This is a genomic window from Oceanobacillus sp. CFH 90083, from assembly GCF_009389585.1.
In the GTDB taxonomy this organism is placed as follows: Bacteria; Bacillota; Bacilli; order Bacillales; family Amphibacillaceae; genus Oceanobacillus.
Genome location: NZ_VIYG01000001.1, coordinates 57,672 through 115,342, shown reverse-complemented (window position 1 = coordinate 115,342; position 57,671 = coordinate 57,672). Strand labels below are relative to the sequence as shown.

The window sequence follows — 57,671 nt, the reverse complement described above, 5'->3', positions numbered from 1 at the left end:
CAGCAGGAAAAACAATTATGACGACAGAGCCAAAGTTTGTTCCGAATCAAGCTGTTCAAGTAAATGTAGAAGATGGTTTAGATGTGAATGTCCGCCTTGTTGATTGTGTTGGATATGCTGTGGAAGGTGCAAAAGGGTTTGAGGATGAAAATGGCCCGCGTATGATTCATACGCCATGGTATGAGGATCCTATCCCATTTCATGATGCAGCAGAAATTGGAACCCGTAAAGTGATTCAGGAGCATTCCACAATTGGTGTTGTGGTGACAACAGACGGCACCATTGGAGAAATAGACAGAGAAGACTACATTGAAGCAGAAACTAGAGTTATTGAAGAATTAAAAGAGGTTGGCAAACCATTTATTATGGTGATCAACTCAACAGAACCACACAGCCAGAAGACTTCTCTGCTTCGTGAAGAGCTGATGGAGGAGCATGATATTCCAGTGCTGGCAATGAGCGTGGAAACTATGACAGAACATGATGTGTATAGTGTATTACGGGAAGCCTTGTTTGAATTTCCGGTGCTTGAAGTAAATGTGAATCTGCCTAGCTGGGTCATGGTTTTAAAAGAAAATCACTGGCTTCGTCAAAATTATCAGGAAGCTATTCAAGATACGGTCAAGGATATCAAACGCTTGCGTGATGTCGATCATATCGTTGGTTATTTCAAGGATTATGACTATATTGAGAGAGCTAATCTGGCCGGTATGGAAATGGGGGAAGGGATCGCTGAAATTGATTTACATGCCCCGGATCAATTATATGACCATGTTTTAAAGGAAATCGTTGGAGAAGAAATTCGCGGCAAAGATCATCTATTAGAACTGATGCAAGACTTTGCTTATGCAAAACGGGAATACGATCAAGTAGCAGGAGCATTGCAAATGGTAAAACAAACCGGTTATGGCATTGCTGCACCTACTCTGGAAGACATGCAGCTGGATGAGCCGGAAATCATTCGTCAGGGTTCCAGGTTCGGCGTCCGGTTAAAAGCAGTCGCACCATCTATTCATATGATTCGGGTTGAGGTAGAATCTGAATTCTCTCCAATTATTGGAACAGAGAAGCAAAGTGAAGAACTGGTCCGCTATCTCATGCAGGACTTTGAAGAAGATCCATTATCTATTTGGGAATCTGATATTTTTGGCAGGTCGCTCAGTTCTATCGTCAGAGAAGGCATACAGGCTAAAATCTCTTTGATGCCGGAAAATGCAAGATATAAATTGAAAGATACACTGGAAAGAATTATTAACGAAGGTTCCGGCGGCTTAATTGCTATTATTTTATAAAAGAGGATGCTCAAAAAGAAAATACCCTAGATAAGCAGCTAAATTTATAGCTGTTTATTTTTTGTCTATATAAAAAACCATAAAGAATCTAAGGAAAAAAGTATAAGTGCAACGTTTTTGATAGGATGAGTAATCGCAATCCCAACTAAGTCTGTCACCTAAAAGCTTGGTGACAACCAAGTTTTCTTTAAAGAATAAGAAAGTATATGAAAAATGCTGAGGATAGCCGCTCCAGAAATACACTAGAATCAGCTTCTTTTCTTTGAAAGAAAGCAAATGAAACATATTTCTTCAAAGATGGGAGCGGAGGGAAGTCGACTCCTGCGGGAAAAGCAACAGGTGAAGACCCCGCAGAAAGCGGTCTTCTTTCGAGGAGGCTGAGCGTTGCCCGCGGAAAGCGACTTCCCGTAGCGGACATCTCCTCGGCAAGAACATCAGTATTTTAAAGACCAAGTGATTTTCTTGGTTTTTCTAAAAAATTTTTTCCAAGAACGGCAAAAAAATCTTATAAATACCGTATAGATTTATGGAAAGGTGACAATGCTTGTTGCATAAGAGTTTAGCCTGTTTCTCTTAAGAAAAAGGAAAATTTATGTAAAATCTCAATAAATTCTAGAAAAATCGATGGTTTTTGTTGAATTTTATTTAAAACTCGTTTATTATAAGCCTTGTCATCACATATTTAGGGTGACTATAATGAAACAGACCATGGGATAGGCAATTAACTAGCCTATTTGTCTAATGAACATCCTGGGAGGAGGTGAATGTCATGAATAAAACAGATTTAGTAAATGCTGTGGCTGAAAAAAGTGAACTTTCTAAAAAGGACGCAACAAAAGCTGTGGATGCAGTATTTGATGCAGTCATGGATTCACTGAAAAATGGTGAAAAAGTACAACTAATCGGTTTTGGTAACTTTGAAGTTCGTGAGCGTTCTGCACGTAAAGGACGTAATCCACAAACAGGAGAAGAAATCGAGATTCCTGCAAGCAAAGTTCCTGCTTTCAAACCAGGTAAAGCTCTTAAGGATAGTGTAAAATAATATTTTACATATCCAGAGAGTGCACAAAAGGGAGGGGCACGTTTATGAACGTGTCCCTTTCCTTTTTTTCATATGAATAATCCGTGTGATTCTTTACGGAAAATATGTTATGTAAAATAGACTCATATCAAAAGGAAATTTACATACGAGGAGGGGCAAAGTATGGATGATCAAAATACAAAAGCAGATTATTTCGTTATTAAAGCTCTCGAAGACGGTGTGCATGTTATTGGTTTGACTCGTGGAAGCAATACGAAGTTCCACCATTCTGAAAAGCTGGATCAAGGCGAAATTATGATTGCTCAATTCACAGAGCATACCTCTGCTATTAAGATACGAGGTAAAGCACTTATTCAAACAAGTCATGGTGAAATAGAAAATGGAGCATCAGAAGCGTAGGGAGCTCCTGTCAGCTCCTTATTTAGTGTTTGGAACTGCTGTGGTTATTTTTTCTGAATAAGAAAAATTTATACGAATACTGTATACTTTCTTTATCCCCCAAAAACAGGCTCCGCCCTTAGAGGTGTAGGTTAAAACAATCAAAAAGTCAGCCGTTATTTCCTTGTCCCGCCACGTCATTTTTGTTTGGCTTTTTGAACAACCTCTCCAGACGTATTTTATCACAGTACAGCTGGTTGGGGTCAGGGCAGCTCTTTTCGATAGTACTGCGTCTGCTCGCCTCAATAAAAACCTTTGTGCTTCGGTCCCAGCTGTATTGAAGTTTCACTTTATTCCTTAGGCACAAAAATTCTTGAAATAACCGCACTTATAAAGCATACTATTCTTGAGTTCTGATGATATTGCCCCCTCTGAAGATAGGGACGTTTTAATTTTTTCGAACAAACCTGTACTAGAATGAGTTCTTTCGTTTTTATAACGTTTAAAATGTGCTATAATATCTAGAGCAATGGAAAGGCTGAAAGGATTCAGGTGATAGTGTTGACTACATTTATGACAACAGATAAAGGTTATAGAAAAATACTGGAAAATAAATTGCATGATTCATACATTCATAAGCATTTATCTTATCCAGTTATCGATGAAGAAAAGTGGAATTTATTACTCTTTCTCGTTGAACAACATAAATCATTAAGTCCTTTGCAGCGTGAAAAGTATATTATTTCAACAATGCTTGTTCAAATTGCCTTGGATACACATGATTTTGTCCCCATTAAACAAAATGCTGATACAGAAAGTGAAATGATTGAAAAACAGCTTCAGGTTCTTTCGGGAGACTATTACAGCGGATTGTATTATTTATTGCTTGCAGAAGCAGGTGAAATCCAGTTTATTCAGATACTTGCCAATGCCATTCGTGAAATAAATGAATTAAAAGTGACTTTATACTATGAAGATCAATTACCACTGGAAACATGGCTAAATCTAAAAATGAAATTGAATGCATCCTTATTGGTACATGTTGCAAAATATTTACATGAACCAAATCTAGAGCCCATCATCCAAAATTGGCTGATGTATCGGCGTTTAGATACAGAAGAAGCAATTTATGGCTATTCTTTGCTGCGTACAGAATGGGAAGCACGTAATAATAAAGCAGCTTCTATACCGCTAATTGATGAGAAATTAATCAGGGATTATGAAAAAGCAGTATACCGTGCTATTTCCCAGCTGCCCGCTTCAAGTATGTTTATAGAGCAATTTATCTATTCTCAGGAAACAAATGAACGGAGAACATCAAGACTTTAAAAGGAAGTGTAATGTATTATGAGTTTTTCATCAAAAGAAGAACGTGTCCATCATGTATTTGAAAAAATATATGAAAACTACGACTCGATGAATTCTGTAATTTCGTTTAAACAGCATACATTATGGCGTAAAGATGTCATGAAACGAATGCATGTATCACCCGGTGACAGCGCATTGGACGTATGCTGCGGTACTGGAGATTGGTCCATTTCCTTAGCGAAGGCAGTCGGTTCTGACGGGAAGGTAGTTGGGCTGGATTTCAGTGAAAATATGCTGTCTATCGCTCAGGAAAAAGGAAAACAGGAGCAGCTGGATAGCATCGAATGGATACATGGCAATGCGATGGAACTTCCTTTTGATGATAATCAATTTGATTACGTAACCATTGGATTTGGCTTACGGAATGTCCCTGATTATATGACCGTTTTAAGAGAAATGTACCGTGTTGTCAAACCGGGTGGTATGGTTGTTTGTCTGGAAACTTCGCAGCCTACATTGATCGGCTGGAGGCAACTATATTATTTCTATTTCAGATTCATCATGCCATTATTTGGAAAAGTGTTCGCAAAGAGCTATCAGGAATATTCCTGGCTGCAGGAATCTGCGAAAGACTTTCCAGGCAAAGACCAATTAAAGCAAATGTTCTTTGATGCAGGCTTTAAGCATGTCGATGTCAAAATGTATGCCGGCGGTGGTGCTGCGATGCATATGGGGCATAAATCTTAAATAAAGAATGAATTTACTAGTAAAATAAGGTGACGTACATGAGACTACCAAAGATTTATGGGTTTTTAACGAAAGATATGGACACTATTGAAAAAACATTACAAAAGAGTATTCAAGCTGAACATCCCGTACTTCGAGACGCTTCTACAGCATTATTGAAAGCAGGAGGGAAACGTATTCGTCCTGTTTTTGTTTTGCTTTCATGCCAATTAGGAAATTATGATTTTGAGAAGATACAAAAAGTTGCTGTGACGTTAGAACTCATTCACATGGCAACCCTTGTTCATGATGATGTCATTGATGAAGCAGAGCTCCGCCGCGGCAAGCCGACGACTGCTTCTCAATATGGAAATCGAATTGCGATGTATACAGGAGACTTCATTCTTGCAAGAGCTTTGGAAGAAATAACGAAAATAGCTGATCCAAGAATACATACATTATTATCGAAAACACTTGTTGAAGTATCCATTGGGGAAATTGAGCAAATCCAGTTTAAATATCAATGGGATCAAAATTTGCGTGACTACCTTCGCCGGATAAAGCGGAAAACAGCATTATTGATTGCATGCAGCTGTAAATTAGGTGCGCTTGTCGGCGGGTTAAGTGATCAAGATGCTAATAAACTCTATCGCTACGGTTACAATGTTGGCATGTCTTATCAAATTATTGATGATATTCTCGATTTTACTTCCACAGCAAAAGAACTGGGTAAGCCGGCAGGAAATGATTTATTACAAGGCAATATTACACTACCTGTCCTTTATGCGATGGAGGATAAAGAATTAAGAAATCAACTCACAACATTAATTAACAGCAATCAGGATATTGATGAAAAATCCATGCAGAAGCTAATTGCCTGCCTGAAAAATACAGATTCCATCCAAAGAAGCTACGCAGTCAGTAATCTTTATTTACAAAAAGCATTGAAATCTTTAGATGGGCTGGAAGCATCGCGAGCGAAGAAAAGCCTGCAGGATATTGCCGCATTTATAGGGAAAAGGCGTTCCTGAGCAAATAAAATATTGTTATTTGACTGATAATTTGTTACTATTTTAGAGGTTACAATTTTCAAGGATGCTCAAAATGTCCAATAAAAATGACGCTGCGAATTTCGTTGTTAGCTTGCTTTTGCGGTACTCACGTATTTAAAAGCATACGTTCCGTTACTCAAAACTGCGCTACCTAGAACTTCTTGGTCCTTTTTATCGAACTTTTGAACTCTTATTTTATTATAACTACATATGGATAGGGTGATTGAAATGGAAAGAACTTTTTTAATGATTAAACCAGATGGTGTACAGCGTAATTTAATTGGAGATATTGTTGCGCGCTTTGAACAAAAAGGATTTAAATTAGTCGGCGCTAAACTAATGACCGTATCCGCTGATTTGGCTGAGCAGCATTACGCAGAACATAAGGAGCGCCCGTTCTTCGGTGAACTGGTAGATTTTATTACTTCCAGTCCTGTATTTGCGATGGTATGGGAAGGTGAAAATGTTGTTGCTTCCGCCCGCACAATGATGGGAAAAACCAATCCATCTGAAGCGCTTCCAGGCACAATCCGCGGAGATTATGGTATTAATGTTGGAAAGAATATCATACACGGCTCAGATTCTCTGGAAAGCGCTTCAAGAGAAATCAGTCTGTTTTTTGATGAAAATGAATTTAATTCTTACAATAAACAGAATGAAGCTTGGGTTTATTAAAGTAAAAGCGTTGTAAAAACCTCCGTTAAACATGCGGAGGTTTTTACGTACTACACTATAGAAAAATAAAGGGAAACTTCGTACAGTTTTTTTGATGCGCTGTTCTTGACGATGAGGGAAGTAACCATGTTGATACAGCTGTTGCATCACGATATGGCGTTTTTACCCGTAAGGTACATTATTGAGGGAGGATAACCAATGAGAGATGATTATGATTTAATGAAACAAAAGGTGCATCAATCACTTAAATTAAATTTGGACTTATATAAAGAGGCACAGATGAAACGCCGGATCACCACATTAAGAGATAAGCATGGTTTTAAAAGCTACATAGATTATTTTGCGGCTTGTCAAAAAGACGCTGGGCTGCTGGAGGAATTTACAGAAAAATTAACCATTAATGTTTCTGAGTTTTATCGGAATCCAAATCGCTGGGATGTTCTGCAAAAGAAAATAATTCCAGAATTAACAAAAACGAAAAGGAAGATAACGATTTGGAGCGCTGCCTGTTCTACAGGTGAGGAGCCTTATAGTCTTGCTATGATGCTGGAAGAATATTTTCCAGGGTTAAATTACCAGATTCGGGCAACCGACTTTGATCAGGCCGTTTTAAATGCAGCAAAGCAAGGAAATTATCAGGAGCGTTCTTTAAAAGATTTGCCGGCTGCTTTAAAGAAAAAATATTTCACATCGAATGGTACCATATTTCAAGCCGACCCTTCCTTAAGAAAGCATATCCGTTTTGAGCGGCATAACCTGTTAGAAGACCCTTATCCCAGAGATATTGATTTAATCGTTTGCCGAAACGTGTTAATTTATTTTACGGACGAAGCAAAAAATAATATCTTTCACCATTTTAACAAAGCGTTGACAAAAGGCGGCTGTTTGTTTGTCGGCAGTACCGAACAAATATTTAATGCCGAACAATATGGCTTTTATTTAGAAGATAGCTTTTTTTATCGAAAACAATAAATTTACACTACCCGAAATGCAGTGTAATATGATATAGTAGTTAGAAAACTTTCAACTATTTAAATGGGTAAAGTATATTCACTATTGTCAAAAAAATATGACATGTTTCTGGTAATAGTAATTAAGATTCTTGCTCATTTTTAATAGCTTCATAAAGTAAAGGAGAATGTATAGTGCGTTACTTAACAGCTGGAGAATCACATGGAAAACAATTAACGACAATTATCGAAGGGCTGCCTTCACAAATGGAATTAAAAGCAGAAGACATTAATGAGAGCCTGCGCAGAAGACAAGGCGGTCATGGCAGAGGAAAGAGAATGCAAATTGAAAAGGATACGGTTGATATTACAAGCGGTGTACGCCATGGATACACGCTGGGATCTCCCGTTTCACTCGTCATACATAATGATGATTTTAAGCATTGGACAGATATTATGGGTGCAGATCCTTTGGAAGAAGGAGCTAAGCTGCGCAGAGTCGTAACAAAACCGCGTCCGGGTCATGCAGATTTGAATGGCGGTCTGAAATACGGACACCGTGATATGCGGAATGTATTAGAGCGTTCCTCCGCAAGAGAAACTGGTGCACGAGTTGCAGCAGGTGCAGTAGCAAAATCACTTTTGGAGCAATTAGGTATCTATGTTACCGGATATGTGAAAGAAATCGCAGGTATTCGCGCAGAAGAAAAAAATGATTTAACAGCAAAAGAACGTGCTGAAATTTCCGGCAATTCTCCGGTGATGGTATTAGATCCAAATGTCGAACAGCCGATGATAGAAGCGATTGATGAAGCCAAAAGCATCGGTGATTCTATCGGCGGTGTCTGTGAGGTGTATGTAGAAGGCTTACCAGCCGGGATTGGTTCCTATGTGCATTATGACAGAAAGCTGGATAGTAAAATTGCGGCAAGTGTGATTAGCATCAATGCTTTTAAAGGGGTGGAATTCGGGATTGGATTTGAAGCAGCACGCTTAAATGGCAGTGAAGTGCATGATGAAATTGCCTGGAATGAAGAGGATGGATATTACCGTACAACCAATCGTCTCGGCGGTTTGGAAGGCGGAATGTCAACAGGGATGCCAATCGTTGTACGGGGTGTTATGAAGCCTATTCCAACGCTGATGAAGCGTCCATTGCAAAGCGTAGATATTGAAACGAAAGAGCCTTTTAAAGCGACGGTAGAAAGATCTGATGCTTGTGCAGTTCCCGCTGCTTCTGTTGTGATGGAGCATGTTGTCGCTTTCGAAATAGCAAAAGCTGTTACAGAACAATTTTCAAGTGACCGCTTTCCGCAGTTAAAGCAGGCAATTGACGATTACAGAGAAGAAATCAGGTGCTTCTAAATGAAACAGCTGACTATCCAGTCCAGCCAGCGCAGCTACCCAATTGTGATGGAAGCTGGATTAAGGTTCGACTTAAAAAAATGGTTAAAAAGTGATTACAGCTCTATTTTAATTATAACGGACGAGAAGATAGCTGATAAATACTTGCAGGATGTTACAGAGAGCTTGGGAGATACAGATATCTATACTTATATCGCTCCATCGGGAGAAGCCTCTAAAAGCATCGAGCAGTACTATAAATTACAGACAAAGGCAATTGAAAGTGGTTTGGACCGCAAATCCCTCATCATTGCTTTAGGCGGCGGGGTTATCGGTGATTTGGGAGGATTTGTTGCAGCAACTTTTATGCGCGGTATCGATTATGTACAAATGCCGACGACGATCTTAGCGCATGACAGCAGTGTCGGCGGAAAAGTAGCGATTAACCATGAAGCCGGGAAAAATTTAATTGGCTGCTTTTATCCTCCGGCAGCTGTTTTATATGACACAGAAACCCTGGCATCTTTACCTTACCGCGAAATCCGGAGCGGCTATGCGGAAATTTTAAAAGAAGGATTTATTTCAGATATCCATCTGACGGAAGAATTATTGGCACTTTCTTTAGAGCAAGTTTCCTCTGCACAGCTGGAGAATCATTTGGAGGCCGGTATCAAAGTCAAAGCAAATATTGTTGAAGAAGATGAAAAAGAATCTGGTGTCCGTAAATATTTAAACCTTGGCCATACTCTGGGTCATGCATTCGAAGCCACTCTGGGATATGGGAAGGTAACGCATGGAGAAGCGGTTGCAAACGGGATGTTATTTGCACTTCATGTCAGTGAGGATGTGGCAGGGAAAAAGCTCCCTTTTAATGAGTTGTACAATTGGATGAAAAGAAATGCATATCCTATTATTGACATAGAAGAAGAGAGCATCCCCAAGCTCATTAAAAGTATGAAATCAGATAAAAAGTCAGTTTCCGGCCACATTCAAATGGTATTACTCAATAAAGTTGGTGAGCCGACTGTCAAAAACTTAGATGATTCCTCTGTGGAGGCTTATATCAAAACATATATAGAGAGGATGAACAAGCGGTGACAAGAGGCGTACGAGGTGCTACCACCGTAGAAAATAATAAAGCAAGTGAAATCATTGAACATACAAGAGCATTAGTTCTGGAGATGGCAGAAACAAATAATATTCAGCCGGAAGACGTTTCTCATGCGTTTATTTCAGTAACGAAAGATGTGGACGCAGCATTTCCTGCCAAAGCTTTACGTGAAATTGACGGGTGGAAATATGTCCCTGTCATGTGTATGCAGGAAATAGATGTTCCCGGCAGCCTGCCAAAATGCATCCGGATTATGATGGTTGTGAATACCGATGCAGAACAAAAAGAAGTCAAGCACACATTCCAGAGAGAGGCCGTAAAACTCCGTCCGGATCTTGCAGAAAGAAAGGGTCGTTAAGCAATGAGAAGTAAAGAGGTTTTAAAGCAGCTCAGTCCATATAAACAAGGGAAGCAGACAAAGGATATTCAAAAAGAATTCGGACTTGATTATATTGTTAAATTGGCTTCCAATGAGAACCCTTATGGTTTTTCAGACAAAGTGAAGGAATTATTCCGGGCAAGTGAGCCCGTTTTTAATATTTACCCGGATGGCTATACATCGGAGCTCCGCTATCTGATTAGCGAAAAGTTAAATGTGAATCCGGAATCGCTAATTTTCGGAAGCGGTTCGGAAGAAATCATCCAGATGCTTTGCCGTTCTTATCTTACTATTGGGGATCAGGTTATTATGGCAACACCTACATTCCCGCAATATAAACACTATGCTCTGATTGAAGGGGCGGAGATTGCAGAACACCCGGTAAATGAAGATGGCAGTCATCCCCTTGATAAAATGCTTGAAGCTGTGCAGGATAATACAAAAATTATCTGGATCTGTACACCGAATAATCCAACAGGAATCGCTATTTCCAAAGAGGAACTAGAAAACTTTTTAAACAGATGCCCTTCGGATGTCTTAGTTGTTTTAGATGAGGCATATGTTGAATTTTTACAACCTGAAAAGGATTTAAATGCTGTAGGGCTGTTGGATAAGCACCCCAACCTGATTGTTTTACGGACATTTTCAAAGGCTTACGGCCTGGCGGGTCTCAGAATTGGCTATGGCATAGCAGACCCTTTGATTGTGGAAACCTTAGATAAGGTCCGTGGTCCGTTTAACACAACGTCCGCTGCACAGCAGGCAGCTGTTATTGCCTTTTCAGACCAGGATTTTATTCAGCATACGTATCGGGAAAACAAAAAGGGATTAAAGCAGTTTCAAGCTTTCTTAACTTCTATTGGCTGGGATTATTATGAATCAGAAGCTAATTTCCTGCTTGTGAAAACTCCTAAAAGCGGAATGGATGCTTTTGATTACTTAATTAAGCATGGTTTTATTGTCCGTCCTGGAGAGCTGCTGGGGATTCCCAATACCATCCGTGTCACGATCGGGAAAGAAGAAGATATGAAGATCATGGAGAACATCTTAAAAGATTATCAAGAACAATTAAATTAGGTAAGGTGAACGTATGGATAAGCAACAGATATTAATAGCTGGACTCGGCCTTATTGGCGGGTCCATTGCTAAAGCAATAAAAAAAGAGTCCGAACATTACATAATCGGTTTTGATGTAAACGAAGATGCAATGCATTTTGCTTTGCATCACGGTGTCATTGATGAAGCTGCTACAAACTTTGATGAGGCTGCATTAAAGGCGGACATTATTATTATCTCCGCACCAATTTCAGAAACTATTCAGCTTATTGCCAGACTGGATGATATTCCTTTTACCAAAGACGTCATTGTCTCTGATACGGCATCTGTAAAAGGCTCCGTCCTCATGGCAGCAAATAGCTTGACCAATAAAGCCATCCGTTTCATTGGCGGACATCCGATGGCCGGCTCCCATAAGAAAGGGATTGAGGCAGCCAAAGAACATTTATTTGAAAATGCCATTTATGTTTTATCTCCGCTCGATAGTGCAACAGTGGAAAATGTAGATACGCTAAGAAATGTTTTATCAGCAACGAAAAGTAATTTTGTCGTCTTGCAATCAGATGAACATGACGAGATGACAGGAGTTATTTCCCATTTCCCGCATCTGATTGCATCATCACTTGTGCATCAGGCAAAGAAATGGGAGAAGAAACACGCTTTCCTGCCAAAGCTGGCAGCTGGCGGGTTTCGTGATATTACACGTATTGCTTCCAGTAATCCTGTCATGTGGCAAGATATTTTTTATCATAATCAGTCCAAAATGTCCACGATGCTTGAAGATTGGATCATTGAAATGGAGCAGCTGAAAAAACTGATTGAAGATAATGAAAAAGAAGAAGTCATTACGTATTTGAATAGCGCCAAAAATTATCGCGATGGATTAAATGAAGGAGACCGGGGTGCCATCCCTGCATTTTATGATCTTTATGTAGATATCGCTGATCAGCCGGGAGCTATTGCTGAGGTGGCGCTTATTTTAGCAAATGCGTCATTGAGTATTAAAAACATCGAGATTCTTGAGGTGCGGGAGGGTATCACAGGCGCTCTGCGCTTAAGCTTCTATACAAAAGATGCGCAAGCTGCAGGGCAGAAGGTATTAAAGCAACGCGGATTCGAAACAATGATTCAAGCTTAATGACAAGGAGGAGAACATTGTGTCGCATGTTCAATTTGAATATACTTCACCTAAATTAGAAGGAGATGTTATTGTTCCTGGAGATAAGTCGATATCACATCGCTCTATTATTTTTGGGAGTATTTCACATGGAATTACTAAGATAACCAACTTCCTTGACGGGGAGGATTGTCTCAGAACCATTCATGCTTTCCGTGCAATGGGTGTCCAGATTGAAAAAGATGGAAATACCGTGCTGGTCCATGGTAATGGATTGGAAGGACTGAAAAAGCCAACGAAAGCATTAGATTTTGGTAACTCAGGTACAACAACAAGATTAATGCTGGGTCTTCTATCGGGTCTGCCATTTGAAACGAGTATTTATGGAGATGCATCGCTGACCAAGCGGCCAATGGATCGTGTTGTCACCCCTTTAAGAAAAATGGGGGCAGTGATTGATGGAGATGCGGATGGAAAATTCCTTCCAATCACTGTTCAAGGCGGCACACTGGATGGGATTACCTACCGTCTTCCGGTTAAAAGTGCGCAAGTAAAATCAGCTCTTTTATTAGCAGGTTTACTTGCAGAGGGAGAAACAGTTGTACAGGAAGAGACAGAAACGAGAAATCACACAGAAGTCATGCTTCAGGCTTTTGGGGCGGATTTAAAACAGAATAAAGAAGGAATTGTTGTGACAAACAAAGGGAATTTAACAGCATGTGACGTGGAAGTTCCCGGCGATATTTCTTCTGCTGCCTTCTTCTTAGCTGCTGGAGCCATTGTCCCTGGAAGTGCGATAACTTTAAAAAATGTCGGTTTAAACGAATCCCGTACTGGTATTTTAGACGTTTTGAAGGAAATGGGGGCAGCCATAACAGTTTCTAATGAACGTACCACCGGCGGCGAAAAAATTGGTGATTTAACTATAAAATACACTGCTTTAAAAGGGACAATGATAGAAGGAGATGTTATCCCGCGTCTGATTGATGAAATCCCTATCTTAGCTTTGCTGGCAACACAGGCAGACGGTAAAACCATAATTAAGGATGCAGAAGAGCTGAGAGTAAAAGAAACAGACCGGATTGAAGCTGTTTGTCAAAATCTGCAAGTACTTGGAGCAAATATTACAGCTACTGAGGACGGAATGATTATCGAAGGTCCAACAAAACTAACAGGAGGTAAGATCTCCTCCTATATGGATCATCGAATTGCCATGATGGGTGTCATCGCAGCACTTATATCGGAAGAACCAATTGAAATGGACGAAAAAGACAGCATTAATATATCCTATCCAACATTTTTTGATGATCTGGAAGCAATATTACAGTAAACCCTTTTTTCACTTTATTTTTGTTGGACTTTTGAGTATCCTCTTGTATAAAATTCTAGCTACAGTTCTAGTTATTTGAACTGTAGCTAGCTTTTTTGTATGATAAATTGGAAGTGAAAGAAACACAAAAGAGAGGGGTTCTTTTAAATGAACACCATTCAACAAGCAATAGACTTGGCAGAAAGAAATGAAACAGAAAAAGCATTAGCATTATTAAGCGACTATCAGAAAAACGCTGATGACGATTCCTTGTTTCAAATAGCTGAACTTTACCTGCAGTGGGGATTTCTGATCGAGTCAAGAATAATACTCGAACAATTAATTGAAAAATATCCTGAAGAAACGTCGTTAAAGCTCACCCTATCTGATATTTTTATTGAATCAGAGGAAGATGAATTAGCGATTACGATATTAAATGAAATTCCGGAAGAGGATGAAGGCTATGTGCAGGCGTTAATCCAGCTTGCCGATTTATATCAGGCGCAAGGACTATTTGAAGTTTCCGAGCAAAAACTGCTGGAAGCAAAGCATCTCGCTCCACAAGAGAGCGTTATCGACTTTGCGCTTGGAGAGTTATTCTTTTCTATCGGTGAATATTTAAAGGCTATCACTTATTATGAGCGTGTCATTGCCAAAACCAAAGAGGTCGGGAATGTTTCTATCGAAGACCGGCTCGGTGAAGCACTTGCCGCTGCCGGCGAATATGAGAAAGCACTCCAATTTTACAAAGACGAGGAGGAGCCAGATCCTGAAAAATTATTCAGGCACGGGATGACGGCACATCAAGCCGACCGGGATGACATCGCTATAAATGCCTGGGAGCATGTCCTGGAAATTGATCAGGATTATTATGCTGCCTATACCCAGCTCGCAGGTGTATATAAAGCGCAAGGGATGCTGGAGGAAGCATACAAGACTGTGCAACAAGGCTTAGAAAGAGATTCCTACCAGAAAGAACTCTATTTTCTTGCTGGAGATATTGCGCATCAATTAGGAAGAGACGCGGAAAGTGAAGAGCATGTCAGACAAGCTATTGCTTTGGAACCAGATTATAAAGAAGCTGTCTTATTTTTAATTGGTTTGCTTCAAGCGAAAGAAGCGTTTGATGAAATTGTGGAGCTGATACAAAGCATTCAAAATACCGGTGCAGAGGATGCACTCTATGATTGGGAGCTGGCAAAAGCTAATGTTGAAATAGAATCGTTTGATGATGCATTAAATAGCTACCGGAAAGCATATACTAGTTTACAACATGACAGTGACTTTTTAAAAGAGTATGGCTACTTCCTGACAGAGGAAGGAAGAGTGCAAGAAGCCATTCCGGTCCTGAAAGCATATCTTGACCAGCAGCCTATTGATGAGGATGTGCGTGAGCATGTAGAACGCTTAGAACAGGATTTTGATGTAACGGAATAACCTGCTTCAGAGAGGGGAGAGTGGAGTGCTATCATCTGTAACTGCAAAAGATAAGAAAAAATTCATCCAATGGTTTTTAAATCATTATCGTTTGAAAAAAAGAGAAAGTGTATGGATACTTAATTATTTAGTGAACCATATGGATATTTTAGAACACGTGCATTTTGTTAGAGATGTAAAGTATTGTCCTAGGGGAGTAATGATTTCAAGTCGCTGCTCGGAAAAAATACCGTTTCGATTTTACAAAAATCATTTGGTAACCACAGATGCAGAGAAAACCTTTCATGATATTCGGTTAAACAAACAAGAAGCGTTATTTATCCAATTGAATTTTCATCAGGCGAACCAAAGCTCGTATTATGCTGCTGTATTAGAAGAAAATCCCTTCTTGCCGGATGATTATTATGTAACCAAAGATGATAAGCAGACAACAGCCGAGTTATTGGATCAGCTCTTAATCAATCAAAAACAGGAACAGCTGCGTGAAGAGATTGACGAGGCTCTGGATGCAGGAAATCAAACGAAATTTTTGGAGTTAACGAAGGAATTAGAAAAACTGCTGAATCAATCGTAATGTTGTCAGTTAACCTATTTTTAAAGCAACCTATATTTTTATGGGTTGTTTTTTCATATTATGAAGCATAAATAAAAGCTTTGATTCCGTTTATTTACTTTTTTCTTTCCTATACGTGCAAAAAATTGTTACAATGAAGGCAGGATTTTGAAGGGAGGATTGTTTATGAAATGGACAAATGTTGATTTGCAAAAATATGATCAGGCGAAGGAGTATATTGATACTGTGATTGTGCCGCTGGCTCCTTTTCAAATCGGCGCTCTAGAAGCTTCTGCAAAAAATGCAGACCAGTACGATGTTTTAACGCTTTTTGCAAGAGAGTTGGAAAAAGAATTAATGGGGAGGGTCATGCTTACGCCAATTTATACATACATAACCACTGCAGACAAGGCAGAGGAGGCAGCCAGAATTAATAAATGGACAAGTCATTTTAAAGAACAGCCTTTTAAGCAAGTGCTCTATATCAGTTTTGATCCAACCTGGAGAAAAATGGCCAATGATTTAGAAGGAGAATTTATTTGGCTCCCATCTATCTCTTTAAAAGACGCAGATCCAGCTGCGGTAAAAGGTATGATAAGAGATCAAACCATGCAAACAGCAGAGTTAGTGAAGTCCTTTTGGTAAATCTATGCCGAAATGTTCAAAACATTTACAGTTAACCTAGGATATATATTGACCGAACTAGTAGTTTACGCTATCATTATTAGTGTCCTAGTAATCTGATTTAATCTTAATAATGTCCGTGACTATCTGAACACAGAGGGGGGAAAAAAATGAGTGATGAAAAGCGCGATATATCCCGCAGACAATTTTTAAATTATACGCTTACAGGCGTAGGTGGTTTTATGGCTGCCGGTATGTTAATTTCACCTGTACGGATGGCAATCGATCCTGTATTGAAATCCAATGAAGGCGGGGATTTTGCAAATGTCGGCCTGGAAGTTTCTGAAATTACTTCTGAACCGCAACGTGTCGATTGGAGTATCGACCAGGTAGACGGCTGGTATGAGTCAGAAGTAAATCGCTCAGCCTGGGTATATCGAAATGAAAATGATGAAATTGTAGCCTTTTCCCCGGTTTGTAAACATTTAGGTTGTGTAGTTTCCTGGGAAGGGAACGACGACTATCCAGAGGAATATTTCTGTCCTTGTCATGACGGTCGTTATTACAAGAATGGTGTGAATGTTCCTGGAACACCACCGTTGCAACCGCTTGATGTTTATGAACAGGAAGAAAGAGATGGCATGCTATTCCTGGGTAACATTAAACCACATGAGGAGGCGTAATGAACAATGTTACAAAAGATTTATGATTGGATCGATGATCGCATTGATATTACGCCAATTTGGCGGGATATTGCCGATCATGAGGTTCCGGAGCACGTTAATCCAGCGCATCATTTTTCCGCATTCGTATATTGCTTTGGCGGATTGACATTCTTTGTTGTCGTAATTCAAATTCTGTCTGGTATGTTTTTGACCATGTACTATGTACCGGATATTGAAAATGCCTGGCAGTCTGTATACTACTTACAGACAGAGGTAGCACATGCGCAAATAGTACGTGGTATGCATCACTGGGGTGCAAGTGTTATTATCGTAATGCTATTATTACATACTTTACGGGTGTTTTTCCAAGGGGCATACAAGAAACCGCGTGAGCTTAACTGGATGGTAGGAGTTCTTATCTTCTTTGTTATGCTGGGTCTTGGCTTTACAGGGTACTTACTTCCTTGGGATAACAAAGCATATTTTGCAACTCAGGTTGGATTAGAAATTGCTGAACAGGTACCATTTATCGGCGAAGCATTAAAAACGCTTCTTGCAGGGGATGCTACAATTGTAGGAGCTCAAACCCTGACACGATTCTTTGCAATCCATGTCTTCTTCTTACCAGGAGCGTTGTTTGCATTATTGGCAATTCACTTTATCTTAATCCGTAGACAAGGTATTTCCGGACCACTATAAAAAGGAGGGCAACCAATGCATAAGGGTAAAGGTATGAAATTCGTTGGCGATTCTCGGATCACAGCGGAAAGAACATCAAAAATACCAAAAGATTATTCCGAGTATCCTGGTAGAACAGAAGCGTTTTGGCCCAACTTTTTATTAAAAGAATGGTTGGCTGGGGCAGTTTTCCTTGTAGGGTTTTTATGCTTAGTACTGGCGCATCCGTCTCCGCTTGAAGGAATGGCTGATCCGACAGATGCAGCATATATCCCTTTACCAGACTGGTATTTCTTATTCTTATATGAGTTATTGAAATATCAATTTGCTAGTGGTGATTGGACAGTTTTAGGTATTATTGTTATTCCTGGAATTGCGTTTGGAGCACTATTAATCGCTCCATTTTTGGACAATGGTCCTGGCCGTCGTCCGCGTCAACGTCCAATTGCCGTCGGTATGATGCTTTTAGGTTTGGCATCAACTATTTGGCTGACATACACTTCCGCAGCACATGTTGACTGGGAAGAGCGTTCTGAACAAAATAGACCAATTCCGCCGGGTGAATCCGTTGTTGACCAGGATCATCCTGGATTCGCAGCCTATGAAACGAGCTGCCTAAGCTGTCACGGCGGGGAATTAGAAGGTGGAGCAGGTCCGGCATTAGTCGGAGGAAATGAGCACACCAAAGAAGAATTAATGGACATTGCTGTGAATGGTATCGGCGCAATGCCTTCTGATATCTTCCAGGGATCAGATGAAGAACTGGAGCAATTGGCAGATTTTATCATTGAAACCAACGAAGCAGCAGCAGAATAAAGAATAGGCAGAAGCACCTTTGACCACAATAAGGCAAAGGTGCTTTCTCTATTCATCAACTTGGCAGAAAGGAGCAGATAAAAAGAAAATGCTATCCTACATATTATTAGATAAAAAATTTCTGATCCTGCTTTTCATCATTAATTTCCTGGGTACGATCTATGGATATTATTGGTATGGATCGCAGCTGGCAAGCACTCCGGCAATATTTATTCCCTTTGTTCCGGACAGCCCAACAGCCAGTTTATTCTTTACCATTTTTTTGCTATTTTTCATTTTTGGTAAAAATATTCCCTACATCGAGGCTTTAGCTATTGTTTCTTTGTTCAAATATGGTATGTGGGCCGTCGTTATGAATTTATTAACAATGGCTGTAACCGGAAGCTTAAACGCGGCAGGTTATATGCTAATCGCATCGCATTTAGGAATGGCCATACAAGGTTTACTCTATGCACCGTTTTATAAAATAAAATTACGTCATTTAACGGTTGCAGGAATAGTTGTATTACACAATGAAATTATTGATTATGTTTTTGGGCAAATGCCTATTTATTCTACATTAACAACATATATGAATGAAATTGGCTATTTTACGTTTTGGTTAAGTGTCCTGTCTATTCTGCTTGCTTATTACTTAACGATTTACAGGAAAGAACGAAAGGCGTAAAAGGGGCATGCCAGTCAGGACGCAAAGCTGAATATGATTATTTACAAATGTATTCATGTCAACATTTCATCTATTCTTACTTTTCAGGAGCAGCTGATCGTCATACCAGCTCACTTATTATCATAAACATAGAGTATATATTAAAAGATCAGAGGTGATCTCTATGGGTGAGAAGCTGCTTCGTGTGATGACAATCGGAATCATAGGGATGTTTTGCCATGTGAAAGCTGTTCATGCTGCCTCTATTCCTTCTTCAGACATTTACTACAATAGTTTGGCACCGTCTCCATTTATTGTAGGCGTAATTATTGTGGGCGGTTGCATTATTGCTACATTATCTTATGTAAGCTGGAAAAAATACAAAGGGGAACAAGCAGGTAATAAGTCCCTTCGGAAAAACGACAAATCAGTTGACTAAAATGAAGATACTGACTAAAATTGACCTTAAGATACAGTAATGGAGGTATTTAAAATGGGTGGTTTAGGTGCTTATTTGATTTATTTTGCTATATTAATGATTGTACCATTAATTGCACAGGGAAAAGTAAAAAGCACATATGCGAAGTACTCTAAAAAAGCTACATCTTCCGGTATGACCGGAGCTGATGTCGCACGAAAGATTCTGGACGATAATGGCTTGCACGATGTACAGATTGGAATGGTAAAAGGTACATTAACAGACCATTATGATCCCCGTAAAAAACAAGTGAACCTTTCTGAGGGTAATTACCATGGAAGATCCATGGCTTCTTCTGCCGTAGCGGCACATGAAGTTGGTCATGCGATTCAAGATCAGGAAGATTATGCCTTTTTACGCTTTAGAAGTGCTTTAGTTCCAGTAGCAAACTTTGGCTCTAATATTTCTATGTTCCTTATTATTGCGGGTATGATTATGCAGGCAACAAATATGCTGCTTCTAGGAATTGTATTCTTTGCTGCTGCAGTGCTTTTCCAGGTAGTAACATTGCCGGTGGAGTTTGATGCTTCGAATCGGGCGATGACGCAGTTGATTTCAAGCGGAATTATCCGCAATGATGAAGAACGGGAGACCAAAAAAGTTCTGAATGCCGCCGCAATGACATATGTTGCTGCTGCACTAGTAGCTGTTGCTGAGCTTATCCGCTTCATTCTTATCTATGCGGCAAGCAGAGATTAAGCTGCAAAAAAGATGATCCATTTTTTGGATCATCTTTTTTTATGCCTGAAGTTTTCTTTATATGGCAAAAATCAATCACTTATTGGCTTCTTATTTTCATCCAATGTAAATCCTTCTCCCATCACTTCGTGAACAGTCGTCAAGGACACAAAAGCAGAAGGGTCTGTCTGGTTAATAATACTTTTCATTCGCGGTACTTCATTTCGGGCCACTACACAGTAGAGCACATTTCTCTTCTCCTTAGAAAAGCTCCCCTGACCATTTAAAATAGTCACCCCCCGTTCCATTTTCTCCATAATCTGATTGGCAATTTCTTCATTATGATTGGAGATGATAAAAGCTCCCTTTGCAGCGTATGCGCCTTCCTGGATAAAGTCAATCACCCTTGCACCAATAAATACAGCCAGCAGCGTGTACATCCCCTCTGACAGCTCAAGGAATGTAAGAATAGAAGTTATAATAACAAGAAAATCAAATACGAACATTGCTTTTCCAATACTCCAAGAACTGTATTTGTTAATAATACGGGCAATAATATCCACGCCGCCGGTTGTCCCGCCAAAACGGAAAATGATCCCTAATCCTACACCAATAAATACACCGGCAAATAAAGCAACCAGTGTCATATCATTTTCTAGTCCAATCGGAATTTGGTATATTTGAAATATCCACAGAAAAAGGGAAACAGATAATGTTCCAATTAAGGTATAGACAAACGCATTCCGCCCCAGTATTTTCCACCCAATGAAAAACACAGGAATATTAAGGACAATATTTGTGATTGCCGGATCCATATCCCATAAGAAGAAAAGTAACAGCGTAATCCCTGTAAAACCGCCTTCTCCAAGGTTATGCTGCATATTAAAATGGACAAGACCAAAAGAAAATACGGCTGCCCCTAATAAGATAAATAAGCTATTTTTCACTCGAATCTTCAATTTGCTATTCCTCCTTCGATACAGACCTCACTATCATCTGAAAATAAGCATCAGACGTCTATGTAGTTCCAATTATTTACAATCTGATTTCAGCCAATATCTATTATAGACAATTTAAAATCAAGTAACAATCCGCAAACTGTACCAATTAGTTGTCAAAATCCTTGCTTTTAGCTAACATTAGAGAAGAGAAAAAGTTAAAGAGGTGTCAGCAATGAAGAATACCGACCATACATTAAAAGATGTCCAAAAACGTGTTGATCAATACATATCTCAATTCAAAGAGGGGTACTTTTCGCCGCTTGCTTTAATGGCAAGATTATCTGAGGAAACCGGAGAATTAGCCAGAGAAATTAATCATTATCATGGCGAAAAACCAAAGAAAGCTACTGAAAAAGAAAATACGGTGGAAGAAGAGGTCGGCGATATGATTTTTGTATTGGCCTGTTTAGCCAATTCACTGGACTTTGATTTATCAAATTCCTTTGAGAAATCAATGCAAAAATTTGAGACAAGAGACAAAAATCGCTGGACAAGAAAAGAGGAGGAAGGAAACCATGGCAATTAAAATTATTGTAGCAGGCCCAAGAGGAAGAATGGGAAAAGAAGCGGTTCATATGATTCAAGGAGTAGAGGATTTTGAATTAATTGCTTGTTTAGACCATAAAAATGAAGGGAAGAAATTAAGCGATTTAGAAGGGTTCCCAGCTGATTTTCATGCACCAGTATACACCGACATCGAAAAATGCTTCTCTAAGCAGCAGGCAGACGTATTTGTTGATTTGACGGTGCCTGAAGTTGGCTATAAGCATACCAAAGCAGCCTTAAATCATGGAATTCGTCCGGTAGTAGGTACAACCGGATATACCAATGAACAATTAGAGGAATTAAAACAATTGGCAAGAGAAAAAAAGACTGGCTGTATTATTGCGCCAAACTTTGCCATCGGTGCCGTGTTAATGATGAAATTTGCAAAAATGGCAGCTGCCTACTTCCCGGATGTAGAAATTATCGAGAAGCATCATGATCAAAAACTGGACGCGCCGTCTGGTACTGCTAAGAAAACTGCCGAGCTTATTCAAGAAGCCAGAAAATCTAAAAAACAGGGGCATCCAGATGAGGAAGAAACAATCCAGGGTGTACGCGGCGGGGATTTTGACGGCATGCATATTCACAGTATGCGTCTTCCCGGTTTAGTAGCTCATCAGGAGGTTGTTTTTGGCGGTGCTGGGCAAACATTAACCATTCAGCATGATTCGATGAACAGAGCATCCTTTATGGACGGGGTAAAGGAATGTGTTTACCAGGTGATGGATCTGGATGAGCTTATTTATGGTCTGGAGAACATCTTATAGAGATTGAATTACTCATATACAAGGGGGAGACATCATGAATATCGCATTAATTGCACATGATAAGAAAAAAGAAGATATGGTCAGGTTCACAACAGCTTACACACATATACTGGAGAAACATCAGTTGTATGCTACTGGAACAACGGGAGGCCGCATCATGGAAGCAACCGGACTTTCTGTTCATCGTTTCCGGTCAGGTCCGCTGGGCGGGGATCAGCAAATTGGCAGCATGATTGCTGAGAATAAAATGGATATGGTCATTTTCTTCCGTGACCCGTTAACTGCACAGCCGCATGAACCGGATATCAGTGCGCTAATGCGGTTATGTGATGTCTATCAGATTCCTTTAGCAACAAATATTGCCGGAGGGGAAATCTTTATGCACGGTCTACATCGGGGCGATTTTCAGTGGAGAGAAATTGTAAAGCAAAACGGATGATTCGTATTCCCGTATCAGCTCCTATTCTTCACCAGGAGCTGAATATTGTTGTCAGGAAAGAAGGGGAATTGTGAAAAAAATAGGAATTACATGCTATCCGACGATTGGCGGTTCGGGGGTAATCGCTACAGAATTAGGGAAAAAATTAGCGGAAAAAGGGCATGAAATACACTTTATCACCTCCAGCATGCCCTTTCGCTTAGAAAAGGTATTTGTGAATGTATATTATCATCAAGTGGAGATGAGTCATTATCCAGTGTTTCAATATCCGCCCTATGATTTAGCTTTAGCAGCAAAAATGGCAGAGGTTATTGACCGCGAAAAACTGGATATTCTTCATGTTCACTATGCGATGCCGCATGCTATTTGCGGGATCTTAGCGAGAGATATGGCGAAGCACCCGGTAAAAATTGTCACAACCCTGCATGGTACAGATATTACGATACTAGGTATTGATAACACACTAAAGCCGGTTATCCGTCATGGTATTGAGCGATCTGATGCTGTAACTGCCGTTTCGGAAAGCTTACGCAGGCAGACAGTGGAAATGGTCGATATAAAGAAGGAAATAGACGTTATTTATAACTTTATTAACGAAAAGGAATACTACCCGCAAAAAGGAATAGAGCTGCGTCATCAATTTCGTATTAATCCTGCTGATAAAATCATGATTCATGTATCTAACTTCCGAAAAGTAAAACGGGTTCAAGATATCATAGATACATTTAAAATAGTGAATGAACAGCTCCCTTCTAAATTATTATTAATTGGGGATGGTCCGGAGTATTCCAATATGGTACAGCATGTAAATGAACTGGGGCTAAAAGCAGAAGTACGCTTTCTAGGTAAGCAGAATAATGTCAGTGATATACTGGCAATGGCAGATTTAATGCTGCTGTTGTCTGAAAAAGAAAGCTTTGGGTTAGTATTATTAGAAGCAATGGCTTGCGGTGTACCGGGGATTGGCACAAATGTCGGCGGTATTCCGGAAGTAGTAACGCATCAGAAAACAGGGTTCATTGTCGAGCTTGGAGACGTAAAGCAGGCGGCAGCATATGCAATAGAGCTGCTATCTGATTCTGACAAGCAACAGCAGTTTTCTGAAGCGGTCACGGAGCATGTGCGTACTTATTTCGCATCAGAAAAAATTGTCAATCAATATGAAGCATTATATGACCGCGTTCTTAAAGAAGGGAAGAGGGGTTAGAGGCATGTTACCGTCTGTTTTTCAAAAGGCAGCAAATGTTATATCGATTATAGAAGACTATTCATACGAGGCATACTTCGTTGGCGGCTGTGTACGCGATTATATTATCGGTCGCCCGATCCATGATATAGATATTGCAACCTCTGCTGTCCCTTCCGAAATTCAAAGGATTTTTCCAAAAGTCATTCCCGTCGGACTGGAGCACGGAACAGTCATTGTCCGTTATCAACAGGAATCTTTTGAGGTGACTACTTACCGGACAGAAGGAGTATATACCGATCATCGCCGGCCGGATGAAGTTCATTTTGTCCGCCACATCAAAGAAGATCTCGGACGCAGAGATTTTACCATGAATGCCATAGCGATGAATGCCAAAGGAGAAATCCTTGATCCTTTCGACGGAAGAAAGGATATCGTCAGGGGCCAGATTCAAACGGTCGGAAATGCCAAAGACCGGTTTAATGAGGATGCATTGCGTATTATTCGTGCACTGCGCTTTTCCAGCCAATTAGGCTTTGCCATTGAAGAACAGACGAAAGCAGCGATGAAAAGCTGTAAAGCCCTTATTGATAAACTGGCAGCGGAACGTTTAACTGTTGAATTAGAAAAACTGTGCGCAGGCAATTATTTCGCACAGGCAGTGGATTATATATTTGAATTAGAGCTTGATCATCATTTGCCTATTTTCAAAGAGGAAGCCTGGCAGTTAAAGGAGCTTGCACCTGTTTCATCACTTGCACCTGTTTTTGCCTTTATCGAACTGAACAGTTCTTCCATTACTGTGACAGACTGTATCAAGGCATATAAATGTTCCAACCACTTAAAACAGCAGGCTAATTGTCTGGTAAATGCCTATGATAGCTATAAAAAAAATGGACTGGATGCATGGTTTGTCTATCAGCTGCCAAAAGAGCAATGGGATTTTTTTGTATACTTAGTAAAACAGAAGGATAAGGAAAGCATCGATATAGAAACGATTCGTTCTATAGCAGAGAAACTCCCTATTCTATCTAAAAAAGACCTCTGTGTGAATGGGTACGATTTAATAAATTGGTTTCCCGGACGCCCAAAAGGTAAATGGATAAAGGAGCTCTTAACTGAAATAGAATATCAAATTGTCATGTCTAAACTGGCGAATGAAAAATCGAGAATAAAGGATTGGATACAATGGAATCTACCCGCTCAAAATTAATAAAGCTTTTATCCGAAAAAAAGGATAGCTATATCTCAGGTCAAGCTCTTTCCGAAGCATTAGGCATTTCAAGGAATGCTATCTGGAAGCATATGAAAGATTTAGAGAGAGACGGCTATGTGATTGATGCGAAAAGAAGCCAGGGCTACCGAATTGTTTCATTTCCTGATAAGGTCAGCAGTAATACGATCCGTTGGGGACTGGAAACGAAATGGTTAGGACACCATATTATTCACAGGGAGCGTACATCGTCCACACAATTAATTGGACATAAAGCAGCCCGCGAAAATGCTCCTGATGGTACAATTATTATTGCGGAGGAGCAGACAGCAGGCAGGGGAAGAATGAAAAAGAACTGGTTTTCAGATAAAGAAGGGCTATGGACGACACTTCTTCTCAGACCGCCAATCCCTCCAAATAAAGCTTCCGAGCTGACATTATTGACTGCAGTTGCTTTAAGAGATGCATTGCACCAGCTGACCAGTATTCCAATTGGAATCAAATGGCCCAATGATTTAATAATCGGAGATAAAAAGCTTTGCGGTATTTTAACAGAGATGCAGGGAGAGCAGGATCGGATTGACTATGTTTTAATTGGGATCGGCTTAAACGTGAATCAGGATGAAACAAGTTGGGATGCATCTATTCGAGATATTGCCACCTCATTGACCATAGAGTCAGGAAAAAAGTGGGATAAAAAAGAAGTCGTTCAAACGATGTTAAAGCATTTTGAAAATACGTATGAGCTATATTTAAAGAATGGATTTAAATCTATTAAGTCTCAATGGGAAGAAAATGCCTTTAAAATCGGTGAAAACATTCAAATTAAGACATTTCATGATGCGTGGACAGGACGTTTTCTTGGTATCTCCGATGAAGGGGCTTTAATCGCGGAATCACCAGAAGGCAGTCCGGTAACACTTTACTCTGCGGAAATTACATGGTTTGACCGATAGAGAAGCAAAATAATTAGAAAAATTGGCATTCACCTTGTCTGCCAAAAGAATGGAGGTGGTCTTCTGAGATATGTTGTCATTGATTTAGAAACAACCGGAAACTCCCCGGCAAAATCAGGAAAAATTATTGAAATTGGTATGGTTATCATTGAAAATGAGAAGATAAAGGAAACAAAAACGACTTTATTCAATCCGAACCAGTCCATACCGCCATTTATCTCCAACCTGACAGGTATTGATAATGAAGAAGTAAAGGACGCTCCATTGTTTATGGATAAAGCAGAGAAAATCAGCCAGATTTTGCAGGACAGCTATATTATTGCCCATAATGCAAAATTTGATGTCGGGTTTCTCAACATGGAGTTAACATCCAATGGTTATCCCGAATTAAAAAATCCGGTTCTGGATACGGTGGAACTGTCCAGAATATTATTCCCAAGTATATCAAGCTATAAGTTAAGTCATTTAGCCGAGCACTTTAAGCTGCATCATGATGATCCGCATCGCGCTTTATCTGATGCCTATGTAACAGCAAAGCTGTTTTTTAAGTTAAAAGAGAAATTAGACCATCTCCCGTATGAAACTTTATACAAGCTAAAAAATCTGGAAGACAAATTACAATCAGATTTAGCGGCTATACTTGATAACCGCTTAGAAGAATTAGCGTTTCGGGAGCATCCGGATAAGCAAATAAAACATTATCAGGGACTTGCATTCCGTATATCTGAAAAAGAGACGCAAACACAGGCGCAGATTGATCGTTCGTTTGGAGCATACTTAGATGATATTTACCAGGAACAGGGTGCGCTCTCCAAAGCTTTTTCTTCGTATGAGCCGAGAGAAGGGCAGCGGCACATGTCTGAAATTATATATGATGCCTTCTCTGCTAAAAAACATGCCTTTATTGAAGCGGGTACGGGAACAGGTAAATCATTGGCTTATCTATTGCCCGCTGTTTATCAGGCTATAAACCATCAAGAACGCATAATTATTAGCACGTATACAACACAATTGCAAAGCCAGCTGCTGGAAGAGGAGATTCCTTTATTAAAAAGGGTGATTGACATTCCAGTTCAAGTAGCATTAATGAAGGGGAAAAATCATTATTTAAATCTGGAAAAGTTTCTTTATGAGCTTGATTATGGATCAAAGGATAACTATGATTTTGTTTTAACAAAAGCGATCTTGCTGGTATGGATTACGGAAACAGAGACTGGGGATATTGATGAAATTCAGCTCCCGGCAGGAGGGTATATTTTCTTTCAGAAGGTTTCCGCTGATGTGGAAAAGACAATTGATCCCAAATCACCCTGGTTCCATCACTCCTATTACCAATTAGCCCGACGCCGGGCTCAAAAAGCAGATATTGTTATCACCAACCATGCCTTACTTTGTACAGATATGTTTAATGACTATGCTTTCCTACCAAGTTATCAAAAGGTTCTTATTGATGAAGCGCATCATTTTGAGGAAACAGCTTCACACCATTACGGATTAAAGCTTGATTATATACAGATGCAATTTACATGTAATTATTTAGGAACAGCAGATGAGGAGAAGCAATTTAACACTGTTTTAAAAGCTTCTGACAGAAGACACAGACAGAAGCTGGCAGACAGATGGAATGCAGCTATCAAGGAAGCAAAATACGATATTGATGAACTGTTTCATCATATTGAACGCTTTGTCAGGGCTCAGCAGAAGAATGATAAAGCCACAAGTGATTTAGGCAGAGTGCAATATCGGATCAAACCGCAAACTTATCAGCAGGATGCCTGGCAGCTTGCTCAGGATATGGCTGCACGTTTACGGATGCATTTTCAAAAGCTTTTAGATGTTTTATTTCAATTAATAGACGATGATTCCTTGGATAACGGCGATGAGAAACAATTTCTTGAAAACATCGGTCAAATGCAGGGTATTCTAGAAAAATATATTGAAGATTTAAAAGTGATGTTTCAGGAACAAAATGAAGTAGCATTAATCAAATGGGTAGAGGTTGATTTAAAAGGAAAGCATCATAGTGTGTTTCTCTACAGTGAACCATCTAATATTGCGCCGATATTGGCGAATGAATTTTTCTCTAAAAAGGAAAGTGTTATTTTCACAAGCGCCACGCTAACCATGGGAAGCTCCTTTCAATTCATTAAAGAAAGACTGGGCGTAACAGAACAAGATTTGTTGACAGAGCAAATTGCATCACCATTCCAATATGATAAACAAGTCCAGCTGCTGATACCGACAGATTTTCCGGATATTAGATACGGAAACATCGACGATTTTGTCTATGCTGTTTGTGAAGCGATATTATCCTTAGCGGAGGTGACTTCAGGTAGAATGCTTGTCCTGTTTACTTCCTACGATATGCTGAGAAAAGCAAATGATTTATTAAAGGAAATGATGACAGAGCAGCAATATGTCATTATTGCCCAGGGTGTGACAAGCGGCAGCCGCAGCAGATTAAAGAAAAACTTTCAATCCTATGATCAGGCAATCCTCCTTGGGACAAGTTCTTTCTGGGAGGGTGTAGACATACCTGGAGAAGATTTATCAGCACTTGTGATGGCAAGGCTGCCGTTTCAGCCGCCAAATCATCCTGTTTTTGAAGCAAAATCCCACCAGCTAAAAGAAGAAGGAAAAAATCCGTTTATGGATTTATCCTTGCCGCAAGCAGTTATTAAATTTAAACAAGGATTTGGACGGTTAATCCGTTCCTCCAATGATAGAGGAATTGTATTTATTTGCGATGGCCGAATCAAAACAGCAAAATATGGAAAATACTTTCTGGAGTCTATCCCGGAAGTACCTGTTCACTATGAATCAACCCGTTATTTAATGAGCCACGCAGAAAACTGGTTTCATCAATAAATACATCAAACAGGACCAATTCATATAGAACCAAGACTAAAAAATATTTTTTTGGATTTATCAACAAAACTTGATTGGCCATAAAGTGATTTTTTTACGGTATTTGTTTACAGAAACCTTACATCTAGGTATAGTAAATGATGAAAGAAAGATAATCTGATAAGAAACGGATGGAATCAAATGAGGGAATCAAATAATAGGTGGGTACTATGGACGCTTGTTGTCATTACAATCCTCTTACTTGCAGGGCTGGGTTACAGTATTTATTTGTATCAGGTAATCAATGACAGTCGTACAGCTGGATTTGAAACCACAAAAAATCAAATAGAATCGCAAACCTCTTATCATAATGTCCATTCTATACAGGGCTACTATGGGGAAAATAGCTATCATGTATTCTATGCGAGCAATCAGGACGATGAGGAGCGGCTTATTTTCCTGCCATTAGAAGGAGAAGAACGCGAATTAATTGTGATTGATACAGAAAAAATGATGCGGGAGGAAGCTATCTTAGATGCTTGGTCATCCAGCTGTGATACATGTCGTTTTGCCGATATCCGCCCGGCATATGAAGATGGTCAGGCCTTATGGGAAATTACGTACCATGATAAAGATAACCGTTTTGTCATGGATTACTATTCAATTGACGGTGAGAGCCTGGAAGAAAGATACACGTACAATAAAATGTTTCCATAGGATGAGTGGATTATACGAAAAACGCGTGTCCAGGCAATTTAAACATTTTCTAAAAAATATTAATAGTAGAGGATATTTAGCAAGTATTAATAGGACACATCATAATAAGTGGAGGATTTTAAGATGAAGATAACAATTCAAGATGCACCAAAACATGTAAATGAGGAGGTAACTATTGGCGGCTGGTTAGCTAATAAACGTTCAAGCGGTAAAATTGCCTTTTTACAGCTGCGTGACGGTACAGGCTTTATGCAGGGCGTTGTCGTAAAAAGTGAAGTTCCTGAAGATGTATTCGCAGGAGCAAAGAACCTGACACAGGAAACTTCTTTATATGTTACTGGGAAAATTGTCGAGGATACACGCTCTGATTTCGGTTATGAAATGCAGATTAGTCACCTGGAGGTCATTCATGAAGCCACAGATTACCCGATTACACCTAAAAATCATGGTACAGAATTTTTAATGGATCACCGGCACCTGTGGCTTCGTTCTAAAAAACAGCATGCTGTTATGAAAATTCGTAACGAAATCATCCGTGCTACGTATGAATTCTTTAACACCAACGGCTTTGTAAAGGTAGATCCGCCGATTTTAACCGGATCATCTGCAGAAGGAACAACCGAGCTTTTCCATACAAAATATTTTGATGAAGAAGCATACTTATCACAAAGCGGGCAGCTTTATATGGAAGCAGCAGCCATGGCATTGGGAAAAGTATTTTCTTTCGGTCCTACCTTCCGTGCTGAAAAATCAAAAACGAGAAGACATCTTATTGAATTTTGGATGATTGAGCCGGAAATGGCATTTATGGACCACGAGGACAGCCTGCAGGTACAGGAAAACTATGTCAGCTTTATTGTGCAATCTGTTTTAGAGAATTGTTCTTTAGAGCTTAAAACATTGGAAAGAGATACATCTAAACTCGAAAAAATAAAGGCTCCATTCCCGCGTATCAGCTATGATGAAGCTGTGGAATTTTTAAAAGAAAAAGGCTTCGATGATATTGAATGGGGAGAGGACTTTGGTGCTCCGCATGAAACGGCCATTGCAGAAAGCTATGATAAGCCTGTTTTCATTACAAACTATCCAAAGGATATCAAAGCGTTCTATATGAAGCCGCATCCAGAGCGTTCCGATGTTGTTCTTTGCGCTGATTTAATTGCTCCGGAAGGCTACGGAGAGATTATTGGCGGATCTCAGCGGATTGATGATCTAGCGTTAATGGAAGAGCGCTACAAAGAGCATGGACTTACAGGACCTGCTTATGCATGGTATTTAGAACTGCGTAAATACGGCAGTGTTCCGCACAGTGGATTTGGATTAGGCCTGGAAAGAACGGTAGCCTGGTTATCCGGGGTAGAGCATGTCCGTGAAACAATTCCTTTCCCAAGGCTGTTAAATCGTTTATATCCATAAAGGATGTGTGCCATACGAAACTAAAATACAAAATCTAATTTCATGCGCTTGGAAGCTCCTTATATAGTTATTTTCTTATCCATACGCAAAAGATTACATGATATAAATCCCTTGCTCTTAAGCGAGGGGTTTTTCCTTTCTTCGTAAAGAAAAAATGCTATACTATTATCTGAGGTGCTAGAAATGAATAAAAAAATAAATTTTCAAGATATTATCCGAGATCAAATGCCAGTTTCTAAGAAGCTGCTGTCGACCTATTACAAATTAGGACTTCATGAAACAGAACTTATTTTAATTTTACAGCTTTCCCGTTTTGCGGAGGAAAGGAATTATTTCCCGACACCTTTTGAGCTGGCGCAGTCAGGGAGCTTTTCTGAAGAACAGGCAGCCAACATGCTTCGGAAATTAGTACAGAAAGGGTTTCTGTCGATCGAAAAAAATAACGATGACCTGACTCCAATCAGTGAGTCCTACTCTTTAGAGCCCTTACTGGAAAAATTATATGATGAAGAAGTTACTATGGCTAACAAAGAAGAAGAAAACATAGGAAATATCTTTATTTTATTTGAACAAGAATTCGGCAGACCTTTATCACCATTTGAAATAGAAACCATTAACAGCTGGTTGGATGAAGATGATGTGAAACCATCATTGATTAAAGCAGGGCTGCGCGAATCTGTACTTATGGGCAAATTAAACTTTAAGTATATTGATCGTATTTTAAGAGAGTGGAAGAAAAAGGGGATTCATACGGTACAGGATGCCAGAAAAGCAAGCCAGAAATTTCATCAGGGCAAGACAGAGAATAATACAAATACGCGTCCAAAAAGAGATACGTCCTTTTATTATAATTGGCTGGAAGGAGATTGAGACGATGCTGAATAATACACAAATCAGACAATGTTTAGATGCCATGGCAGAAATGTTTCCAGATGCAGAAGGGGAGCTGGTCCATTCCAACCCTTTTGAATTGGTAATTGCTGTCTTACTTTCTGCACAGTGTACAGACAAATTGGTTAATAAGGTAACAGCAGATTTATTTCAAAAATATAAAACACCAGAGGATTATCTGGCTGTTCCTTTAGAAGAAGTGGAAAATGATATTCGTTCGATCGGCTTATACCGGTCAAAAGCAAAAAATATTCAAAAGCTGTGCCGTACTTTACTTGATGACTATAATGGAGAAGTACCGCAAACGAAAGAAGAGTTAGTTAAACTGGCTGGCGTTGGCAGAAAAACAGCCAATGTTGTGGCTTCCATTGCTTTTAATGAGCCGGCAATTGCTGTTGATACGCATGTTGAACGTGTATCGAAACGGTTAGGGATATGCAGATGGAAAGACAGTGTTATCGAAGTAGAGAATACACTGATGCGTAAAGTTCCGAGGGATGAATGGAGTGTCACACACCATCGAATGATTTTCTTTGGACGTTATCATTGTAAAGCAAGAAATCCCAATTGTCCGGAATGCCCACTATTGGAGCTATGCCGGGAGGGGAAAAAGCGGATGAAGAAAACAGGGTAATGTTTCTTTATCAAAAGTAATTATTTAATAAAAAACAATCCCGACCCAATTTTATGGGGTCGGGATTGTTTTTTATTCCTCTGAGTTATTATTTTCATTGTTGCCATTGTCGGAATTATTCTGAGGTGAAACATCTTCTGAACCTTCATCATCTGGTTCCGAATCAGATTCATTTTCTTGTTGTTGTTCTTCCGAGTTATTATCAGACTGATCCTCTGGTTGCTCACCACTATTATCATCAGAGGAGTCACCGTTATTACCGTTATTACCGTTATTACCATTATTGTCTTCATTTTCATCCGATTCCTCAGGTGTTTCCGAGTCCGAATCAGATTCGTTTTCTTCTTCAGGAGGCTCTTCTTCCTCAGCTTCCTCTTCCTCCTCATCCTCTTCTTCAGGGACCGTCACACTGGTAGATGCAGAAGGACCTTGAACATTGCTGTCTTCTTCACTTATTGGAGTAACAGTAATATTGTATTCGCCTGGAGTAACTCCGCTTATGCTGATACTTTCGGAACCTACTGTATCCGTTTCTCCATTTACACTTACTTCAAAGCTGGCAGATGGTCCATCGTAGCTCCATGAAACATTAATGGCTTCATTCCCATCATATTCAGCCGAAAGGCCAGTTACGCCTGGTATTTCTTCTTCCTCTTCTTCTTCACCGCCAGGTACTTGAACGGTTGTCGTAGCAGGATCACTGGTTAATGAGCCTCTTTCAGCAACAACCTGTATCGTATATTCCGCACCTTCCTCTACACCTGAAATTTCCATAGATGTGTCGCTTGTAGAAGAGAGGGACTGCATACTGCCGCCATCGATACTTGCACTTATATTAAAATTAACATCCTCTTCCGCATCCGTATCATAATTCCAGGATACTTCAATGGAATTATTATCTTCATTATAGCTTGCAGACAGCCCTGTTACAGCATCTAATTCTTCATAGCGCTCAGAAACCTGCGTCGGTTCTGTACCTCTGACAAATAGCTCTGTCACTCTGTTTTCACTCGGTGTACTATCACTTGCCAAGGCAGCCGGGTTTGTTCCTCTTTCCACCGTAACATCTACAACAGAATCAGGACGGGTAAAATCAGCCGTTTCAATTCCTTCAGATAAATGACTCATTGTCTGTCTGAACATTTGCTGGGATAAAGTTGTATCCTGCAATGGAACACGTCTTGTTTTTCTTTCTCCTTCTTCATCTTCATAAACTTCGTAACCGCCCGTCCAGGCTGCAATCGTGTAATTGGTCGTATAGCCGACAAACCAGGCATCCCGGCTTCCTTCCTGACCATCCATCGTCGTTGTTCCGGTTTTTCCGGCAACTTCCAGCCCGGGAATAGCTGCATTGGTACCTGTGCCGGAGCTGACAACTGATTTAAGCATATCTGTTACCATATAAGCTGTGTAATCTTCCATAACCTGTTCTGAATCAGGCGTTAAATCCACTTCACGGCCATCAGAAAATTCTACTCTTGTGACAGCATAAGGCTCTGTATAATTCCCCTCATTACCAAATGCGCTATAAGCTCCCGCCATTTGCAGCGGTGTAACTTCTGTACGTGTTCCGCCAATTGCTTCACGGAGGTCAAGGTAATCTGATTCAAATTCAATACCCAGATTTTCAGCAAATTCTTTGGCATTTTCACGACCGACCTCATCCATTAATTTTACTGCCGGAACGTTTAAAGATTGCTGTAAGGCATATCTCGCAGTGACCCAGCCATTGTAGCTTCTGCTGGCATTTCTTATCGGATTCGAGCCTTCAATTTCATAAGGGCCATCATCATCTAATTGATGGTACGTTGAGATTTGATTATACTCAATTGCCGGTCCATAAGATAAAATTGGTTTTGCTGTTGATCCGGCCTGTGTTATACCTCTTGTGGCGTAATTAAAGCCCGAACCTTCATTATTAAGACTTCCGCCAATTGCTTGAATAGCGCCAGATTGCGTATCTAAAACAACCATCGCCGCCTGCGTATTCTCTGGATAATTAATCGGGTTGGAATCCCCTTCTTCCAGAACGCCTTCTACGTATGGCTGCGCATCTGGGTCAAGGGTTGTATATACTTTTAATCCATCGGAATCAAGGTCAACGTCATCCAATTTTTCGTTAATCTCCGCACGAACCTGTTCAATAAAGGCATCATAAGGTGTTGGATCAGGACGGCTTTCCACTAATAGAGAAGTAACGTCAACATTTCTTGCTTCATCTGCTTCCGCCTGTGTAATTTTGCCGTGACGTACCATTAAATTTAATACCGTATTCATCCGTTCCTGTGTTAACTCCGGATTTTCAAATGGATTATAAGCTGTCGGGCGCTGCGGCAATCCAGCTAAAATGGCAGCTTCCGGCAAGGTAAGGTCATTTAGATCATCTTTGCCAAAATACGTTTCCGCAGCTTGAGCAACGCCATAAGAATGTGCACCATAGAAAATACTGTTTAAATACATTTCCATAATCTCTTCTTTGCTGTATTGCCTTTCCAGCTTCATCGCCATCCACATTTCCTGGACTTTAATACTTATTTTCTTCTCATTACTTAAAAATGCACGCTCTACCACCTGCTGTGTAATGGTACTTGCACCTTCCGACCCGAATCCACTTGTAATATTGGCGCGGACTGCTCCACCGATACGCCTGATATCGATACCGTTGTGGTCAAAAAAGCGGATATCCTCTGTAGCTGTCACAGCATCAATAAGTAAATCCGGCAATTCCTCAAATTTTACTTCTTTTCTTTTTTCATCTGAACTTAAATCAGCAAATTGTTCTCCGTTTTTATCATAAAGTGTGGAAGCAAAAGGGATATTTAATTTTTCTTCATCAATATCTGGTGCTGTTGCAATCCAATAAGCACCAACTGCAACTCCACTTAAAAATAAAATGAAGAATAACAAAAAGATAGATAAAATAATTTTCTTCCAAATAGGTTTTTTCTTTTTCTTCTTTATTTTCTTTCCTTGCTGCTGTCTTCTAGCAGTTCTTGTTTGGCTCGTTTGATCTGCCATTCTCTATACCTCCATATCTATAAATAGAGCTTATCAACAACAGATAAAAAATCAACTTTTTTCTGATATTGAAAGGGAATAAGATAGCCCAATTGTTTAACTTGCTCATAAGAAATTGATTTCCTACCACCATTAAATTGCTCCTGCCAGCAAACAAATAAATCTTTTGCATCGAATAGATAAGTTTCTTCATAAGGCCTAAACCGTAAAATAATAAAGCTGATTCCTCCGTGGTTTATTACTTGCTGCATATGATGCACTTGATGCTCATGAATATTTGCAAGGGGAAAGGATGTTTTATTTTTCGTTTCCTTTGCCTCGAAATCAATGTATTTTCCTTTATAAACGCCGTTATAATCCGTGGTTGATGCTTGCTTAAAGTATGCTTCTGTGATTACTGCAGCACTGCGCTTTGGATAATGGACATTTACAATCTGCACGGGTGTCGGTTTTTTATGAATAACTGCTTGCCCTTGTATTCGATAAAAATCTGTCGTTTCATTTATTTCTTCTTCCAGTGTCATTCCTCTCCTGCTAAAACTTGTTTGCTTTGGTTTTATGGTTAGTGGTTTCCGCTGACCATTCGGGTAATTCATGTTTTCTTGCCTCCTAACACGATATCCTAAATGAAAAACAGCAATATTGATACATTACTGTTTTGGACAGGATAAATATAAAACCAGTACATCATATATTATAATATAAATTCAAGAAGGAAACGAATTATAGCGTACAAAATCTTAAAATATGGACAAAATATGGAGAAATTTAATAAGCTACGTTCATTTGCAGCCTTACATAGTTTACGCATATCCACATCTATTCATAAGGGTTAAAAGTGAAAAAAGAACCTAATTGTATTCCACGGGTAATATAGACTCGCAAAATATAATTAGGTTATCTGTTGAACCTCCATTAAAAGTACGTGTTCGTCAAATTAAGTTGAAGGACGGTTGGGACCTGCTATTTTTTTATCTCTTGTTTTTTCATTATTGTTCTTTTTGTTTGCAGCATTTGTTTTTTGCTGTGCTTTGGATTCCTTCATGAAAGATAACCTCCTTTTTTACGATCTTATTCGTCTGCTCCCGTTCATTTTCGCTACATCAATTATTCAGAGGGAAGCTTCCTTATATAGCTTGTCTAATTTTGCTTAAATCATTACAGATATACACTAGTTTTGTTTAGATTATTCTAGTTTTGTCGAACAGGAAGGAGATAAGGTTCCACTGTGGAATGTATAGCACATCAGGCTAAAAATATGAGCTCGTATAAAAAAATAGGAGGAGAATGGAATATGCTTCTTTCAAAATCAATCATTTCTGAGGAAAATAAAGGATACAGCAAAGAGGATATAGAGAACCAGATAGAGCAGATTCAAGAGCAGTTATGCTTAATTCATCTCAAATTAAAAGCAAAGGTTGACAGTGAAGTATGGGTTCAATTTCAAACAAAAACAAATAATTTGAAACAGACAGAGCTGGAAGTTCAAAGATTAAAGCAACTTTTGTAGCTTCTTCCAAATGTTGTTCATGACTTTTCCATCTATGGTATGTTAAAATTTAACTACAGTTTGCCATTGAAGGATGACGATACAATGAAACTTAGTGAACAAACAGAGAAGTTAAATCGGTATTTAGAAGCATTGCGGAAGCGGTTTGAGACTAGTGAAGCACCAAACGATCGGAAGGACCGTGATTTTTTTAATATGGTAAAAAAAGAGACGGCTCCCATATATGATTTATTAGAAAGCTGGGAGAAAGATGCTTTAGCTGCAGTAAAGGATAGAAAAGCATCTGTTCATCCCAGCCAAATTCAATCAACAAAAGAGAATATGGAATTACTGTTGATGCACAGCTATTATTTGGATGTGAGAAGAAAAAGGTATATAGAATTATATACGTCGATTCGATATGTTTTTGATTTACTATTGGATACAATAACGGACAATTTTTCGGATAAATCCTAGTTGAATCAATCAGGAGATACTCCTTCCCATGCAGAAAATATTTTTACGATTCTGTAATCAGGAAAATTACGGATGCTCCTGCTTTTTTTGTTCCCCAAAAAAGATACTTAAACAAAGAGAAATGCACGAATATGTCGGGAGGAAGACCTATTATGAAAGAAAAATTATTGCAAGAAGCAATCCAAATTAGAGCAAGAGCTTATGTACCTTATTCTGAATTTCCGGTAGGTGCAGCGTTATTAACAGGTTCAGGCAAAATCTATACTGGATGCAATATCGAAAATGCTGCCTACCCATCTACCTGTTGTGCCGAGCGTGTTGCTATTTTTAAGGCTATTTCAGACGGAGAAACAGAATTTACAGAAATGGCTGTTGCAGCAGATACCAAACGTCCGGTACCGCCATGTGGAACATGCAGGCAGGTTATGAGCGAATTTTTTGCTCCTGATATGCCTATTCATTTAACGAATTTAAACAAAGATGTTCAAACACTCACTACAGATCAATTGCTGCCTTTTTCATTTCAGAAGGAAGATATGGAATAAACAGAGCAGGAATAGCTGCTTAGTGTTTCATCTGTTGAATTGCACAATTTTGCTAGAGAGTTTTTAAATTTTAGAAGGAGACTGATATCCAGTTTCCTTTTTTCACTTTAAGAAAAGATAGAGGATTTATGGAGTAAAGTACGACGAACACAATGTCCCTCTATCGACGCTGGTCACACGATGTCACTGTATCTAGTCGATGAAAGTGCAACGATTTTTTATGGGGCGGGTAATCGCAGGCTCCAACTTGATTGTCATCTAAAGGTTTGGTGACAATCAAGTTTTCTAATGTTATAATAGCTTTAATTAATGTATAATAATGTTAAAATAAACACAAATGATGAAAATAGAAAATCAGTATATTTTTAGAGGTGATTTGGTAATGAGTATTGATCGCATTCAACTTAATGGAAAGAAAATTTTAGAAAAAGATTTTAAAACAGGAATTAGAGGTTACTCTCAGGAAGAAGTAGATGAATTTTTAGATATCATTATTCAGGATTACGATAATTTCAAGCAGGAAATTGATCGCTTAAACGAAGAAATTGAAAAATTAAAAAGCAGCCGTCCCACAACGGAAGCGCCGAGAGCTCGTTCCACACAGCAAAACACACAGGTGAATTATGATGTGTTAAAACGTTTATCCAATCTTGAAAAAGCTGTGTTTGGAAAAAGATACGCCGAGTCTGAAGAATAAGAGAGATAGATGATTGATTTGATTTATCTAAAGAATTTTGCTAAAATGTTTTAAGCTGCTTAAATGTCTATGTAATCGCTATGTCCATTTCGGGCATAGAGGAAAGTCCATGCTCACACAGGCTGCGATGCCTGTAGTGTTCGTGCTTGATGAAATCATAAGTCAAGGTAGTTTTTAATAAACTAACGGCAGACGAGCTGTGCTAAGTCGCTTCCTGTGATATGCCAGCTCTCTTGAAAGTGCCACAGTGACGTAGCTAGTGTGGAAACGCGCTAGGTGGAACGAGGTAAACCCCGCGAGTGAGCAACCCAAATAATGGTAGGGGCATCCTTTAGTAGGGAATTGAACCGAACAAGGGACAGCATTTGCTGTAGATAGATGATTACAGCCGGCGTACGAGGTTGACCACCGCCAGCAGTACAATGGAACAAAACATGGCTTATCGGACATTTAAGGGTCATGCTGATGAACAGATTCTATTTCCAATTGAATGAAATAGAATCTTTTTTCTTTTTACGAAACACTATAATAAGACCTGAGAGGAATATAAAAATGAAACAAGTAACTTTAATTGCTACGGCAGCAATGGGACTTGAATCAATTGTTGCAAAAGAAGTAAGAGACTTGGGATACGAAGCAGCTGTAGAAAATGGAAAAGTTATCTTTGATGCGCCAATTTCTGCCATACCCAGATGCAATTTATGGTTAAGAACAGCTGACCGTGTGAAAATTCTTGTTGGTAAATTTCCAGCTAAAACATTTGACGAGTTATTTGAACAGACCAAAGCGCTCCCTTGGGAACATTATATTGATGAAACAGGTCAAATACCTGTATCTGGAAAATCTGTCAAATCAACTTTATATAGTGTGCCCGACTGTCAAGCCATTGTGAAAAAAGCAATTGTAGAACGAATGAAATTAAAATATGGCCTAGTCCATAAGCTTGAAGAATCCGGAGCTCTTTATAAGACAGAAGTTGCTCTATTAAAGGACGAGGCAACGCTGACTATTGACACATCAGGAACAGGTCTGCATAAGCGCGGTTATCGTGTCGGACAGGGGGAAGCTCCATTAAAGGAAACACTGGCAGCAGCACTGGTTCAATTAACAAACTGGAAGCCGGATCAGCCTTTAATCGATCCATTCTGTGGATCTGGTACGATTTTAATTGAAGCTGCTTTTATCGGACAAAATATTGCACCTGGATTTAATCGTGAATTTGCTTCTGAAGCATGGAGTTTAGTGAAACAAAAACACTGGGATGCAGCTTTTGGAGAAGCAGAAGAGCTGGCAAACTATGACCAGCCTTTATCCATCACTGGTTCTGATATCAGCCACCAGATGATTGAAACAGCACAGGCAAATGCCCTGGAAGCCGGACTTGGTGATTTAATCCAGTGGAAGCAGATGCAAATCAGTGACCTCACGATAAAACAAAAAGATGGCTATTTAATCAGTAATCCACCATATGGTGAACGCCTAAGCGATAGAGAAGAAGTAGAGAAGATGTATCAGGATTTAGGAAACATCATGCGCAATCACCCATCCTGGAGTACATACATTATTACAGCTTATGAACAATTTGAAAAAGTATTCGGCAAGCCGGCTACAAAGAAACGCAAGCTGTTTAATGGATTTATACAGACGAATTACTATCAATATTTTGGGAAAAGGGAAGATTAAAAACCTCTCGAAAGCCCATCCAAAAGAAAACATTCATTTTGAAGAAGATCAAAATGAATGTTTTCTTTTGGAATGATAGTTATTTATATAGCTTTTTGATGCTTAATCTTAGCATTGTGTCAGAAAAAGGATTTAAAATCTCTTTTGACAGATATATTTGCTTCTCCTTGTTCAGACTCATGTTTCTGTGCTACCCACTTAAAAAATTCTTTTTCAGCAGCTGTTAATTCTCGATCCAGCCTATATCTAAAACTGCTTTCGAGCTTTTCATATATGTTTTTATTCATAATTATTATGAATTACTTTCCTCCTTTTTAATGCTTCGTAACCTCACTTATTCAAAAAATACATGCTTTTAAATAAATAGAATGGCCATTTCCAGGAGATGATCTGGCAGCGTAGTTCAAATACGCTGTTTTACAAAATACCATCAAATGGAGGAGAGCCCGGCTTAAATCAGGTTCAGGTTTTTTCATACGATTCACCTCTCTTGTAACTTCTTGCCTATATGACTATCATATCGAAAAGAAGCCTTATATACGTTGTCAAATCAAACTTTTCACAATTCGTTCAATTGTTCACAAATAGCTTCATTTAATAATTTTACAAACTTTTTGGTTATAAAAGTTTATGACTTTTCTGTGAACAAACAAATGAAATCATTGACAAGATTTAAGTGAATAAGTGTGAGATATGGAATTTTAGGCAGAAAGAGGGGATTATATCATTTCAGTAAATCGAAACGGATGTATTGGCTGGTAAGAAAACTTGGCAAGCCATGCCGGTTTCTTAAAGCACAAAAAAAAGCAGCCCCCGGCCAGGGTTCTGCTTCTATCTATATAGATATTTAATTTTTAACAACATTTGCAGCTTGTGGACCGCGCTCACCTTGAACGACCTCAAAGGAAACCTGTTGACCTTCTTCTAATGTTTTAAAGCCCTCTTCCTGAATAGCAGAATAGTGTACGAAAATATCATTCCCTTCTTCTAACTGAATAAATCCGTAACCTTTCTCTGCATTAAACCATTTCACTACTCCATTTTCCATGTTAAATTTCCTCCTAAATACTTCCACGTAAAACGCGTGTGATTACACAAAGCAGAAGAACGAATTATGAAAAAAAGGCAGCTTCGGATAGAAGAACGGGATCATACATCATCCACTTCTGTCTATCGAAGCTGCCTTTACATACTAATGATTCCGTCACATCTTCTTTGCTTGTACCCCATATTAGCTTAATTTTTTTTCATAGTCAAGAAAACCTTTCTATTTTTCTATAATAATCAAAAGGTTTTGAATTTAAATATGTTTTTTTCTTTGTTCAGACAGTCTATTTTAATGCTGAGAAGAATCATAGAAAATGAATTTCTGTTATAATAATGATTGTTGACAAGTCTAATTAATAATAGCTGCTGTCATAAAAACATTGCGCCAGCTATATTGTGGATGCTTCAAAATTATTGTGAAGAGAAACCCCTGAATGATGAAAATAATACAAGCTCATACGAAAATGGTGTAACGGAGTTAAAGAATAAAGGAGGATTTTTGATGCAGGGAGAACAAGGTTATTTGGATTTGTGTCGTAAAATATTGGATGTAGGACAAGGTCGGGATGACCGGACAAACACGGGGACATATTCGATTTTTGGTTATCAAATCCGCTTTGATTTACAAAAGGGATTCCCATTGTTAACTACGAAAAAGGTTCCGTTCCGATTAATTGCTACCGAATTATTGTGGTTTATCAAAGGCGATACGAACATACGATATTTATTAGAGCACAATAATAATATTTGGAATGAATGGGCTTTTGAGAAATGGATTAAAAGCCCGGATTATGCAGGCCCTGATATGACAGACTTCGGTATACGAAGTCTGAGGGATACAGCTTTTAAAGAAATATATGAGCAGCAGCTGGAGCTGTTTAAAGAGAAAATCTTAACTGATGATGCTTTCGCTGAAAAGTATGGAGATTTAGGCTCTGTATATGGAAAGCAGTGGCGAAAATGGGAAACATCAAAAGGGGAATCCATCGATCAATTAAAAGAAACGATAGAAGCCATTAAAACCAACCCGAATTCGAGGCGGCATATTGTATCTGCCTGGAACCCGGAGGACATTCCGACGATGGCTCTGCCGCCTTGTCATACGCTGTTTCAATTTTATGTAGCGGATGGGAAATTATCCTGCCAGCTGTATCAGCGCAGTGCAGATGTATTTATTGGCGTTCCTTTTAATATTGCCAGCTATGCGCTCTTAACACATTTAATTGCACATGAATGCGGGCTGGAGGTAGGCGAGTTTGTGCACACCTTTGGAGATGCTCATATCTATTCCAATCATGTTGAACAAGTGAATCAGCAGCTGGAAAGAGACATTCGTGAAATGCCTGTGTTAAAAATAAACACTCCTGGCAAGTCTATTTTTGATATTGACCTATCTGACTTAAAAATCGAAAATTATCATCCACACCCGGCAATCAAAGCACCAATAGCAGTTTAACATACAGAAGAACGGAGGCTACAGCATGATTTCACTATTATTTGCAGCCGGTAAAAATAATGTGATTGGCTATCAGAATAAGATGCCTTGGCATTTGCCGCAGGATTTAAAATTTTTTAAAGAGAAAACAACTGGAAATACAATTATCATGGGAAGAAAAACATTAGACTCTATGAATGGGCCTTTGCCGAAGCGGCGTAATGTCGTATTGACCAGAAATAAAGATTTTACAATGGAAAATGTAGAGACGATTCATGATTTATCTGTCGTAGAGCGTTGGAATGAAGAGCATCCGGAAGTAGAGTATTTCATCATTGGCGGCGGAGATATTTTTAAACAGGCATTGCCTATTGCTGACCGCATGTATATCACAAGAATTGAGGAAGAATTCCCCGGCGATTCATTTGCCCCGGCGTTTGATGAAGCAGCATGGGAGCTTACCAAAGAGGAAAAAGGCATAAAGAACGATAAAAATCCTTACGACTATTCCTTTCTGCAATATGATCGTAAGAATTAACTTGTCTAATGTTTTCTAAACATGCTATGATATGAGAAGAGATTAGGTTCTATAAGAGGACACAATATAAATAAAGAAGGTGTCAATCGATGTTAACGAACATAGGCATTCCAGGACTTGTATTAATCGTGATATTGGCTCTTATTATCTTTGGACCAAACAAGCTGCCGCAAATAGGTAAAGCTGCCGGTCAATCACTGAAGGAATTTAAAAATTCAACACGTGATCTGACGAAGGATGTCACAGATGAAACAAAAGAAGTGAAAGCAATCATGAAAGAAGAAAAAGGCGTTCAGACTCATAGGAGTGATAGATAATGAATATATTTTCAAATATCGGATTTCCCGGGTTAATTTTAATCATTATTGCCGCTTTAATTGTCTTCGGTCCAAATAAACTTCCTGAGATCGGAAAAGCACTTGGAACGACTTTAAAAGAGTTTAAAAATGCAAGTCAGGATATTTTGAATGACAATCCTAAAAAGAAACAGTAATGAATGGCAGAGGTGTAGGGATTATTCCTTGCATCTCTTTTGTGTCATCAGCTTAAAAGGTGGGGTGAACGATGTCTGAATCAGAAGAACATATACCTGGAGAAAAAGAAATGAACGTTGGAGGACATTTAACAGAACTCCGAAATCGTTTAATTGTTACTGCGGTCATATTCTTATTATTTTTTATTATCGGCTTTATCAATGTAAAAAGCATCTATAATTTTTTTATTGATGATATTAATATGCAGCTGACTGTCATCAGTCCGGCTGAAATTATCTGGATCTACTTTTCGATGGCCGGCTTACTTGCCTTTGCCGGCACGATACCAGTTATCGCCTATCAGCTTTGGGCATTTGTCAGCCCTGCTTTGACACCAAAAGAGAAGCGTGTATCGTTAGCATATATACCAGGTTCATTAATTTTATTTGTATTGGGACTTGTATTCGGCTATATTGTGTTTACTAAGTTAATTTTTCCTTTTCTATTATCTTTAAATGATGATATGTTTCATGTCATGTTTACAGTAGAACGTTATTTTGGATTCCTATTAAAGGTAACCATGCCATTTGCCTTTTTATTTGAGCTTCCGGTTATTACGATGTTTTTGACAAGCTTGGGTATATTGACACCAGCATTTATGATAAAAAATCGAAAATACGCCTATTTTATTTTAATTGTCATCGGGGTACTGATTACACCGCCTGATTTTGTTCTGCAAATCGTTGTAGCAATACCGCTAATCATTATTTATGAGCTGAGCATTCAATTATGTAAGGTAGTTTACCGAAAGAAACAAGCACAACATGAAGCCTTTATGAATGAATAAAGTGAAGCTTGATTTAGCGGGCGGGTTTCCTGATAAATCCTAGTTGAACCAATCAGAAGAAGAAGAGACCGTTCTAATTATCGTAGGGGAAATTACGGGATCTGATGCTGTGAAAAAGGAGGGGCACCATGCGTCAATCTTTTTATCAATTCTTATTAACTCATCGGGGAAAGTTAGATCAGGATGATTATTCTGCATTAGCCGATTGGGCATTCTATGATCATCATTTTCCAAAGCATGCTGTAACGTATGATGAAATCAGTGAATATCTTGAATGGAATAGTCCATTCCCTGGTGCATTAACAGCTTTCGATGCGCTTTGGTCAGAATATGAGTGGAAATATAGCAGCTGAATCCAGCTGCTTTTTTCATGGATAAATATTAACAGCCTCTGTGATAAGGTATTATGAAACATAGCATAATCATTTAAACAAACGTTTGATTAGCAGGATCTTGACGTATATCGAAACATTTCGACATTGCCTTAGAGATTTCACCGGTTATTTGTTGATTCCTGCGGTTTCCCGGGAAATGATTTCTTGAATAAGGGGGAATGTCTACACAGTTACATTGCTCCCGCATACGCTATAAGAGATGCAAATGCTTAAATAATATAGATAAGCAAGGGGTAGATAGTGATGGTTTTTCCACCTAGAAATCAAATGCCTCGCTCGCCGCAGCCCCCTTTTCGTAACGGCCATCCTCAATTGAGGGGAATTCCCAGGGAAATAAGAAATTCAAGTGGAGCTGCCGGTGCAAAAGGCGGAACAAGAGGATTATCAAGTTTATTGTCTGGAGGTGCCAGCCAAGGATTAATCCAATCAGGAGGGGCTTCTACACTTTCCAAAACGCTTGGAGGAGTGCAGCAGGTTCTGGGTGTTGTTCAATCAACAGCGCCATTAATTCAAGAGTATGGACCAATGATTAAGAATCTCCCTTCTATGTACCGGATGATGAAAGCCTTTAAAACACTAAGCAAGGAAGATAATGATGAATCAGCTGAAGAAGAGATAGTCCCTGTAAAACATTCAAATTCAAAAATAGAAATGAATGCTCAAAATAATCCGCAGGAAGAAATAGCAGAAGAACACGGGCAAATAAAAGAAAAAGGTATTTCCACGCCAAAATTGTATATTTAAATCAAGCAGTAGGCTTTGAACATTGCAGCAGCCTTTCTGCTTGATTTTTTTTTATAAAAAAGGAAGAATAGGGGGAGAGTATATAGTGACATCAGAGCGATAGGAGGAAAAGATATGTCCCGACAAAAAGAACTTGCCACTTTTGCAGGAGGCTGCTTTTGGTGTATGGTAGAACCGTTTGATGAACGCCCCGGTGTCATCAGCATCTATTCCGGCTATACTGGCGGTCATGTAGAAAATCCGACCTATGAACAGGTTTGTTCAGATACAACAGGTCATGTTGAAGCGGTGCAAATAGAATTTGATCCAAGTATTATGCCATATAAAGAGCTTGTTGAAACATTTTGGCAGCAAATTGACCCGACAGATGCAGGCGGACAATTTAATGACCGTGGCGAATCCTATCAGACAGCTATTTTTTATCACAATCAGGAACAAAAGGAAATAGCAGAGCATTCAAAGGAATTGCTGCAGCAAAGCGGAAAGTTTCAAAAGGATATTGTAACACCGATTCTTCCAGCTAAAACCTTTTATAAGGCAGAGAAAGAGCATCAAGATTACTATAAAAAACGTTCCTTTCACTATAGAATGTATAAGAAAGGCTCTGGCCGGGAAGCGTTTATCAAAGAGAATTGGCAAAATAAACCCACAGAAAAAGAATTAAGAGAAAAACTGACACCGCTGCAATATCATGTCACGCAGGAAAATGGGACAGAGCGTCCGTTTGATAATGAATATTGGAATAATACAGAAGAAGGCATTTATGTTGATATTATTTCCGGAAAGGTTCTTTTCTCATCAAAGGATCAATACGATGCCGGCTGTGGCTGGCCAAGCTTTACAAAACCGGTTGACCCGCAGCAGCTTACCGATGTAGTGGATACTTCTCACGGGATGATTCGCACAGAAGTCCGCAGTAAACAATCAGATTCTCACCTTGGACATGTTTTTGAGGATGGACCGAAAGAGGCAGGCGGATTAAGATATTGTATGAATTCTGCTGCTATGCGTTTTATTCCAAAAAAGGATATGGAAGAAGAAGGCTACGGCAACTTTTTATATTTATTTAAATAGATTAATAATATTATGTAAACAAGAAGAGGAGAATAAATGAATGATTCATAAAGGCTGGGAAAATAGAGAAACCATCAAACAAATTACATGTGTACATGCGGATGCGAAGAAATTTATTGTTGACCGTAAACTTACCCCAGGTAAAGTTTACGATGTAAAAAATGAGACAGAAGAGTTCTACTTTATTATAGACAACAGCGAGCGTATTGCAGGTTTCCGAAAAGACTATTTTGAAGAAAATTAAAGTGGGAAAATATCAGGAAATAAGATTTACTTTTGGAAGAAAGTCTTATTTCCTCTTTACATAAGACGTTTCTTTTTATTTTAAAATGCGTTATAATTATTTAATATGTGAAAGATATTGGTAAAGAGGAGGAGAATCTCGTTGGCTTTTATTATTACATCACCATGTAAAACAGAAAAAGCAGGAGAATGTGTAGAAGTTTGCCCTGTTGATTGTATAGAAGAAGGCGAAGATATGTTCTATATCGACCCGGATATTTGCATCGATTGTGGTGCATGCGAGGCAGTTTGTCCAGTGGAGGCAATCTATATGGAGGATGAAGTGCCTGAAGAAGAAAATGAATATATTTCATTGAATCGGCTATTTTTTGAAAATCGTTAATAATACAAAGACTGCTCACTTACAAAAGCAGTCTTTTTTATGCCTGCCTTTTTATTGGTTTTATTTCTTGTGAGTAATCATGGGGTGAAAAGGAGATACTAGGGAAAACAAGCAAATGCGAGGTGCAATAAATATGAATTCAAAATCAATTTGGCAGGCAGATACTGCATTTCAAAGTTTTCCAAAGCTGCAAGCTTCAAAACAAACAGAGGTCTGCATTGTCGGGGCAGGGATAACGGGAATCACTACAGCGTATTTACTTTCTAAAAAAGGGATAAAGGTTATTTTATTAGAAGCTGACCAGGTACTCAGCGGCGTCACCGGCCACACAACAGCAAAAATAACTGCCCAGCATGGCATGATTTATGCAGAACTAATGGAGACAATGGGCGAGGAAAAAGCAAAACAATATTATCAGGCGATGCAAGAAACAATACATTTTATTCAAGATGAAATCACACAGCATAAAATAGACTGTAATTACGAAAAACAGGATGCTTATCTTTACACAAATGATGAAGCTTATTTGCCGGCATTAGAAAAGGAATCCGAAGCATATAGAGCCTTAGGTATTCAGGGAGAACTTACCTCAGAAATGCCCCTGGAGATCCCTTTTAAGCAAGCATTAAAAATGTCTGAACAAGCACAGTTCCATCCATTAAAATATTTACAGTTTATGCTGGACGAAGCTGTGAAAAACGGAACGGAGGTTTACGAGCAGACCGTTGCTATGGATATAGAATATAATCGGCGCCATACCGTTATTACAAAGGATGAGCATCGTGTGGCATGTGATTATCTGGTTGCTGCGACACACTTTCCTTATATCGATCATCAAGGATTCTACTTTGCCAAAATGTATGCAGAGCAATCTTATCTTGTTGCAGGAAAGCTGGAAGCTGAATACCCGGGCGGGATGTATATTAACGCAGAAGACCCGACTCGTTCTATCCGGTTTGCAACTTTAAATAATAAAGATACCTATCTTCTTGTTGGCGGTGAAAACCATCGTTCCGGAGAAGAGAAGGATGAGAAGCTATGTTATGAAAATCTAAAGGCATTTGCCAAAGACCAGTTTGACATAAATGATATTGCTTATCAATGGTCTGCGCAGGACTTTACCACACTGGATAAAATGCCATACATCGGTCCAATAACAAAGGGAGATCCTTCTATATTGGTTGCCACAGGCTACCGAAAATGGGGAATGACCAATGGCACATTAGCAGCAAGAATTATGGCTGATACAATTACTGAAAAGAATGAAAATCCGTATCAGGCGTTATTTTCTCCAGAACGATTCAACTCCAAGCCAATGTTAAAGAACTTATTCAGCTATAACATGGAGGTTGCTAAGGAATTAATTAAAGGTAAGCTGGATTTCCCTGCATCCAGGGAAATAGATGAATTAGATCTGGATGAAGGCATCGTTACAACGATAAATGGCGAACGTGTTGGTGTCTACAAAGATAAAGAAGATAAATTGCATGCCCTTGATACAACCTGTACTCATCTGGGTTGTGAAGTACACTGGAATGGGGCAGATAAAACATGGGATTGTCCTTGTCACGGATCTCGTTATCATTATGATGGTGAGGTAATGGCAGGACCGGCGAAAGAGCCTTTACGAAAAGTATCCCTGGATGATTAATATTTGAATTAATAAAAAAGGAGCACTGCTTTACGCGAAATGGCTCCTTTTTTATTTTATTTTTTCATTTAAAAATAAACTTAACTTTTAATTCCATTTAGTGTAATATAGATGGATCAAATAAAATAAGATATGAAATAGTCCAATTTTCAGAAAAAGAAGGTGACTTATATTGGAACTCAGTAATATTTTCACAATGATTGTTTCCATTATTGTTTTTATCAATTTATTGCTGGCATTAGGTGTATTATTTTTTGAAAAACGAGACGTAGGCTATACTTGGGCATGGCTATTGGTCTTATTTTTTATACCTATCATAGGGTTTATCGTCTATATCTTTTTAGGCCGGAGTTTAAAGCAAAATAATTTCTACGGATTAACAGAAGTAGAACAAAAGCTGCTTAAAAGTGAAGTAAATACGCAATTAGAAGAACTTGATACAGAGGAACAAAATAAAGTATCGTGGTTAAATCAATATGAAGATCTCATCACCATGAATTTACGCTCTTCGCACGCCATATTATCCGAGGATAATAATATTTTGATATTCAATGACGGCCATCAGAAGTTTAATGCTTTAATTGATGATATCATGGCAGCGAAGCAGGAAATCAATATGCAATATTATATTATCCAGCCTGATAATCTTGGGAAAAGGGTGCGGGATGCACTGATAGCAAAAGCAAAAGAGGGCTTAAAAGTCCGTGTTTTATACGATGAAGTAGGATCTAAGAAATTACCATCTGCTTTTTTTAATGAATTAAAAAAAGCAGGGGGGGAAGTCCGGGTCTTCTTTCCTTCCTTTCTAAAGCTGATTAATTTCCGGATTAATAATAGAAATCATCGAAAGCTTGTAATTATTGATGGTGCGCTTTCTTATATCGGCGGATTTAATGTCGGGGATGAATACTTAGGTAAAAATAAAAAGTTTGGTTATTGGCGCGATACACATTTTAAAATTACCGGGAATGCTGTGAATGATATTCAAGTAAGATTTATTATGGACTGGCATCAGGCCGGAAAGGATAAGACATGGAACTATAAAGAATTTCGTTTCCATTTAGAAAAGCACCATGGAACCAGCCCTGTTCAAATCGTTTCCAGTGGACCGAATTCCGAGACAGAGCATTTAAAGAATATGTATATTAAAATGATTCTGTCAGCGAAAGAAAGTGTCTGTATCCAAACACCATATTTTATACCGGATACAAGCTTTATGGATGCTTGTAAAATGGCACTTTTATCCGGTGTCCAGATTCGGATTATGATTCCCTGCAAGCCTGATCATCCGTTTGTTTACTGGGCAACATGGGCATATGCAGGCGATTTGCTTGAATATGGAGCAGAAATATTACTCTATGAAAATGGATTTCTTCATGCCAAAACAATCGTGGTAGATAAGAAGATTGCTTCTGTTGGAACGATGAATATTGATTCGCGGAGCTTCCGGTTAAATTTTGAGGTCAATGCAATCACCTATGATGAAACGGTTGCTCAAGAATTATACAGCATATTTAAAGAAGACTGTAAATTAACCTCTGAATTAACTCTGGAACGTTATCAAGATCGGTCTTTACTGATTAAATTCAAAGAAGGCATTTCCCGTTTACTTTCACCAATACTATAATAATAAGCCGGGCATGGAATAAAAATGGGCTATGCCCGGCTTATTACTTTAATATCTCACAACAAAAGAGGTATACTCCGGATCTCCATTAAGTCTATTTACATCTACCTCACTTACTTTTGCAAATCGGGAAGGGCCTTTTTTGACATCCTCAAGGAAGCGGTCAATATTTTCGTCTTCTCCATATGCCTCTAAAGAAACAGCACCATCATCTTCATTTTTTACCCAGCCGACGACATCATGACTCATCGCTGCATGCTGTGTGAAATATCGAAATCCGACACCTTGCACACGTCCTTGAATTTTGGCAGATACATACTTCATTTATCATCACCTCTTAGTGGATATAATAGCATAATTTATTTATTATTTTACAGTTAAGTGATATAATATCATAATTAAATATTCTGAAAATAAAAGCCCGAAGAATACTAGTCAAAATATCTAAGATTGGAGCATTTATAAATGGAGGTAAGGATTAAAAATATTAAAATAGATGAGATGGATGCATTTTCATCTATTTTAATAGAAGCTGCTGATTGGTTAAGGAAAACAGGTAAGGAAATGTGGAATATCAATGAACTTTCCAAAGATGCTTTATTAGAAAAGAATACAATGGGTGAAATGTTTATTGGATTTTTAAATGATGAAGCAGCAGGAACAATAATTGTCCAGGAACAGGATCGTATTTTTTGGCCACATGAAAATAACGAAGATGCTTTATATTTACATAAGATTGCGGTTCGCAGGAAGTTTGCTAAAGAAGGTGTGGCTGTAAACATGATAAATTGGGCTAAACAGCGCGCTAAAATACAAATGAAGAAATATGTGAGACTTGATTGTGCGGCTGATCGACCTAATTTATGTCATTTTTATGAGAGCCAGGGATTTCAGCAAGTTGGTGAAAGGACGGTTGGTGATTTTTTTGTAGCTCTTTATGAATATAAGCTTTGACATTAATAATATGGCAGATGAAATTTGTTTTTAAAATCAATTTTGTCTCACTATCCAAAGTATACTTTTATTTTGAAACAAGGTTCCCTTTGCTTGCTTTAACTTCCTATAATAAATATTATGTCTACTCGAAAAAGTTTAAAAAGAAAAAAAGCTTATTTAGAATTGTCTCTTTCTGTTCGCTTTCTTTTTTTAATGGCATTTTTATGCACTTTAATTCCTCTATCTTTTAATTGGTCTATAGGCAATCGTTCTTTTTGAAAAGCTTCGGTATTTTCTCTTTAAATACAATTCTTTATTTTTATATATCCATTCAGAAAATAACTTAATTGTTTTACGACCACTTACATACACGCGAAAATAAGTACCATGTTCTGTGAAATTTGTTTCAAATCCATTTTTCTCAATTTCATTTCTCAGTGAATGCATAAATAATTCAGATCCGCCGACAAAACTGACAAAAAACTTTTCGTATTTAACAAAACCATCTCCATCAAAATAACCTCGAATAAAATGACTCATATATTCTTTAGGGACATATGGAAATTCAATTATACTTGATTTATTAGGTTTGATACTATGAATTTCAATTAAATCTTTCTTAAGTGTTTCGCTATTTATGCTCAGGGTATATACTCCAGTATTTTTATTCTTATAAATTGGTTGATTAGAATCCAATTCATTTTTTATATCCTCTAGAATGTATTTTTCTTTCTGGGATATACTTACAAACTGGGCATCTCTTGCTACAGTCCCATCTGCTATAAAAAATACTAGTATATACGCCATATTGTTTGACCACGTCTTAAAATAATCTTCATTTAGTGTATATTTTCTCTTCCAACTTCCTCGTGGCCTCATTTCAACATTATTATCTTTCAATAGCATTCGAATATATCTCGGTGAAACGTTTGCAATTTTTGCAATTTCAGTTGTACTTTCATCCTTCTGATATAACCTAATTATTTCCTTAGTTTCTAAGGCTCTTTTTCTTAGTCGACTATCCATATTAATACCTCCTTTTCCATAACAGGAACTTATGTTCTTATTATATCATATATACATTAAACAGCAATTAAAGATACTAAATAGTTTTGTTTTCTTAACAGCTTTATCTATTATACCCCTCTTTACTATACGAATTGCTAAAGTAAAGATTCCAGAGATAAATACTTTTTCTTCTTAAAGGATTGCACATATAAACGCAATTAATAAGAACAGTATTGAAAAGACAGCAGGTATTTTTTGAACCTGCTGTCTTTTATTAGTATTTACAACTGTTCCGACGATGTCTTACCTTGCACATGAAGAAGAAGGTAATCAGGTCCACCTGCTTTAGAATCTGTACCTGACATCTTGAATCCGCCAAATGGCTGATAACCAACTATTTGAGAATAATCACGTGGCTAGACTAATGGAAATAGCTTTCATAAAAGTTAAACGCTCTTTTAAGATAATACTTGCAAACAAAACCATGAATGCAGGTGTGGTAGAAGTAATAATAGCCCCCATTTGAGCAGTAGAAAGCATTGTTCCAGTTTCTTGCATAATGATGGAAATAATATATCCAACTACTGCGATACCAAAAATAATGAACCAATAAGTGTATTTCTCATATTTGTACCCTCCGAATTTAATTAGGCTATTTATGCCTTAACGGAGAGAAGGAGCAACTATTTTTATTTCTCTCCATTAAGAACGGGAGAGTGTTGCTGGTACATCATTTTCAAATAGAGGTGCTAAAAACATCTATATCCACTCCTTTGTTAAATAAGTAAATAACGAATTTATCATATCAGACTAAACATATAAATCAAGAGAAATTTATTATATTTATTCTAGGTTGTATCCATTGTCAAAATACGATATTTTTCCACAATCATTATCAATTTATTCGCCATTTCGTAACTTAACAATTAGGTCATCTAACGATTGAAGAGTTAAATTAAACTGATCATTAGGAGCCGGAGTTTGAGCATGTTCACGTGGCAAATAAGCAGTACGGAATCCATGAGATGCTGCAGCGCGTAAATCCCAAGGATGTGTAGAAATGAATATCGTTTTTTGGGGAACAATTCCCAGCATGTCTATAGCCAGCTTATATGCAGCAGGTTCCGGTTTATATGTTTGAGCAAATTGAGTTGATAGAAGTGCATGCCAACGTAATTCTGCGTGGGTACATGCCTCAATAATCTGAGTGAAACCTGAGTTTGTTAACCCAGTAGTAGTAATTAAGGAGCCAAGTTCATTAAGCTGTCGGGATGCTTCTGGCCATGGTCTAAAACGTCTTCCTACAGTTGCTAAACGTTCAAAATCATCTTGATTTAATAAGATATCTCGACTCTCGAGTATAGATTCAAGTAGATGGCGACGGATATCGTCTTCAAGCATCCAAGGTTGTTGTCCACTAGCAATAGCGGCCGGGAACGAGCTTTGTTTTGAGTTCCACTCATAAGCCACATCCTGAGCTGTATGTTCATCAATTCCGCAGTTAATAAATACGTCTGTAATTTCACTTTGAATGGTACCGACACTGTCTAAAAGGGTTCCAACAATATCGAATACTAATGTATTTACCCCGTTGACACTATTTTCTTGATTCTGATTATAACCCATAAATATTCCCCTTCAAAAAATATAAATTTGGTTCAAGGTTAATTTGCCCAGTTTTTAACTTTCAATCCATGAATAAAATTTCAGTATATATTATTTCTCTGTGGAACAGCAAAGAAATTTCTCTAAACGGATCACTTATGCTTTCGATAAAGAATTAATAATAAATTTTGAAATTGATATCTTGATATCGTATTTTTTGGAATCGATGTTTGTGAAACCAACAAGTTAATTGAAATATTCACCCGTCGATTTTGAAGGAAACATTGACGATATTACTAAGGTGGCAACTAGCTCCCCAGGTCCTCCAATTCTGGTAACACGTGTTACTAACGCAGGATTCATAGCTGCTGAACCTACTAAGCCAATCGAAATAACAGATATAACAGGCATTTCTACAAAAAGACCAAATAGTAATTTCCATTTGGCATTACATTAGCTTGAATTGAAATTGGGAAATCTGATATAAAAGCTTTATATAATACTTTTGCAATCTCTTCTTCCGTCATCTCTTCTTTTGCTTCAATTTTTATTGGTTGGTTATTTATTTTTTCTTTCTTGAGAGCTTCTGAATGATCTGACAACATCATCCCTAACCATTTAACAATAACATTCCACTCGAAGCTACTTCTGGGGGATCAAGCAATCGGTGATAAGCCGGATTAAAAATGTAGATGGAAACACCAGGTAATGTTGCACCATTGATTATAATTAGCTATTCACTTGTAACAATATCCTTTCGATTAAACACAATGAAAGCACTTAACAAAAAGATAGCGTAATATATAATTAGAACTATTATAGAGAATGATAAAGAAGTGCCTTCAATCAACACAGACCCACCTTGATATTGCTGTAAATCTGTATGGGCAAAAAGAAGATACTTCGCAAAAGGTTGATCAGCAAAAAAGTGACAATCATATTCCCGCTAAGCATTAGAAACACAGCTAAAGATATAGCGATTGTGCTGCTTTTGAAAATAGTTGATAGGGTAAACGCAAGAGTTGCCATCATAATTAAAGAAACTAATTTATAACTGTAACCCGAAATGATCATTTTGATTGCATTGAATTGACCTGCTTCCCCATTTTGGAAAGCAATAATTTCTGGATTAACCCCTTCGATACCTAATAAAGCAGCTCCGATAATAAGGGAGATAAGCTGTGTCAGAAATGTAAAAAGGAGCAGAGAAAAATACTTTACTGCTAAAATGGTGCTGCGGCTATAAGGTCTAACCATTAAAAGCTTTATCGTCCCCCATTTGTACTTGTCTGATACGATGGTTGCACCGATAATAATAGCAAACAAACTTACTACAACCAGCATGTCAGCATTATCTAATACAAATTGCCAAGCCCCGTAATTCATTGGTTTCATATCATTTGCTAAATAAAACTTGTTTGTTTCAATAACCTCCAGATTAACGTCGGTGATGGTTTGCATTCCAGGCATTCCTGAAAATTCTTCAATCTCCTGTAATAAAGTTTCGTTTTCTTCTTCCAGCTGTACTTTCCAATCTTCTGAGTAATTTGTTTGTGTATTCATTGCCAATACTGCTCCACCTATAATGAAAACAACTGATGATCGGTATTTGCGGCGAAATTGGGGGTAATCCAGAATCTATCGCCTTCTTCCAACAGATTGGTATCGATTATGTTTCTTGTTCCCCATATCGTATTCCGGCTGCTCGTTTAGCTGTAGCGCAAGCAGTATTGAGATAGAACCGAGCAGATGTCGTCATTACTGGCCATGGCTTTCACGCACACGCGCAGGTCTTTGCATATGGCTCTTCTTATAATATATATCTTTTAGAGATAAAGTTAACATAAACAGATACAAGTCTGACTAAATAAAGTTCGGAAAAGAATTCGTTATCTAATGCCAAGCTTTGCCAGTTTTCCGCCCTCCATCCTTTCTTTCTCAAGAGACGGTGGAGGCTTTTTACGTGAAGCCAGCTTCTTAACTGAACCTTTCATAGCCTTCTTCTCATCCAGCTGTCTCACTCTCTGAAACTAGGCTTCACATTGCAAGAACAAAAATAGATTGCTCCTCCCCTCAAATAGAGATTCAATTTACTTTTGATGAGTGTTTCTATATCTACTGTTTGGTTTTTTCTTCGTTCCCCACCCTTTTTGGAATAAGTATAAATTTCTTTCTGGGTGTGGTCAGAAAAAACACCTCTCATTAAGAAAGGTGTTTTAAACAGTTATTACAGAATTAATCCAACTTTTATTCCTCTTCCAATACGCCTAATCGTTCCAGCCAAGCTTCCACATCATCTTGTGAATCCATCGCTTCTTCGTCTTGAACGGTATAATTCTCAAGGATTATACTACCTGAACTCAATTCCGAAATCCGATCAACAGAGCTTCCATCCCCATACCCTGCATTCGTTGAAAAAGCAGCAATTGATTTTCCACTGAGCTCTTCATTATTATCCTCTAAAAAACGGGCAATTGGATTAGCGATGGTCATACTCCAGATGGGATGTCCCAAAAAGATCGTATCATATTGACTTAAATCAGGAATTTTTGTAGCTAATGCCGGAAAATCACCGGATTCCCTTTCTTCATCTGCACGGTCAACCGTATCTTCATAATCGGATGGATAAGGGTTTTCCACCTGTAATTCCAGTACATCCGCACCAGTAAATGATTCAACCTGCTGAGCTACATTCTCTGTATTTCCGCCGCGTGAAAAATAAATAATAATTGAATCTGCATCTTCTGTAAGCATTCGAATAGGTTCTCCATCTGCATTTGTATCTGCACCATCTGATACCGCTCCACGACCATAATTGTTATCATTATCT

The 57,671-nt window shown here is 38.6% G+C and carries 62 protein-coding genes, 1 other RNA gene and 2 pseudogenes (2 of these 65 cut by a window edge); 54 read left to right on the top strand and 11 right to left on the bottom strand.

Annotation, left to right across the window (positions count from 1 at the left end; all coding sequences use genetic code 11):
- The 23 genes from spoIVA to FLK20_RS00515 all read left to right on the top strand — a co-directional run.
- Positions 1–1,292, top strand: the 3' portion of a protein-coding gene (gene spoIVA / locus FLK20_RS00625; protein ID WP_152654624.1) for a stage IV sporulation protein A. It extends 187 nt beyond the left edge of the window; the window shows 1,292 of its 1,479 coding nt (coding positions 188–1,479); its start codon lies off the left edge, out of view; its stop codon occupies positions 1,290–1,292.
- A gap of 769 nt (positions 1,293–2,061) precedes the next feature.
- Complete coding sequence (locus FLK20_RS00620; protein ID WP_152654623.1) at positions 2,062–2,334, top strand: HU family DNA-binding protein; 273 nt, start codon at positions 2,062–2,064, stop codon at positions 2,332–2,334.
- A gap of 162 nt (positions 2,335–2,496) precedes the next feature.
- Positions 2,497–2,733, top strand: a complete 237-nt coding sequence (mtrB, locus tag FLK20_RS00615) for a trp RNA-binding attenuation protein MtrB (protein WP_152654622.1) — start codon at positions 2,497–2,499, stop codon at positions 2,731–2,733.
- Between the two features lie 540 nt (positions 2,734–3,273).
- Positions 3,274–4,041 (top strand): heptaprenyl diphosphate synthase component 1, encoded by a 768-nt coding sequence (locus FLK20_RS00610; protein WP_152654621.1) that lies wholly within the window; start codon positions 3,274–3,276, stop codon positions 4,039–4,041.
- A gap of 18 nt (positions 4,042–4,059) precedes the next feature.
- Positions 4,060–4,767, top strand: a complete 708-nt coding sequence (gene menG, locus FLK20_RS00605) for a demethylmenaquinone methyltransferase (protein WP_152654620.1) — start codon at positions 4,060–4,062, stop codon at positions 4,765–4,767.
- Positions 4,768–4,805: 38 nt separating this feature from the next.
- Complete coding sequence (hepT, locus tag FLK20_RS00600) at positions 4,806–5,777, top strand: heptaprenyl diphosphate synthase component II (protein WP_152654619.1); 972 nt, start codon at positions 4,806–4,808, stop codon at positions 5,775–5,777.
- A 249-nt stretch (positions 5,778–6,026) separates the two neighbouring features.
- Positions 6,027–6,473 (top strand): nucleoside-diphosphate kinase, encoded by a 447-nt coding sequence (ndk, locus tag FLK20_RS00595; RefSeq protein WP_152654618.1) that lies wholly within the window; start codon positions 6,027–6,029, stop codon positions 6,471–6,473.
- Between the two features lie 198 nt (positions 6,474–6,671).
- Complete coding sequence (locus tag FLK20_RS00590; RefSeq protein WP_152654617.1) at positions 6,672–7,445, top strand: CheR family methyltransferase; 774 nt, start codon at positions 6,672–6,674, stop codon at positions 7,443–7,445.
- A 173-nt stretch (positions 7,446–7,618) separates the two neighbouring features.
- Positions 7,619–8,788 (top strand): chorismate synthase, encoded by a 1,170-nt coding sequence (aroC, locus tag FLK20_RS00585; protein WP_152654616.1) that lies wholly within the window; start codon positions 7,619–7,621, stop codon positions 8,786–8,788.
- The gene (gene aroB / locus FLK20_RS00580; protein ID WP_152654615.1) at positions 8,789–9,865 is read left to right on the top strand and encodes a 3-dehydroquinate synthase; all 1,077 of its coding nucleotides are present in this window, start codon (positions 8,789–8,791) and stop codon (positions 9,863–9,865) included. It begins immediately after the preceding gene.
- Positions 9,862–10,236, top strand: coding sequence for a chorismate mutase (aroH, locus tag FLK20_RS00575; RefSeq protein ID WP_152654614.1), 375 nt, complete (start codon positions 9,862–9,864; stop codon positions 10,234–10,236). The genes aroB and aroH overlap by 4 nt, the downstream gene beginning before the upstream one ends.
- 3 nt (positions 10,237–10,239) lie before the next feature.
- A complete protein-coding gene (hisC, locus tag FLK20_RS00570) occupies positions 10,240–11,334 on the top strand; it encodes a histidinol-phosphate transaminase (protein ID WP_152654613.1) in 1,095 nt (364 codons plus the stop codon).
- 13 nt (positions 11,335–11,347) lie between these two features.
- The gene (locus tag FLK20_RS00565; protein WP_152654612.1) at positions 11,348–12,451 is read left to right on the top strand and encodes a prephenate dehydrogenase; all 1,104 of its coding nucleotides are present in this window, start codon (positions 11,348–11,350) and stop codon (positions 12,449–12,451) included.
- A 19-nt stretch (positions 12,452–12,470) separates the two neighbouring features.
- Positions 12,471–13,760: a 3-phosphoshikimate 1-carboxyvinyltransferase gene (aroA, locus tag FLK20_RS00560; protein ID WP_152654611.1), complete on the top strand. Its 1,290-nt coding sequence runs from the start codon at positions 12,471–12,473 to the stop codon at positions 13,758–13,760.
- 147 nt (positions 13,761–13,907) lie between these two features.
- Positions 13,908–15,176 carry a tetratricopeptide repeat protein gene (locus FLK20_RS00555; protein WP_152654610.1) on the top strand — a complete coding sequence of 423 codons (1,269 nt, stop codon included), beginning with the start codon at positions 13,908–13,910 and terminating at the stop codon, positions 15,174–15,176.
- Positions 15,177–15,201: 25 nt separating this feature from the next.
- Positions 15,202–15,750 carry a ReoY family proteolytic degradation factor gene (locus FLK20_RS00550; protein WP_152654608.1) on the top strand — a complete coding sequence of 183 codons (549 nt, stop codon included), beginning with the start codon at positions 15,202–15,204 and terminating at the stop codon, positions 15,748–15,750.
- Between the two features lie 165 nt (positions 15,751–15,915).
- Entirely contained in the window at positions 15,916–16,374 is a 459-nt protein-coding gene (locus FLK20_RS00545) for a DUF2487 family protein (protein WP_152654607.1), read from the top strand.
- Positions 16,375–16,523: 149 nt separating this feature from the next.
- Entirely contained in the window at positions 16,524–17,036 is a 513-nt protein-coding gene (locus tag FLK20_RS00540; RefSeq protein WP_152654606.1) for a QcrA and Rieske domain-containing protein, read from the top strand.
- 6 nt (positions 17,037–17,042) lie between these two features.
- Positions 17,043–17,717 carry a menaquinol-cytochrome c reductase cytochrome b subunit gene (gene qcrB, locus FLK20_RS00535; RefSeq protein ID WP_152654605.1) on the top strand — a complete coding sequence of 225 codons (675 nt, stop codon included), beginning with the start codon at positions 17,043–17,045 and terminating at the stop codon, positions 17,715–17,717.
- A gap of 15 nt (positions 17,718–17,732) precedes the next feature.
- Positions 17,733–18,512, top strand: coding sequence for a menaquinol-cytochrome c reductase cytochrome b/c subunit (locus tag FLK20_RS00530; protein WP_152654604.1), 780 nt, complete (start codon positions 17,733–17,735; stop codon positions 18,510–18,512).
- 88 nt (positions 18,513–18,600) lie between these two features.
- A complete protein-coding gene (lhaT, locus tag FLK20_RS00525) occupies positions 18,601–19,179 on the top strand; it encodes a lipoprotein heptaprenylglyceryl N-acetyltransferase LhaT (protein WP_152654602.1) in 579 nt (192 codons plus the stop codon).
- Between the two features lie 163 nt (positions 19,180–19,342).
- Positions 19,343–19,597: a sporulation protein YpjB gene (locus FLK20_RS00520; RefSeq protein ID WP_152654601.1), complete on the top strand. Its 255-nt coding sequence runs from the start codon at positions 19,343–19,345 to the stop codon at positions 19,595–19,597.
- A gap of 54 nt (positions 19,598–19,651) precedes the next feature.
- Entirely contained in the window at positions 19,652–20,335 is a 684-nt protein-coding gene (locus tag FLK20_RS00515; protein ID WP_152654600.1) for a zinc metallopeptidase, read from the top strand.
- A 71-nt stretch (positions 20,336–20,406) separates the two neighbouring features.
- Here the strand turns inward: FLK20_RS00515 and FLK20_RS00510 are convergent, their stop codons facing one another.
- The gene (locus FLK20_RS00510) at positions 20,407–21,273 is read right to left on the bottom strand and encodes a YitT family protein (protein ID WP_152654599.1); all 867 of its coding nucleotides are present in this window, start codon (positions 21,271–21,273) and stop codon (positions 20,407–20,409) included.
- A gap of 214 nt (positions 21,274–21,487) precedes the next feature.
- Here FLK20_RS00510 and FLK20_RS00505 point away from each other — a divergent pair, with 214 nt between their 5' ends.
- The 11 genes from FLK20_RS00505 (at position 21,488) to nth (ending at position 32,927) form a co-directional block, all read left to right on the top strand.
- Positions 21,488–21,841 carry a nucleotide pyrophosphohydrolase gene (locus FLK20_RS00505; RefSeq protein ID WP_152654598.1) on the top strand — a complete coding sequence of 118 codons (354 nt, stop codon included), beginning with the start codon at positions 21,488–21,490 and terminating at the stop codon, positions 21,839–21,841.
- The gene (gene dapB / locus FLK20_RS00500) at positions 21,831–22,628 is read left to right on the top strand and encodes a 4-hydroxy-tetrahydrodipicolinate reductase (RefSeq protein ID WP_152654597.1); all 798 of its coding nucleotides are present in this window, start codon (positions 21,831–21,833) and stop codon (positions 22,626–22,628) included. Before FLK20_RS00505 ends, dapB begins: the two co-directional genes overlap by 11 nt.
- Before the next feature lie 34 nt (positions 22,629–22,662).
- Positions 22,663–23,067 (top strand): methylglyoxal synthase, encoded by a 405-nt coding sequence (mgsA, locus tag FLK20_RS00495; protein WP_152654596.1) that lies wholly within the window; start codon positions 22,663–22,665, stop codon positions 23,065–23,067.
- 70 nt (positions 23,068–23,137) lie between these two features.
- Complete coding sequence (gene bshA, locus FLK20_RS00490) at positions 23,138–24,274, top strand: N-acetyl-alpha-D-glucosaminyl L-malate synthase BshA (protein ID WP_152654595.1); 1,137 nt, start codon at positions 23,138–23,140, stop codon at positions 24,272–24,274.
- Between the two features lie 4 nt (positions 24,275–24,278).
- The gene (locus FLK20_RS00485) at positions 24,279–25,466 is read left to right on the top strand and encodes a CCA tRNA nucleotidyltransferase (protein WP_152654594.1); all 1,188 of its coding nucleotides are present in this window, start codon (positions 24,279–24,281) and stop codon (positions 25,464–25,466) included.
- Positions 25,442–26,422, top strand: a complete 981-nt coding sequence (locus tag FLK20_RS00480; protein WP_152654593.1) for a biotin--[acetyl-CoA-carboxylase] ligase — start codon at positions 25,442–25,444, stop codon at positions 26,420–26,422. The genes FLK20_RS00485 and FLK20_RS00480 overlap by 25 nt, the downstream gene beginning before the upstream one ends.
- 9 nt (positions 26,423–26,431) lie before the next feature.
- Positions 26,432–29,290, top strand: coding sequence for an ATP-dependent DNA helicase DinG (gene dinG / locus FLK20_RS00475; RefSeq protein WP_370453148.1), 2,859 nt, complete (start codon positions 26,432–26,434; stop codon positions 29,288–29,290).
- A gap of 180 nt (positions 29,291–29,470) precedes the next feature.
- Positions 29,471–29,986 carry a hypothetical protein gene (locus FLK20_RS00470; protein ID WP_152654591.1) on the top strand — a complete coding sequence of 172 codons (516 nt, stop codon included), beginning with the start codon at positions 29,471–29,473 and terminating at the stop codon, positions 29,984–29,986.
- Between the two features lie 123 nt (positions 29,987–30,109).
- Positions 30,110–31,402, top strand: coding sequence for an asparagine--tRNA ligase (asnS, locus tag FLK20_RS00465; protein WP_152654590.1), 1,293 nt, complete (start codon positions 30,110–30,112; stop codon positions 31,400–31,402).
- A 183-nt stretch (positions 31,403–31,585) separates the two neighbouring features.
- A complete protein-coding gene (locus FLK20_RS00460) occupies positions 31,586–32,272 on the top strand; it encodes a DnaD domain-containing protein (RefSeq protein WP_152654589.1) in 687 nt (228 codons plus the stop codon).
- A gap of 4 nt (positions 32,273–32,276) precedes the next feature.
- The gene (gene nth, locus FLK20_RS00455) at positions 32,277–32,927 is read left to right on the top strand and encodes an endonuclease III (protein WP_152654588.1); all 651 of its coding nucleotides are present in this window, start codon (positions 32,277–32,279) and stop codon (positions 32,925–32,927) included.
- Positions 32,928–32,999: 72 nt separating this feature from the next.
- On the opposite strand, the gene FLK20_RS00450 is transcribed toward nth, so the two are convergent.
- A complete protein-coding gene (locus FLK20_RS00450) occupies positions 33,000–35,945 on the bottom strand; it encodes a penicillin-binding protein 1A (RefSeq protein WP_152654587.1) in 2,946 nt (981 codons plus the stop codon).
- 17 nt (positions 35,946–35,962) lie between these two features.
- Positions 35,963–36,541, bottom strand: a complete 579-nt coding sequence (gene recU / locus FLK20_RS00445) for a Holliday junction resolvase RecU (protein WP_152654586.1) — start codon at positions 36,539–36,541, stop codon at positions 35,963–35,965.
- Positions 36,542–37,239: 698 nt separating this feature from the next.
- Between recU and FLK20_RS00440 the strand changes: the two genes are divergently transcribed.
- From FLK20_RS00440 to FLK20_RS00415, 6 genes are all read left to right on the top strand, one after another.
- Positions 37,240–37,455, top strand: coding sequence for a hypothetical protein (locus FLK20_RS00440; protein WP_152654585.1), 216 nt, complete (start codon positions 37,240–37,242; stop codon positions 37,453–37,455).
- 84 nt (positions 37,456–37,539) lie between these two features.
- Positions 37,540–37,911: a YppE family protein gene (locus FLK20_RS00435; RefSeq protein WP_152654584.1), complete on the top strand. Its 372-nt coding sequence runs from the start codon at positions 37,540–37,542 to the stop codon at positions 37,909–37,911.
- 131 nt (positions 37,912–38,042) lie between these two features.
- Positions 38,043–38,456: a cytidine deaminase gene (locus FLK20_RS00430; RefSeq protein WP_370453144.1), complete on the top strand. Its 414-nt coding sequence runs from the start codon at positions 38,043–38,045 to the stop codon at positions 38,454–38,456.
- Positions 38,457–38,838: 382 nt separating this feature from the next.
- Positions 38,839–39,153, top strand: a complete 315-nt coding sequence (gene gpsB, locus FLK20_RS00425) for a cell division regulator GpsB (protein WP_152654582.1) — start codon at positions 38,839–38,841, stop codon at positions 39,151–39,153.
- A 63-nt stretch (positions 39,154–39,216) separates the two neighbouring features.
- An RNA gene (rnpB, locus tag FLK20_RS00420) (RNase P RNA component class B) lies at positions 39,217–39,600 on the top strand.
- Between the two features lie 105 nt (positions 39,601–39,705).
- Positions 39,706–40,836, top strand: a complete 1,131-nt coding sequence (locus tag FLK20_RS00415) for a THUMP domain-containing class I SAM-dependent RNA methyltransferase (protein WP_152654581.1) — start codon at positions 39,706–39,708, stop codon at positions 40,834–40,836.
- 847 nt (positions 40,837–41,683) lie between these two features.
- Here FLK20_RS00415 and FLK20_RS00410 read toward each other — a convergent pair.
- Positions 41,684–41,884 (bottom strand): cold-shock protein, encoded by a 201-nt coding sequence (locus tag FLK20_RS00410; protein ID WP_152654580.1) that lies wholly within the window; start codon positions 41,882–41,884, stop codon positions 41,684–41,686.
- A 501-nt stretch (positions 41,885–42,385) separates the two neighbouring features.
- Between FLK20_RS00410 and FLK20_RS00405 the strand changes: the two genes are divergently transcribed.
- The 12 genes from FLK20_RS00405 to cls all read left to right on the top strand — a co-directional run bounded on the left by FLK20_RS00405 (position 42,386) and on the right by cls (position 51,292).
- Entirely contained in the window at positions 42,386–43,339 is a 954-nt protein-coding gene (locus FLK20_RS00405) for a thymidylate synthase (protein ID WP_152654579.1), read from the top strand.
- 25 nt (positions 43,340–43,364) lie between these two features.
- Entirely contained in the window at positions 43,365–43,856 is a 492-nt protein-coding gene (locus FLK20_RS00400; protein ID WP_152654578.1) for a dihydrofolate reductase, read from the top strand.
- Between the two features lie 89 nt (positions 43,857–43,945).
- Positions 43,946–44,173 carry a twin-arginine translocase TatA/TatE family subunit gene (locus FLK20_RS00395; protein WP_152654577.1) on the top strand — a complete coding sequence of 76 codons (228 nt, stop codon included), beginning with the start codon at positions 43,946–43,948 and terminating at the stop codon, positions 44,171–44,173.
- A 5-nt stretch (positions 44,174–44,178) separates the two neighbouring features.
- On the top strand, positions 44,179–44,349 hold the full coding sequence (gene tatA / locus FLK20_RS00390) for a twin-arginine translocase TatA/TatE family subunit (RefSeq protein ID WP_152654985.1): 171 nt from the start codon (positions 44,179–44,181) through the stop codon (positions 44,347–44,349).
- A gap of 71 nt (positions 44,350–44,420) precedes the next feature.
- On the top strand, positions 44,421–45,176 hold the full coding sequence (gene tatC / locus FLK20_RS00385) for a twin-arginine translocase subunit TatC (protein WP_152654576.1): 756 nt from the start codon (positions 44,421–44,423) through the stop codon (positions 45,174–45,176).
- Positions 45,177–45,304: 128 nt separating this feature from the next.
- Positions 45,305–45,529 carry a YozE family protein gene (locus FLK20_RS00380; RefSeq protein WP_152654575.1) on the top strand — a complete coding sequence of 75 codons (225 nt, stop codon included), beginning with the start codon at positions 45,305–45,307 and terminating at the stop codon, positions 45,527–45,529.
- A 285-nt stretch (positions 45,530–45,814) separates the two neighbouring features.
- Positions 45,815–46,315 carry a YqfQ family protein gene (locus FLK20_RS00375; protein WP_227994807.1) on the top strand — a complete coding sequence of 167 codons (501 nt, stop codon included), beginning with the start codon at positions 45,815–45,817 and terminating at the stop codon, positions 46,313–46,315.
- 114 nt (positions 46,316–46,429) lie between these two features.
- Positions 46,430–47,389 (top strand): peptide-methionine (R)-S-oxide reductase MsrB, encoded by a 960-nt coding sequence (gene msrB, locus FLK20_RS00370; RefSeq protein WP_152654574.1) that lies wholly within the window; start codon positions 46,430–46,432, stop codon positions 47,387–47,389.
- A gap of 40 nt (positions 47,390–47,429) precedes the next feature.
- A complete protein-coding gene (locus FLK20_RS00365) occupies positions 47,430–47,633 on the top strand; it encodes a DUF6501 family protein (RefSeq protein ID WP_152654573.1) in 204 nt (67 codons plus the stop codon).
- Between the two features lie 141 nt (positions 47,634–47,774).
- A complete protein-coding gene (locus tag FLK20_RS00360; RefSeq protein ID WP_017796848.1) occupies positions 47,775–48,014 on the top strand; it encodes a 4Fe-4S dicluster domain-containing protein in 240 nt (79 codons plus the stop codon).
- A gap of 133 nt (positions 48,015–48,147) precedes the next feature.
- Positions 48,148–49,665: an FAD-dependent oxidoreductase gene (locus FLK20_RS00355; protein WP_227994806.1), complete on the top strand. Its 1,518-nt coding sequence runs from the start codon at positions 48,148–48,150 to the stop codon at positions 49,663–49,665.
- A 172-nt stretch (positions 49,666–49,837) separates the two neighbouring features.
- A complete protein-coding gene (gene cls / locus FLK20_RS00350) occupies positions 49,838–51,292 on the top strand; it encodes a cardiolipin synthase (RefSeq protein WP_152654571.1) in 1,455 nt (484 codons plus the stop codon).
- 48 nt (positions 51,293–51,340) lie between these two features.
- Here the strand turns inward: cls and FLK20_RS00345 are convergent, their stop codons facing one another.
- Positions 51,341–51,616, bottom strand: a complete 276-nt coding sequence (locus FLK20_RS00345) for an acylphosphatase (protein WP_152654570.1) — start codon at positions 51,614–51,616, stop codon at positions 51,341–51,343.
- A gap of 141 nt (positions 51,617–51,757) precedes the next feature.
- On the opposite strand from FLK20_RS00345, the gene FLK20_RS00340 reads away from it, so the two are divergent.
- Complete coding sequence (locus tag FLK20_RS00340; protein WP_152654569.1) at positions 51,758–52,246, top strand: GNAT family N-acetyltransferase; 489 nt, start codon at positions 51,758–51,760, stop codon at positions 52,244–52,246.
- A gap of 222 nt (positions 52,247–52,468) precedes the next feature.
- On the opposite strand, the gene FLK20_RS00335 is transcribed toward FLK20_RS00340, so the two are convergent.
- From FLK20_RS00335 to FLK20_RS00315, 5 genes and pseudogenes are all read right to left on the bottom strand, one after another.
- Entirely contained in the window at positions 52,469–53,254 is a 786-nt protein-coding gene (locus FLK20_RS00335; protein ID WP_227994805.1) for a helix-turn-helix domain-containing protein, read from the bottom strand.
- Between the two features lie 393 nt (positions 53,255–53,647).
- A pseudogene (locus tag FLK20_RS00330) lies at positions 53,648–53,884 on the bottom strand (EamA family transporter); the annotation flags it as partial.
- A gap of 252 nt (positions 53,885–54,136) precedes the next feature.
- Positions 54,137–54,862, bottom strand: coding sequence for an HAD-IA family hydrolase (locus tag FLK20_RS00325; protein ID WP_152654568.1), 726 nt, complete (start codon positions 54,860–54,862; stop codon positions 54,137–54,139).
- Between the two features lie 392 nt (positions 54,863–55,254).
- Positions 55,255–55,446, bottom strand: a complete 192-nt coding sequence (locus tag FLK20_RS00320) for a hypothetical protein (protein ID WP_152654567.1) — start codon at positions 55,444–55,446, stop codon at positions 55,255–55,257.
- A gap of 241 nt (positions 55,447–55,687) precedes the next feature.
- Positions 55,688–56,404, bottom strand: a complete 717-nt coding sequence (locus FLK20_RS00315; RefSeq protein ID WP_255473800.1) for an ABC transporter permease — start codon at positions 56,402–56,404, stop codon at positions 55,688–55,690.
- A 38-nt stretch (positions 56,405–56,442) separates the two neighbouring features.
- On the opposite strand from FLK20_RS00315, the pseudogene FLK20_RS00310 reads away from it, so the two are divergent.
- Positions 56,443–56,580: pseudogene (locus FLK20_RS00310) on the top strand (putative PEP-binding protein); the annotation flags it as partial.
- Positions 56,581–57,088: 508 nt separating this feature from the next.
- Here the strand turns inward: FLK20_RS00310 and FLK20_RS00305 are convergent.
- Positions 57,089–57,671: the 3' portion of a flavodoxin family protein gene (locus FLK20_RS00305; RefSeq protein ID WP_152654565.1), read on the bottom strand. It continues 269 nt past the right edge of the window; 583 of the gene's 852 nt are visible here — the last part of the coding sequence; its start codon lies beyond the right edge, outside the window — the gene reads right to left on this strand; its stop codon occupies positions 57,089–57,091.

Excerpts from the sequence above, each read along its gene's own strand:
- FLK20_RS00620 (WP_152654623.1), top strand. The coding sequence starts at position 2,062 with ATGAATAAAACAGATTTAGTAAATGCTGTGGCTGAAAAAAGTGAACTT.
- mtrB (WP_152654622.1), top strand. The coding sequence starts at position 2,497 with ATGGATGATCAAAATACAAAAGCAGATTATTTCGTTATTAAAGCTCTC.
- menG (WP_152654620.1), top strand. The coding sequence starts at position 4,060 with ATGAGTTTTTCATCAAAAGAAGAACGTGTCCATCATGTATTTGAAAAA.
- hepT (WP_152654619.1), top strand. The coding sequence starts at position 4,806 with ATGAGACTACCAAAGATTTATGGGTTTTTAACGAAAGATATGGACACT.
- ndk (WP_152654618.1), top strand. The coding sequence starts at position 6,027 with ATGGAAAGAACTTTTTTAATGATTAAACCAGATGGTGTACAGCGTAAT.
- FLK20_RS00590 (WP_152654617.1), top strand. The coding sequence starts at position 6,672 with ATGAGAGATGATTATGATTTAATGAAACAAAAGGTGCATCAATCACTT.
- aroB (WP_152654615.1), top strand. The coding sequence starts at position 8,789 with ATGAAACAGCTGACTATCCAGTCCAGCCAGCGCAGCTACCCAATTGTG.
- hisC (WP_152654613.1), top strand. The coding sequence starts at position 10,240 with ATGAGAAGTAAAGAGGTTTTAAAGCAGCTCAGTCCATATAAACAAGGG.
- FLK20_RS00565 (WP_152654612.1), top strand. The coding sequence starts at position 11,348 with ATGGATAAGCAACAGATATTAATAGCTGGACTCGGCCTTATTGGCGGG.
- FLK20_RS00555 (WP_152654610.1), top strand. The coding sequence starts at position 13,908 with ATGAACACCATTCAACAAGCAATAGACTTGGCAGAAAGAAATGAAACA.
- FLK20_RS00545 (WP_152654607.1), top strand. The coding sequence starts at position 15,916 with ATGAAATGGACAAATGTTGATTTGCAAAAATATGATCAGGCGAAGGAG.
- FLK20_RS00540 (WP_152654606.1), top strand. The coding sequence starts at position 16,524 with ATGAGTGATGAAAAGCGCGATATATCCCGCAGACAATTTTTAAATTAT.
- qcrB (WP_152654605.1), top strand. The coding sequence starts at position 17,043 with ATGTTACAAAAGATTTATGATTGGATCGATGATCGCATTGATATTACG.
- FLK20_RS00530 (WP_152654604.1), top strand. The coding sequence starts at position 17,733 with ATGCATAAGGGTAAAGGTATGAAATTCGTTGGCGATTCTCGGATCACA.
- lhaT (WP_152654602.1), top strand. The coding sequence starts at position 18,601 with ATGCTATCCTACATATTATTAGATAAAAAATTTCTGATCCTGCTTTTC.
- FLK20_RS00520 (WP_152654601.1), top strand. The coding sequence starts at position 19,343 with ATGGGTGAGAAGCTGCTTCGTGTGATGACAATCGGAATCATAGGGATG.
- FLK20_RS00515 (WP_152654600.1), top strand. The coding sequence starts at position 19,652 with ATGGGTGGTTTAGGTGCTTATTTGATTTATTTTGCTATATTAATGATT.
- FLK20_RS00505 (WP_152654598.1), top strand. The coding sequence starts at position 21,488 with ATGAAGAATACCGACCATACATTAAAAGATGTCCAAAAACGTGTTGAT.
- dapB (WP_152654597.1), top strand. The coding sequence starts at position 21,831 with ATGGCAATTAAAATTATTGTAGCAGGCCCAAGAGGAAGAATGGGAAAA.
- mgsA (WP_152654596.1), top strand. The coding sequence starts at position 22,663 with ATGAATATCGCATTAATTGCACATGATAAGAAAAAAGAAGATATGGTC.
- FLK20_RS00485 (WP_152654594.1), top strand. The coding sequence starts at position 24,279 with ATGTTACCGTCTGTTTTTCAAAAGGCAGCAAATGTTATATCGATTATA.
- FLK20_RS00480 (WP_152654593.1), top strand. The coding sequence starts at position 25,442 with ATGGAATCTACCCGCTCAAAATTAATAAAGCTTTTATCCGAAAAAAAG.
- FLK20_RS00470 (WP_152654591.1), top strand. The coding sequence starts at position 29,471 with ATGAGGGAATCAAATAATAGGTGGGTACTATGGACGCTTGTTGTCATT.
- asnS (WP_152654590.1), top strand. The coding sequence starts at position 30,110 with ATGAAGATAACAATTCAAGATGCACCAAAACATGTAAATGAGGAGGTA.
- FLK20_RS00460 (WP_152654589.1), top strand. The coding sequence starts at position 31,586 with ATGAATAAAAAAATAAATTTTCAAGATATTATCCGAGATCAAATGCCA.
- nth (WP_152654588.1), top strand. The coding sequence starts at position 32,277 with ATGCTGAATAATACACAAATCAGACAATGTTTAGATGCCATGGCAGAA.
- FLK20_RS00450 (WP_152654587.1), bottom strand. The coding sequence starts at position 35,945 with ATGGCAGATCAAACGAGCCAAACAAGAACTGCTAGAAGACAGCAGCAA.
- recU (WP_152654586.1), bottom strand. The coding sequence starts at position 36,541 with ATGAATTACCCGAATGGTCAGCGGAAACCACTAACCATAAAACCAAAG.
- FLK20_RS00440 (WP_152654585.1), top strand. The coding sequence starts at position 37,240 with ATGCTTCTTTCAAAATCAATCATTTCTGAGGAAAATAAAGGATACAGC.
- FLK20_RS00435 (WP_152654584.1), top strand. The coding sequence starts at position 37,540 with ATGAAACTTAGTGAACAAACAGAGAAGTTAAATCGGTATTTAGAAGCA.
- FLK20_RS00430 (WP_370453144.1), top strand. The coding sequence starts at position 38,043 with ATGTCGGGAGGAAGACCTATTATGAAAGAAAAATTATTGCAAGAAGCA.
- gpsB (WP_152654582.1), top strand. The coding sequence starts at position 38,839 with ATGAGTATTGATCGCATTCAACTTAATGGAAAGAAAATTTTAGAAAAA.
- FLK20_RS00415 (WP_152654581.1), top strand. The coding sequence starts at position 39,706 with ATGAAACAAGTAACTTTAATTGCTACGGCAGCAATGGGACTTGAATCA.
- FLK20_RS00410 (WP_152654580.1), bottom strand. The coding sequence starts at position 41,884 with ATGGAAAATGGAGTAGTGAAATGGTTTAATGCAGAGAAAGGTTACGGA.
- FLK20_RS00405 (WP_152654579.1), top strand. The coding sequence starts at position 42,386 with ATGCAGGGAGAACAAGGTTATTTGGATTTGTGTCGTAAAATATTGGAT.
- FLK20_RS00400 (WP_152654578.1), top strand. The coding sequence starts at position 43,365 with ATGATTTCACTATTATTTGCAGCCGGTAAAAATAATGTGATTGGCTAT.
- FLK20_RS00395 (WP_152654577.1), top strand. The coding sequence starts at position 43,946 with ATGTTAACGAACATAGGCATTCCAGGACTTGTATTAATCGTGATATTG.
- tatC (WP_152654576.1), top strand. The coding sequence starts at position 44,421 with ATGTCTGAATCAGAAGAACATATACCTGGAGAAAAAGAAATGAACGTT.
- FLK20_RS00380 (WP_152654575.1), top strand. The coding sequence starts at position 45,305 with ATGCGTCAATCTTTTTATCAATTCTTATTAACTCATCGGGGAAAGTTA.
- FLK20_RS00375 (WP_227994807.1), top strand. The coding sequence starts at position 45,815 with ATGGTTTTTCCACCTAGAAATCAAATGCCTCGCTCGCCGCAGCCCCCT.
- msrB (WP_152654574.1), top strand. The coding sequence starts at position 46,430 with ATGTCCCGACAAAAAGAACTTGCCACTTTTGCAGGAGGCTGCTTTTGG.
- FLK20_RS00365 (WP_152654573.1), top strand. The coding sequence starts at position 47,430 with ATGATTCATAAAGGCTGGGAAAATAGAGAAACCATCAAACAAATTACA.
- FLK20_RS00355 (WP_227994806.1), top strand. The coding sequence starts at position 48,148 with ATGAATTCAAAATCAATTTGGCAGGCAGATACTGCATTTCAAAGTTTT.
- FLK20_RS00345 (WP_152654570.1), bottom strand. The coding sequence starts at position 51,616 with ATGAAGTATGTATCTGCCAAAATTCAAGGACGTGTGCAAGGTGTCGGA.
- FLK20_RS00340 (WP_152654569.1), top strand. The coding sequence starts at position 51,758 with ATGGAGGTAAGGATTAAAAATATTAAAATAGATGAGATGGATGCATTT.
- FLK20_RS00335 (WP_227994805.1), bottom strand. The coding sequence starts at position 53,254 with ATGGATAGTCGACTAAGAAAAAGAGCCTTAGAAACTAAGGAAATAATT.
- FLK20_RS00325 (WP_152654568.1), bottom strand. The coding sequence starts at position 54,862 with ATGGGTTATAATCAGAATCAAGAAAATAGTGTCAACGGGGTAAATACA.
- FLK20_RS00320 (WP_152654567.1), bottom strand. The coding sequence starts at position 55,446 with ATGTTGTCAGATCATTCAGAAGCTCTCAAGAAAGAAAAAATAAATAAC.
- FLK20_RS00315 (WP_255473800.1), bottom strand. The coding sequence starts at position 56,404 with ATGAATACACAAACAAATTACTCAGAAGATTGGAAAGTACAGCTGGAA.